Here is a 52,802-nt window from a genome sequence, read left to right as displayed (position 1 = left end):
GGAGGTCCATCGCAAGCAGCGGCACACGGCGAAGCGGGTGTTCGAGCGGCTTCGCCACGAGCACGGGTTCACCGGCGGCTACACGATCGTGAAGGATTACATGCGGCAAGCCGCGACGATGAACAACCCGATCGTCGCGAGGGACAGTCCGGATAGCACCGGCACTTTTGGCCCGCGCCGATTCAGCAGGAATTGCGCGATAAGCAGGCCCAGGAAAAACCCAGCAAAGCCGGTGCCCGACACCAGCCCCACGGTGGATGTCGACATCGAGAATTCCTGTTTGAACTCTGGCACAAACAAGCCGAACCCCATCCGGGCGGGCCCATAGCTGATCGCGGTGGCGGCGAACCCCGCGGCGGAAAGACTTCGGAAGAAAGTAATGGCGCTACCCTCCGTCTCCGCGAAAAACCGTCATTGAAAGGGGCCGGTTCCATATTTCCGCAGGTAGAGTTCGATTTTGCCACAAGCCGGATGGGTAGGCTGCTTCGAGAGCGGACCCGTGCTTGGCGCTTTAGGAGACTTCGCGCAAGGCAGAGGCAGAAGAGAGCTTCTAAGCACGGCGGGGCGTGCGCGATATGATCCGGTGAAATGAAGCGACAGGACTCTGGCAGGCCCAGCGGACATTAATCGGGAAGCGGCAGGTCGGGCGGCTGGGTCCGGTGAATCTCGCCCAGGTCCAGAAGGGGGGACGCGTCCAGGGCCGATGCGTTCAACATCGACACCACCCGTTCCAGCGCGGCCACGATCATCGCCTGCTCCCAGTCTTCCAGCGCTTCGAATTCGTCGACATATTTCTGTTGGAGCGGGTCCGGCACGCCCTCGATTGCGTTCCGGCCGGTTTCCGTCAGCAAGATGTTCGTCTGGCGCCGGTCAACCTCTGAGCGTTGACGCTCTACCATCGACTTGGTCGCGAGCCTGTCGATCAGGGTCGAAACGGTGGCCGCGCTGACGCCCATTTGCTTTGCGATTTCCTTGGGGGTGACGCTGTCACGGCTCAGCACGATTTGCAGCACCCGAACCTGCACAGGCGTCAGGCCGGCCGTGCCCGCAAGCGTGCGACCATAAAGCTCGGTCGCCCGCAGGATTCGGCGCAGCGCGATGAGGGAAATGTCCGTCCGATTCACACGCTCTCCTGCAAAAAAACACCGTAACAAACTACAGGTTTGGGGTCATCTCACAAGGATGTATTTTAGTTAGCATAGCAATGGAAAAAATCTTCTGGCGGCACCTAAGTCTGGCTCTTCCTCGCTCCAATACGAGTTTAATATCTGAAATATAACAATAAAAATAAGAATGGCGTAATATTGCTTAGCCTAATTGATTTTCTGCTGAGGCTTAGTATATTATTGAAAATGAACGTAGCAGCAGTCGAGGCACCCCATGAACGATATTCATCAGATCGAGTCGCGTCATGATGACGTCCATTTCCGCAAGCCCGACGCCGAAGATGGGGCGGCCATTTGGGAGTTGATTGCCGCATGCAAGCCGCTTGATGAAAATTCGATGTATTGCAACCTGATCCAGTGCGATCACTTCCGCGACACCTGCATCCTCGCCGAGCTTGATGGCGCGCCGGTCGGCTGGATTTCGGGGTATGTCATGCCGCGCGATCCAGACTCGTTCTTTGTCTGGCAGGTCGCCGTGTCTGAGAAGGCCCGCGGTCTTGGCCTGGCCAAGCGGATGCTGGAGCAACTTCTTTCGCGTGAGCAATGCGAGAATGTGACCCGGTTGCAGACGACGATCACCAAGGACAACGACGCAAGCTGGGCGCTTTTCCGCAGCTTTGCCGATGCGCAGGACGGCGAGTTGGACCATGAGGCCCACTTCGAGAAAGAGACCCATTTTCAGGGCGAACAGGACACCGAACACATGGTGACCATTCGTCTGCCCGAGTCCGATGAACTGGACGCGGTCGCCTGAAGAGCGCCGCGAGACGCCGGACCCGACTGCCCGACAAAAAAGGAAACCAGGATGACGACTGATACATCAATCGACAAGACCATCTTTGAACGCCGCGAATCCCAGGTGCGCAGTTATTGCCGCAGCTTCGACGCGGTTTTCGACCGCGCCACCGGCTCGACACTATTCGATGCGCAGGGCAACAGCTATACCGACTTTCTTGCGGGCTGTTCCTCGCTGAACTACGGACACAACGATCCCGACATGAAGGCCGCGCTGATAGCGCATATCGAGGGTGATGGCATCGCCCACGCGCTGGACATGTATACCAGCCCCAAGGCTGAATTTCTCGAGACTTTCGAGCGGCTGGTGCTGGCCCCGCGCGGTATGGACCACAGGGTAATGATGACCGGCCCCACTGGCGCCAACGCGGTCGAGGCCGCGATCAAGCTGGCCCGTAAGGTGACGGGGCGCACCAACGTGATCGCCTTCACCAACGGCTTTCACGGCATGACCCTTGGCGCGCTGTCGCTGACCGGCAATTCGGGCAAGCGCGGCGGCGCAGGCGTGCCGTTGAGCGGCGTCACGCATCTGCCCTACGAAGGCTCGCTTGGCGAGGATGTGGATACACTGGCGATTGCCGAAGCCATGCTCGACAATGGCTCCAGCGGGATCGACGCGCCTGCGGCTTTCGTGCTTGAACTGGTGCAGGGCGAAGGTGGGCTGACCGCTGCCTCGCGCGACTGGGTCGAGGGCATCGCACGGCTGGCTGAAAAGCACGGCGCCAAGTTGATCGTGGACGACATTCAGGCCGGGGTCGGCCGCACCGGCAGCTTCTTCAGCTTTGACGGTATGGATATAGAGCCCGACATGATCCCTATGGCGAAATCGCTCTCCGGTTTCGGCCTGCCGTTCGCGATGATGCTGGTCAAGCCTGAGCTGGACGTCTGGAAGCCCGCCGAGCACAACGGCACATTCCGCGGCAACACGCATGCCTTCGTCACCGCCAAGGTCGCGCTGGAAAAATTCTGGTCCGATGATGCGTTCAAGGATGAAATCGCCGAAAAGGCGGCTGTTCTGACCGAGGGGTTGCAGCGCATCGCCGACATGATCCCTGGCGCGGGTCTGAAGGGGCGCGGCATGATGCAGGGTGTCGATGTCGGCAATGGCGATCTGGCGGGCGCGATCTGCGCAGAGGCGTTCGCGCGTGGTCTGGTGATCGAAACCTCCGGCGCCGAGGATGAGGTCGTCAAGGTGCTGGCGCCGTTGACCACGCCGATGGATCAGTTCAAGGCTGGGCTGGGCACACTTGCCGAAGCGGCGCGCAGTTGCGCCGAAACCAAGCTTGCAGCGGAGTAAAGAATGATCGTTCGTGATATCAAAGACCTGAAAAATACCGACAAGGACGTGCACGACGCACAGTGGACATCCGTGCGGATGCTGCTGGCAAGTGACGGGATGGGGTTTTCCTTCCATATCACCACGCTCGAGGCCGGTTCGGAACATACGTTCCACTACAAGAACCATTTTGAAAGCGTCTATTGCATGTCCGGCGCCGGCTCGATCACCGATATTGCCACCGGCGAGACGCATGCGATCCGCCCCGGCGTCATGTATGCGTTGGATCAGCACGACAAGCATATCCTGCGCGCGGACGAAGAGCTGGTGATGGCCTGCTGTTTCAACCCACCGGTGACAGGCAACGAGGTTCATCAGGCCGACGGCTCCTACGCCGCTGCCGAGTAACCGCTGCGGTTGAACTGCCCGTCCCAATTCGCCGGTGGCAAGGGCCGCACAGGAAACGTGCCCATTGCCCCGGCGATATAAGTGGCCGAATAACAAGAGGCGCCCCGGACGATCGGGGCGAATATGTATGAGTAAAGACACCCATACCGTTGAGAAAATTGGCGGCACTTCGATGACGCGCTCAGCAGACTTGTTGCAGCCTTTGCTCCTGAACAACGGGGGCGAGCTATATGGCCGTGTCTTCGTGGTGTCGGCCTATGCAGGCATTACCGACATGCTGCTTGAGCACAAAAAAAGCGGCGAACCCGGCGTCTATGGTCATTTTGCCAATGCCGAAAACGCGCATGGTTGGTCCGACGCATTGAACCATGTGGCCGAGGCGATGAACGAGGCGCACCGCAAGGTGCTGAGTGCGCCTGGCGACATTCAGGCGGCGGATGATTTCGTGCGCGAACGGATCGAGGGAGCGCGCTCCTGCCTGATCGACTTGCAACGCCTGTGTTCCTACGGGCATTTCCGCCTGAGCCAGCATATGGGTATCATCCGCGAACTGCTGTCCGGCCTCGGAGAAAGCCACTCGGCCCATGTGACGACGCTACTGCTGCGCACCGCCGGGGTGAACGCGCGTTTCGTCGATCTGAGCGGCTGGCGCGACGAATGCGAGGTCACGCTCGACGAGCGGATCAGCCAAGCCTTTCTCGATATCGACCTCACCAGTGAATTGCCGATCGTGACCGGCTATGCGCAATGCTCCGAATGCCTCATGTCGCTTTATGATCGTGGGTATTCCGAGGTTACGTTCAGCCGCCTTGCAGCCCTGACTGGCGCAGCCGAGGCGATCATTCACAAGGAATTTCATCTGTCTTCCGCCGATCCGAAATTGGTCGGGCTGGAAAACGTCAAGAAGCTGGGCCACACCAATTATGATGTGGCCGATCAGCTGTCGAATATGGGCATGGAGGCGATCCATCCCTCGGCGGCCAAGACCTTGCGGCAGGCGGGCATTCCGCTGCGCGTGACGAACGCGTTTGAGCCCGCCGATCCCGGCACGCTGATCGACGACGCCCCGGCCCAATCCTCGCAGGTGGAAATTGTGACAGCGCTCGACGTCTTTGCGCTGGAAGTGTTCGAACAGGACATGGTCGGCGTCAAAGGCTATGACGCGACGATCCTGCAGACCCTGACCCGGCATAACGTCAGTATTGTCGCCAAGACGTCGAACGCCAATTCAATCACGCATTTTGTCGAGGCATCGCCCAAGCTGCTCAAGAGGGTCGAGAATGATCTGGTTTCTGAATATCCGAACGCCTCCGTTGCGATCCAGGGGCTTTCGGTTGTCTCGGCGATCGGGCGTGATCTGAGTGGGTTGAACGCCCTGGGGCGCGGGCTTGCCGCGCTGGAGCGCGCCGGTGTCGAATTGATCGCCGTGCAACAGGGGCCGCGCAATGTCGACATTCAATTCGTCACCACGCGCGAGGACGCGGACACCGCCGTTCGCGCATTGCACGAAGCTCTGATCGAGCAGGACAATGAGAGCGCGCCGGAATCGCAGGACAAGGTGGTCAAGGGCGGTTCCCGGTTGGCCGCGTGACGGCGCAGGGTCTCTGGCAATATCCGGGATGACCCGGCTCTGATCCAAACGATTTTCCGCATCGGGGGCACGCCGTTGAACGTGAAGGGTGTTTGCCTTTAATTTTGCACGACCAATTTGTTCCAGAGCAAAGTGATCGACCGGGTTTCAGTGCATCACGGGCGCATGGAACATATTGAAAAACTCAGCGCACTTGGCCTTTTCGACGCACGGGTGCCCCGCTATACGTCGTATCCCACTGCTGCGGTATTCACGCCGCAGACCGGCGAAGCCTTTCAGCATCAGGCCATCGGCAAGCTCGATCCGGATTTGCCGGTGTCGGTGTATGTCCATTTTCCGTTTTGTGAACGGCTCTGTTGGTTTTGTGCCTGTCATACCCAAGGGACAAAGACCCTAAGTCCGGTGGAAAGCTACATCGAAACGCTGGAGGCGGAATTGGACCTGATGCGGTCTGCGCTGCCTCCCGGACTTCGCATGGGCCGGCTTCACTGGGGAGGCGGGACGCCAACCATTCTGCCACCGCACCTGATTCACCGTCTTGCCCGCGCGATACGCGACGTCTTCCCCCCGGACAACACCTTTGAGTTTTCTGTCGAGATTGATCCGACAATGGTCGACCGCGCCAAGATCGACGCGCTGGCGGCGGAGGGGATGACACGCGCCTCTATCGGGATTCAGGATTTCGATCCACAGGTTCAGGCCGCAATCGGTCGGCTCCAACCTTATGACGTCACGCAGGCCTGTGTCGACGACCTGCGCGCCGCCGGGATCACGTCGCTGAATGCCGACCTCGTTTATGGGCTGCCACACCAGACCCCGGAAAGGATCGATGACACGATCACCAAGACGCTCAGCTTTGCGCCTGATCGTGTCGCATTGTTCGGATATGCGCATGTCCCTTGGGTGTCCAAACGCCAAAAACTGATCGACGAAGACGCGCTTCCTGATGATCTGGCCCGGTATCGTTTGGCAACCCTTGCAGGGGCACGGTTTGCCAATGCGGGCATGACCGCGATTGGTATTGATCACTTCGCCCGTCCGGGAGACGAATTGGACACGGCATTTCAAACAGGGCGTTTGCGGCGCAATTTTCAGGGATATACAGCCGATACCTGCCAGACACTGATCGGGCTTGGTGCCTCGTCTATATCGCGCTTTCCATCTGGATACGTTCAGAACGCACCAGCGACGGCGGCGTATATCCAACGCATCACCGCAGGACTGCTTGCGGGCTCGCGGGGCTACGCATTGACCGATGAGGACCTGCTACGCGCCCGCGCGATCGAACTTTTGATGTGCACCTTCCGGCTTGATCTTTCGGACCTTCGGGCCGAGTTCGGCCCCCGCGCCAAAACGCTGTCTGCCACCCTCGATGGGATCGCGGCAAAGTTTGCTGGGGTCGCAACTCTGGAAGGCCAGTGTCTGGACATCCTTCCAGAAGGGCGGCCGCTGACCCGCATCATCGCTGCCGCGTTCGATCAGCATATTCCCGACCGCATGACATATTCTCGTGCTTCGTGAGCGTTGGCGCCTACAACGCCGCGACCCCGATCACGTAGGGGTGGGCCCGAAGCAACGCGGCAAATACAACAGCGCCCACACCCAATCGGCAAGTGAACACGCCCCATGATGCAGGTGCCTGTAGGCGGGGCGCCGCACGGCTGGTTCTGAGAAGCGCGTGCCAGTGTGCGGCGCCAAGCACACGGCGCTTGCGCCTGTCGATCAACATGCGTCCCGCAATCGCAAAGAGGCCCAGCGTGCCGAAGAGGATCACATGAGCCAGATCACCGTTGGGCAGCAGGTGCGCGCCTGCCCAGAGCGCCAAAGCCAGCAGGACCGGATGGCGCGTCCAGCGGATGATGCCAGGCCGTGCAGGGTCAAACCGGTCGTTGCCTGCGCCCCCGAATGAAAACGGATTGGGCCTGCCAAGGCTGAGCGCCAGGATCAGACAGACCATCAGCATTGCAAGGTGGGTGACATGACGCTGCCAAGGCATCTGCGGCCAGATCTGAACGTAGGGCGCCTGTCCCGCGGACCAGATCAACAGTGTCAGCATCGCGAGCGACAAGGCGGAATACCCCAGAGTAAACCCGCGGGTGCCGACCCGGTGCGTAAGCCCTGCCTTTACGGCAGGCCGCACCGGAATGGAGTGCGTCAAAAAGAATATGGCAAAGATCGCTGCGAATGCACCCCAGCTCATGCTCGGCTCTCCTTGGCGCGCAACAGCGGCGGGCCGTAGGTCATGGCAAACCCGCCAAAAGCACACAGCCACAACAGGCCTGCAGCATAGCTGAGCGCGGGAATGCCGGGCATTGCCACCCGTGCCGCGACGGATCCGAAAAGGCAAAGATAGATTGCCACTGTCGCCCGATTGGCCGTCAGTGCCCGACCGGAATGCCCAAGCGTGACGCGCGTCATCACCGCAAGGGTCATCGCGCCAATGGCTCCGGCCGTCCAGAGATGTTGGGCGGATGCGATGTTGCCTCCCCCAAGCAGACCGTCAAACCCCATGGCCAACGCGCCAGCGGGAAGGAACGCATAGGACAGATGCAGCACCCAGACCAAGGGCTCCGCCATGGTGTGATGCCCTTGCCAGCGCATCAGCCGGACCAGATGCAGCACTCCCAAGACGATCAGTCCTATATCGGTAGGTCGGCCAATGGGCTCAACAACCCAAAGCATCAGGATCACTAGGCTGGCCAGCAGCACGAGCTTGTCGAACCGCTGCATTGGCGGCGTGGGACGTACGGGGCTGTCTGTGCGAGCAAGCCAGTTTCGGGTGAAGGACGGAACGATCCGCCCACCGATGACTGCGATCATCATCACCGCTGTGGCCAGGGCCAGACGAAGCCCGTAGCCCTGCGCGGCATAATCACCGTTCATCGCTTCGATGTGGAAGAGGGCGTTGGCCACTGTGAAAACGGCCAGCAACGCCAGAACGATCAGATTGCGCCAGTTCTTGCCTGCGATTATTTCGCGCAGGATCATCACAGCCAGCACCGAGGGAAAGCCTACGTCTATGGCCAAGACAAGGCCTGCGGGCAATAGGGCTGAAAACAGGACGGCCACACGTCCGATGACCCAAAGCGTAAAGAGCGCCGCCAGCCACCATCCCACGATGGGCAACCGCCCAGTCCAGTTGGGCACCGCCGTCAGCAAGAATCCCGCCAAAACGGCCCCCAGATACCCAAACAGGAATTCATGCGCATGCCAGGAGACCGGATCAAACCGTGTCGGCAGAACGATGGCCCCTGACAGGGTGAAAATCCACAAAAGCATGGCCAAAAAGGCCCAAACTGCCGCGAAGAGAAAAAAGGGCCGAAACCCGAAGCTGAAAAGCGCCGGACCCTGCCAGCTACGCATTTGTTCTGCTGATGTCTGTGCCATTAGCGTGCTCCGGTATCTATGCGTGTTGTCTTCAAGACCGTGCCGTCCTCGGAGCAGGTCAGACGCAGGCGCCTGCCGGCGTGCAGAAAGGTCATGCGAAACTTTCCAGCGTCTTCGCCGACACCCGTTTCAAAGCGGCTCGTGATCTCGGCATTGGCCATCTTTGCCCTGACCTCGTCAACGGTCAGGTCGAGGAGGCTGGCGAGATCCGCGGCGTCGACTACCGGCTGGCCGTCCTTCATTTCTATTTTCATGTTTGCTGCCTTTCCTCGGCGACATCCATCAGGCGGCGGATGTGCAAGGCAAAATACCACGTTGCCGGGACACCGATAAGGCACCCCAATCCGATCGACCACGCCGTCGTCGCGATGGGGCCACCGACCCAGCTGAAAATCAGCGATGCAAAGAACACGTTGACCGCTGCCGCCCCCGCCCCGAGCGGGTAGAGAGCGAATGCAATCTGTGCGGCGGACCATCCTTGGCGTTTCATGAGCGGGCGACCAGCCGCTGAACCAGCACAAGGGCCGCGATCAGCGCGAGGCTGCCCAGCAGGAACCATAATTCCGCAGTGGCCGATTGGGCTTGTGGTATGGGCCGGTCAAAGCTCTCTGCGAATGCCGGGGATGCTACGAGGGTGATAAAGATGAGGGTCAGACAGCGCATGTCAGGTCTCCTGTGTCAGAGTGCGGTAGATGTCGGGCAAGATCCGGCCCAGACGCTCGGGATTTGGCAAAAGCGTAAAGCCGCCCCGCCCGAATATCCGCGCGAACCAGTCCTGCCCGTCTTCGTCGATGATGATGCCATGGAGGCTTTGCCCGGCGGTGCGGGCCTCTCGGACGGCCATGTGGCTGTCTTCGATGCCATGTTGGCCTTCGTAGTGATCCAGATCGTTGGGTTTGCCGTCGGTCAGAACGATCAGCAGTTTCCGGGCGCTGGGCTCTTCGGCCAACTGCGCGCTCACATGGCGGATCGCTGCCCCCAGCCGCGTGTAATGCCCGGGCTTCAGTGCGCCGATATTGGCGGTGATCTCTGGCGACATCGGCGCATCGAAGTCTTTGCAGCGCGTCAGAAAGACCCGGTCGCGCCGCAACGACGAAAAACCCCAGATCGCCAGACGATCTCCTGCCGCATCAATGCCGGCGGCCATCGCGGCCATCGATTCGCGGGCCACCTCGATCACCGAAGTGTCACCAATGGCCGCTTCGGTGGACCGCGATGTGTCGATCAGAAAGGCCACAGACAGGTCACGCTCGGTCTGGCGGGCCAATTGCCAGATGCGGTCTGATCCGCGTCCGGTTGCCAAGAGATCCGCGCGCGCCGTCAGCAGCGCGTCCAGATCCAGCTCGGCCCCTTCGATCTGCCGTGGCTGCAGGATGCGGCGCGGGCGCAGCGCCTCGAACTGGCGGCGCACCTCGCGCATCCGGCGTTCGTCTGGAACGAATGACACGCCATCGCGCGACGCGGGTGCGTCCAGCACGCGGCAATGATCGGTCATGTAGCTGCGCGACCGGTGGTTCCATTCGGCATATGTATGCTTGCCCGCCAAGGCTTCATGATCGGCATCGGCAGGCGACAGGTCCAGATGCAGCCGCAGGCGTGTCGCCGCCTTGCGGTCCTGTTTGGACAGGGTGATCTGATCCTGATCGTCCGCTGCCTTTTGAGCGTTCTCGTCATCGTCATCATCCACGCTGCGGTTGATGTTCATCGATTCGACCCATGACAGGATCGACTCAAACCGGTGGATGATGAAACTGTCCTTGCGGTTCTGCTGGTCCTGATCCTTGCGCTCCCCCAGCTTGCGGCTGGTATGCGCGGCATTGGGCGGCGGGGCCGCCGGCTCTGCCGCCTCATCGGTTGCCGCAGCGCCAGCGCCGGGTGTGGCAAACCGCAGCCAGATCGGAACCGGCGCAAATGGCATGTAGCCGCGTGTGGCCTGTTCGGATGCGACGCTTGGCGGTGACCCGCATAGCTGGTTGCGAACGGCCGTCTCGATGATCTCTTCCTGCACTGGTCGCAGCAGATCCGGCCGCATTCCAAGGCTCAGTCGCGCCAGCGCCATGTAGGACGATCGCAAACCGGGGCAGACAGCAAAGGCTGCGTCCGCTGCTGCGGCGTTGGCGCCGATTTGGGCGCAATCCAGCGCGGCGCCGTCAGTGGTCAAATCGAAGCGCGCCAGATCACAGGTTGCCGCCAAGGCTGTCAGCCAGAAGAACGTGGCGCGGTTCAACGCCGGATCGGGGAAGGCCGCGATCACCGGCGGCAGGGTCAACCGCTCGCCATCAAATCCGGCCAGCCATTCGCGGTCTCGATCTGCGCCGAGCGTCCTGCGCAAGGGCCGGCGGTGGCGGGTAAGTGTCGCCGCCGCCTCGCTCAGTTCCACCCCTGGTGCACCTCCAAGCGACCGGAACAGCATCGCGAGGCTGGGCCGGACCGAGGCCAGTGCGACACCCGCCCCGGGATAGGTGACGTCGGCCCCGATCCCGGCGGCCATGTCGTGCCAGAGGTTGCCGACCGTTTCTTCCGGCTCCATCAGATCGAGAATTTTCATTGCTCTTATCCGTAGATTGTCATGACCAGATCACGCAGCGCCTTCTGCACGTCCGGCTCATCGCTCAGCGGTTCGATCACGGCCGCCTCAAGCGCCTGATCGACCCCCATGCCGCCCGCCATCAAAGTCGCGGCATAAATAAGCAGCCGCGTTGATACACCCTCCTCAAGGTCCATGCCCGACAGTCTGCGGATATGCCCTGCCAGCCGCACCAAGGGCGCCACGCGCCCCTTCTCAAGGCGGCTTTCGCGGGTTACGACCGCGATCTCGGTTTCCGGATCCGGAAAATCGAATGAAACCGACAGAAACCGCTGCCGCGTCGACGGCTTCAGGCGTTTCAGCACGTTCTGGTAGCCGGGATTGTAGCTGGCAACCAACATGAACCCTTTCGGAGCCACGAGCTCTTCGCCTGTGCGGTCGATCATCAGGGTCCGTCGCGTGTCGGTCAGAGGGTGCAATACGACGGTCACGTCCTTGCGGGCCTCGACCACCTCGTCGAGGTAGCATATTCCGCCCTCGCGCACCGCACGGGTCAGTGGGCCGTCAACCCACACCGTTTCTCCACCCTTGAGCAGGTAGCGCCCGATCAGATCCGATGCCGACAAGTCGTCATGGCAGGCCACGGTATAGAGCGGCTTGTTCAGACGCGCGGCCATATGTTCGACAAAACGGGTTTTGCCGCAGCCGGTCGGCCCCTTCAAAAGAAGGGGCAAACCATTGTCGTATGCCGTCTCGAAGAGGTCGCATTCGCGGCCCGTCGGTTGGTAGAACGGCAGGGGGGAAGTGTGCGCGATGTTCATTGCCTATTCTCCCGGCACAGGGTTTGCAGAACCGGGGGTGATGACCTCGGACTTGCGAACCACGAACATGGAATAGATGAACAGCACGGCGCCGATGACCACAGCGGCACCCGAGCCAAAGCGCATCAGGTAGAAGACCGACAGACTGTCCTGCACCTCCATGAAGTAGTCCCCTACAACACGCTGCATATGCGTCTGGATGGTGCCGGCAAAGGTCAGCACGAATGTCATGAAGGCCATGCCGCCGGTCATCAGCCAAAAGCTCGCCATGTTGAGCACCTGGTTATAGGGCGCGCGGTCCCGCAGCAGCGGCATCGCGTAGCTGAAGATCGCGAGGTTCAGGGCAACATAGGCGCCGTAGAAGGCAAGGTGCCCGTGCGCCGCGGTGATCTGTGTGCCGTGGCTATAGAAATTCACCCCATGCAGCGTGTGCAGGAAACCCCAGACGCCCGCGCCGAAGAATGCCACGGTGCTCGATCCCAAAGACCACAGAAGGGCGGCCTTGTTGGGGTGGTTGCGCTTGCCTTTCCAGACCATGACGAAAGCAAAGCTCATCATCAGGAAGAACGGGATGACCTCGAAGGTCGAAAAGATCGAACCGACCCACTGCCAGTAGCCCGGCAGTCCGATCCAGTAGAAATGGTGCCCGGTGCCAAGGATGCCCGAGAAAAGCGCTGTTGCAACTATGACATAGAGCCATTTTTCCACCACCTCGCGGTCAACGCCCGTCAGCTTGAGCAGCAGGAAGGCGAGGATCGCAGCCATCACCAGCTCCCATGTTGCTTCGACCCAGAGGTGTATGACGAACCACCAATACATCTTGTCCAGCGAGAGGTTGTCGGGGTTGATGAAGGCAAAGATCCACAGCAGAGACAAGAGCCACATGCCCATCAGCAGCACACCGGTGATGGCCGTCTTCTTGCCTGCAAGAACGGTCAGCGAGATGTTGAAGAGAAAGATCAGCGCGGCCACCAGAATGCCGAATTTGACCCAGAGCGGTTGTTCGAGGAATTCACGTCCGCCGTGGATGCCGACAAGGTAGGATCCCACAGCGCCAAGTGTGCCGACAACCAGGATGATCAGTTGCAGGTAGGCCAGTTTGACCGAATAGATTTCACACTCGGATTCCTCGGGCACGAGAAAATAGGCCGCGCCGAAAAAGCCCAGCAGCAGCCACACGATCAACGCGTTGGTGTGGATCATGCGGATGACATTGAATGGCAGGATATCTGCCAGAAAGTTGGGTGCGACATAGACCCAGCCCGCAAGCAACCCGCCCAGCACCTGAATGCCAAAGAGCGCGATTGCACAGACAAAGTAGGCCAGTGCCACTTTTTGAGATTGGTATTTCATGTGATATCCCCTCAGCCCGCTTCATTGGGCGGCCAGCCCTGCGTGTCGGTTTGATCGGCCCACCGCAGAAATTCCGCGAGGCCGCGAATGTCTTCGTCAGTGAGGTTGAAATTGGGCATCTGACGGCGCCCTTCGATGCCGCTTGGCTGGCTTTCCATCCAGCCCTTCAGCACTTCGAAGGCGTCCTGCGGATGGTCCTGGACGCCCCAACGGGTCATCACATTGCCGACCTCGGGGGCAAAATACGCCCCTTCGCCATGCAGGGTGTGACAGTTGATGCAGGAATTCCTTTCCCAGACGTGTTTGCCGTGGATGACCTCTTCGCTGAGCGGCATGCCCGCTGTCGAGGTGTGCACCACGTAGCGGTGGCTATGGACGGTCATCGCCACGAAGATCACGACGAAGAAAATCGAGCCTCCATAGAAGATGTTGCGCGCCCGCGATTTCGTTAGAATTTCAGCCATATTTCGGCCTCCTTGAATGCGGAATGGCCGTTTGTAGGCAGAGGAGCGGAACCGAAGTTTGTTCCATCTCAACCTTCCGAGCGAATGGCGCCCTAGGGTGATCCGGAAAAGGAGACAGCGATGCGCCCCCCACGTCTGGACGATCCCGATCTTTCCCTTGCCGATCTGATGACGCTTTGGCCGCAAACGATTCAGGTTTTCATCAACCACAAGATGCTATGTGTCGGATGCCTGATCAGCCCGTTTCACACGGTCGCTGACGCCTGTGCGGAATATCTTCTGGACGAAGAGGCGTTTTTGGCCGAACTCATGGACGCAGCCCGTCTGGACCGATCCTGATCAGCCTTGGCTGAGCACCACCAGCGCATGGGGATCGCAGACCTTGATGCGCTTGCGCTTGCTCTCGACCAATCCCTGTCTTTCCCAACCGCTGAGCAGCCTGCTGACCGTGTGCAGCGTGGTGGCTGTCAATTCCGACAGATCGCGGCGGGTGATGGGGAAATCGATCTCGATCCCGCCCTCTACCTTTCGCCCCGTCTGGTTGATCAGCCGCAAAAGCGCGTTGGCGACGCGTTGCTCAACCTGCTGGGTCGCCAGTTCGACAATGCGGTTGTTCATTTCCCCAACGCGATTGCCCAGTGTCTTGTAGGTTTCGGTCGCAAAGCCGTCATACTCTTTTACGTAGCTGTCCCATAGACGCATGGGCCAGCTGAGCGCGATGGACTCGGATGCCGCAACCGCAGTGGCGGGATATGTGGTGCGGCCAATAGCCTTGGCGATGCCAAGAAGCTGACCTGCCGGAATATGCAGGGCGGTAACCTGCTCTCCGTTTTGCGTGATGCGAACCACCCGGACATAGCCATCAAGCAGCATGAAGAACCTTTCGGCCGATTGCCCCTCTTCAAATATCGCGACATCGCTTGCGTATCGGCGCGACGTTGCCTGATCGAGAATCGTGCGGATCTGACGATTCTGTAGCCTTGAGAACGGCGGCAGATGCGTCAGCAAGCTCTCATCGAGCCGCGGCAACGTTCTGTGTGCGGGTTGTTCGCTCATTCGCGCTTCTTTTCACATTTGTCGCGGCAACTCCATCACAGATGAAATGCCGGGGGGCGGAAAGTATCGGAAAACTCTTTGCGCTGGAACAACTCTGCGCGGCGGAAACCCCTTATGTCCGTAACAAGCAATAATGCTTCTGGAAAAGGAACACGATCATGATCAGAACCCTGGCAACCGGTCTGGCGCTTGCTGCCCTTTTGGGCGGCGCTGCCTTTGCCGAGACCTTTGAAGTCAAGATGCTGAACAAGGGGGAGGACGGTGAGCGCATGGTTTTCGAGCCATCGTTCATTCAGGCGGCACCGGGTGACACCATCAAATTTCTGGCCACAGACAAAGGCCACAATGCCGAAAGCAACGACGGCATGATCCCCGAAGGAGCAGAAGGCTTTTCCGGCAAGATCAATGAAGAATACGAAGTCACGCTGGATGTCGAAGGCGTTTATGGCGTGATCTGCAAACCCCACTACGCAATGGGCATGGTGATGACAATCGCGGTGGGCGACGTTGAGGCACCTGACACCTTCCTCGAAGGCCGCGTTCCGCGCAAGGCCAGCGAACGCTTCGAGACACAACTGGACAATCTCTGACCATTCCGGCGCGCGGGCAGTGCGCCCGCCGCCTCACTCATCCCCAATGGAGGGAACAATGACCAAATTCATCAACCCAGGACGTGTGAAAACCAGTCGTCGCAATGTGCTGCGTGGCTCGCTCCTCGCCAGTGCTGCGGCAATGGTCGGAGCTGGTGCGATGGCAACGCCGCGCACACCGAGACTAAACGTGGCCAACACAGCGTCGGCAAAGCTTTACAAGGCCGCAGGTGTACAAGCTGCGGAACCCAACACGATAGAAGCCGACCTGTCCGGCTACACCCGCGTCAAGCAGGAGTTGGTTGCACCGCCCTTTGCCCCCGTGCACGAACAGGTTGCCACTGGCGGCCCGAAGATCATCGAGATCCTCATGGAGACCACCGAGCGCCTGATGGTGGTGGACGAAGATACCGGTGCGTCGATCTGGGCCCTGACATACAATGGTTCGGTTCCCGGCCCGCTGATCATCTGCCACGAAGGCGACATGGTCGAGCTGACCTTGCGCAATCCGACCAGCAGCATGATGGAGCACAATATTGACTTTCACGCCTCCACCGGTGCCTTGGGGGGCGGTGGCCTGACCCACGTCTATCCTGGCGAGGAATGTGTCCTGCGTTGGAAGGCGACCAAGCCGGGCTGCTTTACCTATCACTGCGCCCCTGGCGGCGCGATGATCCCATATCACGTCTGCCACGGAATGAACGGTGCTGTCATGGTTCTGCCCCGCGACGGGCTGAAGGACGGCAATGGCAACCCGCTGAAATACGACAGCATCGCCTATATCGGGGAACAGGATTACTACCTGCCGATGGACGAGAACGGCGATTACCGCAGCTATGATGCCGCCGGTGATGATTATGCCGATAGCCTGACCGCTATGCGAACCCTGATCCCGACCCATTCGGTGTTCAACGGTGCGGTGGGTGCGTTGACTGGCGAGAATGCCCTGCGCGCCAAGGTTGGTGAAACGGTGCTGATGATCCACAATCAGGCGAACCGGGACTCGCGCCCGCACCTGATCGGCGGGCACGGCGATTATGTCTGGGAAAGCTCTTTCTCCGACGCGCCGATGACCGGAATGGAGACGTGGTTCGTGCGTGGCGGCAGCGCCGTGGCGGCGATGTACACCTTCGAACAGCCGGGCGTCTATGCCTACGTCAATCACAACTTGATCGAAGCAGCGTTGCTGGGTGCGGCCGCTCACTTCGTGGTTGATGGCGACTGGGACAACCAATTGATGGAACAGGTCGTGGCACCCCGCGCGTTCTCGGCATAAGAGGAACGCGCGCCATGACGACCGCCGCCACCACTCACTTCTTCCCGCTCGGGCCCTCGCTTCGCCTTGCGGCTCTGGGCCTTCTGGCGGCGGTCATCGCGGGGGGCGCGCTCTTGCAGCGGGCCCCCGATCCGGTCTTTCTGCCGGACATGGCCGATCGACCGGTCCTCTTCCCCGACGGTCGCGCGCTCTACGTGCAGCGTCATGAGGTCACGATCACCGAATGGGCGCGATGCGTCGCTCAGGATGCCTGTGCGCTGAGCGTTCGCGCGCGCGCCGATCAGGACCCCGCAACGACGCCCGCGACCGGCCTGAGCTATATCGACGTGCAGGAATATATCGCCTGGATCAATGACGCCGCACGGCATGAGTTTCGCCTGCCGACAGCCGGGGAATGGCATGTCATGGCCGCGTCGGTCCTGCCGGAGGAGCCCGATCCTATCTTCAAGGATCCGTCACTCACATGGGCCTCGGCCTATCTGACCGAGGGCGCTGCCCCAAGGACGCTCAAACCCCAAGGCAGTTTCACGACCTCACCCGAGGGCATCGCCGATCTGGACGGCAGTGTCTGGGAATGGACGCAGGAATGCTATGCAGGTGCCAGCGACGGGCTGGACCCGTCCCGCTGCCCCGCGTTCTTCGTCGGCGGGGAACACGTCGCGGCGATGTCCTATCTGGTGCGGGACCCCGCGCGCGGCGGCTGCGCCGTCGGCACGCCGCCTGCGCATCTGGGCATGCGCCTCGTCTCCGATGACCCGATCTGACAGCTATTCTGCACTTGCCAGCAGAACCGTCGAGACGAGCGCCAGCGATGACGTGCGACTTGGCCTTGCGGTTCTTCTGCCTTTTCAGCGTCGCACTGCACCTCAGCAAGCGAGGATATCGCCGGCCACAGGATCAACTGGATTGGCGAACTCGCATCTTGAAACGGGGTACGAAACTGGCGTCACGCGATGCGACAGCAGACAGATATTAGACAGGCGCCTTGGACCTTTCTTTATTTTTTGTTTGCCGATCATGAGCGTCGCGCTATCCCTAACTCATTATATTTGAGCTGCGACTTGAAATATCAGTTTTGAAAAGGGTTTTACTGGCATGTGTTTGACCTGCTGTGAAAGCGTTGAAAGCGGCGCATCGACCATCAATCCGTGCCTTTGCGGTGCGCCTGAAACCCAAGCCGCGATGAGCCGGATTGAGGCCGACATATCGCGCCGTCAATTTCTGGGCGGCAGTGCTGCGGTTGTCGGCATGTTCGCGGGGTTTGGTCTTGCCCCACGCGAAGTGAAGGCGCAGACGCCGGGCCGCCCGACCTTGCTGACCAACTTGCGCTTCTTTGACGGTGACACGCTGGCCATGCAGACGGGCCGCGACATTCTGATCGAGGGTGGCCGGATAGCTGCGCTGCCCGCGGAGGGCAGCGGTCCGGCAGAGGCGGATGCGATCGATTGCGGCGGGCGGGCCGTGACACCGGGCCTCATCGACAATCATTGGCACGCAACGCTGGTCGGCGTCAGCCAGCTTGCCGCGCTGACGCAGGATATCGGCTGGGTTCACCTAATGGCCGGGCGCGAGGCGGGAGCAACCTTGATGCGCGGCTTTACCACGGTGCGCGATACCGGGGGGCCGGTTTTTGGCTTGAAGATGGCGATTGATCAGGGCGCCGTCACCGGCCCGCGCATCTTTCCCTCGGGCGCGATGTTGTCGCAAACCTCGGGTCATGGGGATTTTCGCCTTCTGAACACGCTGCCACGGATGCCCGGCGATCCAGCCGACCATACGGAAAGCGCGGGCGTCGCCGCTATTGCCGATGGCCGCGATCAGGTTTTGCGCCGCACCCGCGAACAGTTGATGAAGGGCGCCAGCCAGATCAAGATCATGGCGGGCGGCGGCGTTGCCTCGCCTTACGATCCGCTGGAAACGGCACAATATACGCTTGATGAGATGCGCGCGGCGGTTCAGGCGGCGGCCGATTATGGCACCTATGTCTGCGCCCATGTCTATACGCCCACGGGCATCCTGCGCTGCATCGAGGCTGGCGTCCGGTCGATCGAGCACGGCCAGCTGGCGGACGAGGCGACCATTCGCGCGATGGCCGAGGCTGATGTCTGGTGGAGCATCCAGCCATTCCTCGCGGACGAGGACGCAAACCAGTATTCAGATCCGCGCAGCCAGGCCAAGCAGCAGCAGGTCGCCAGCGGCACCGTCCGCGCCTTCGAGCAGGGCCGCGCCGAAGGGGTCAACATGGCCTTCGGGACGGATGTTCTCTTCAACCCATCGGGGGCTGCGACGCAAGGGCGACAACTGACCAAGCTGACCCGCTTCATGCCCCCGCTGGAGGCGCTGCGCATGGCCACCGGGGCAGGGGGCGCGCTGCTGGCCATGTCCGGCACCCGCGCGCCGTATCAGGGGCGCTTGGGCGTTATCGCCGAAGGGGCGCTGGCCGATATCCTTGTCTGGGATGGCGACCCCGAAACCGATCTCGATTTTCTTGCCGATCCCGACACCAACCTGCGCCTTGTCATGAAAGACGGGCGCGTTTTCAAGGAGCAGCTTTGATGCTCTGGTCCGTGTTTGGCGGCATTCGCGCCATTGCCGTCATGGTTGCGATGACCGTCGTGGTGGCGTTGATGCCGGTCGCGGCCAAGTCGCAGGACTGGTCCGGTCAGGTGACGCTGTATGGCTGGGGCGCCGGCGTGACGGGGGATTTCAAGCCCTTCACCGGCGCGCCGACCCTATCGTTCGACAAATCGCTGTCCGAGGTGCTCGAGGATCTGGATGCGGCCTTTTTCGTCACCGGGCTGGCGCGCCGGGGTGATCTGGTGCTGCTTGGGGATTTCACCCACACTTCGTCATCGCGCGCAGGCGTCGTGCCGCCGGGAATTCCGGCGTCGGGCAAGCTAACGATGCAGTCGCTGACGCTGGCTGCAGGCCGGCGAATTCAGGCTGGCACGGGGGCGACCGTCGATCTTCTGGGCGGTCTGCGGGCGTGGCGCATTGACGGTAAAATCTCATCGCCGGTATTGCGGATTGCGCCCGAGTCAAAATTCGTCGATCCGATACTTGGGCTGCGCGCGAATGCGCACCTGTCTGATCGCTGGTCGCTTTTGGGGTATTTCGATGTTGGCGGCTTTGGCGTCGGATCGGATTTCACATGGCAAGCCGCCGTGACCGCGAATTACCAAGCCTCGGAAAACCTGTATCTGTCCGCAGGATGGCGGCATCTTTACCTTGATTATTCCGACAGCGGCACAGTGTTCGACGGTGCGATGAGCGGGCCGATCATTGGCGCAACTTGGCAGTTTTGAGGGCTGGAACCCATCCAATGACTTCGACAACCGATAAAGTCACGCCCCCGAAGGTGGCAGTTCCGATCTGGACGGTTATGGGCCCCTTGGGCGCGCTGGCGCTTGTCGCCGTCTTGCATGTGCTTGGGCATGATGGGGCGCCGGCGTTTCTGATGGTGCTGGCAGTGCCGCTTTTGTTTGTGGCGGTGTTCGCTGCGGTTCATCACGCCGAAACGGTCGCGCACCGGTTGGGTCAGCCTTTCGGCTCCATTCTGCTGGCGCTTGCAGTCACGTTGATCGAGGTGTCCCTGATCGTGTCACTTCTGCTATCAGCGCCAGAGGGCGAAAGTGCGGTCGCGCGAGACACCGTTTTTGCGGCCCTGATGATCGTGCTGAATGGTATTTTGGGTGTCTGCCTGTTGATCGGGGGCATTCGCTATCACCGCCAGACCCTGCAACCTCATAGCGCCACAAGCGCGCTCGGGGTTCTCGCCACACTCGCCATCCTCGCGCTTGTGCTGCCGAACTATACGCTCGCTGTCCCTGGCCCCCTTTACGCACCGATGCAGCTTGTCTTCGTCACAGTTGTGTCGCTGGCGCTCTACGGCTTCTTTCTCTACGCGCAGACAGTCACGCATCAGGGCGACTTTGCCGATCCCGGGGACGTGGAACACGCCCATGCGCCGATTGACCGGCGCGCGTTTCGCATGGCACTTGGCCTGCTGCCGCTGGCCCTCGTGTCCGTCGTTTTGATGGCCGAGACCCTTGCCGGCCCTGTGGCGGTCGGCATCACCCATGCAGGGCTGCCCGAGGCGTTGGTCGGCGTTGCCATCGCCATGGTTGTGCTTATGCCCGAAGGTGTCGCGTCCCTTCGCGCAGCGCGGGAAAACCGGCTGCAAACCAGCATTAACCTTGCCTTGGGTTCGGCGCTGGCCAGTCTTTGCCTGACCATTCCGACCGTGGCCGTAATTTCGTTATTCATGGGCCAGGATCTGATCCTTGGGCTTGATGCCGAGCATATCGTGCTATTGCTGCTCAGCCTCTTCATGGCGACATTGACGCTGGCAATGGGACGGACCACATCGTTGCAGGGCGGTATTCACTTGGTGATCTTTGGCGCGTTCCTGACGCTTTCCGCGATCCCCTGACGCCGCGCGTCCGCACACAAATGTTCCCAACGCGACCGCCATGTCGAGGGCGATCTGCACGCCGGTGACGATGAGGATCGCGGACTGCTGTTTTCGGTGCGACGGGATCGACGCAGGCGCGCAACTTCAAGCAGACCAGAACGCTTGACATGTCCTGAAATAGAAAAAGAATGATCCGGGACTTCCGCCACCGGAGAATTCTCATGCGGCCATTTTCGCTTTCCGTCGCCCTCACCCTTGGTGTCGCCGCCACCGCATATGCGCAAGGGGATACACGGCAAGTCTCGGGACACCTCATCTACCTGCCACGGATCGCATTGCCCGAAGATGCCGAGGTGACGATTGTCGCGCAAGGTGCGTTTGACGCAGAATTTGACCAGCTTCGCTACCAAACTGAGGGCCAACAGGTGCCGCTGCCCTTCGTTCTCGACGTGCCGAGGGATCTCTCTGGCACGATAAGCGCCCTCATTCGCGTTGCGGATGAGCCCATGTGGCTTGTGCGAGATATCGGGTTCGAGGCCGGGGGCGAGCCTGTCGATCTGGGGGATCTGCAATTCGAGAGCTATACAGCTCTGGCGTTTGCCAGCCGGTTCGATTGCGGCGGCACGGAAGTTCAGTTCGGCGTCGTCGACGATGACGCGGTGCTGCGCGTGCATGACGTGGATTACAAGATGGTCGAGGCCGTCGCAGCCTCCGGCGCTCGCTATGTCAATGAAGATGATGACAGCACCGAATTCTGGTCCAAGGGAAACTCGGCCATGGTGACGGTCATGGGCGAAGAATTGCCCGAGTGCACGCAGATCGACGATACCGCCGCGTCATACCGTGCCAGCGGTAACGAGCCGGGCTGGAACGTCAACATTACCGAGACACAGGTGGAGGTGGTCGCGGATTACGGCGCGGTCACCCGCACGGCGCCGCGCCCCGACGTTCAGGTCACAGCCGGCGCCTATGTCTTTGACATGCCTGCGATCGACAGCCGCCTGACGCTTGAGGAAAAGATGTGCCGGGATGACGCCACGGGAATGCCCCACCCGCACAGCGCAACGCTTCAACTTGACGATCGCAGCTTTAGTGGCTGCGGTGGGGACCCGGCCAGTCTGTTGACCGGCGCCGCGTGGCAGATTGAGGATGTGGCAGGTCTGGGGGTGGTCGACGACTCGACCATAACAATCCAATTCCATGAAAACGGGCGCATTTCAGGCAGCACAGGCTGCAACCGGTTCATGAGCGGATATGACCTGACGGGCGAGGGTCTTACACTGGGGCAGATGGGCGTGACGATGATGGCGTGCCCCGAAGCGCTGATGACGCAAGAACGCCGGGTGCTGGACGCGCTGGGCGAGGTTCAGCGGTTTGATGTCGATGACACCGGCACGCTGCGGCTGATGGGTGGGCCAGAAGGCAACGCCGTGCTGACCGCAAACCGTCCGTGAGATTTGGACGAGGTTGCGCGCCAAGGTTTATGCTTGTGAAGGTCGGAAGGGCAGGGCGGTCCGTCATCGGACCGCCCCAACAGATCAGCTCTTGTTCTTGACGTCTCGCTTGACGTCGCCCAAGTGCTCGTCCTCTGCCTTCTTCTTGGCCGCAGTGGCCACCTGATCGGCAGCGGATTTTGCCTTCTCCGTGGCCTTGTCCGCAGCTGCCTCGGCGTCTGACTGCATGTCCGATGCAACTGTTTTTGCCTCGTCCACACCCGCCTTGACGACCTTTTGCGCCTTCTCGACCTCTTCGGAATAGATACGCTCAGCCTCGTCATAGAGATCGTCGCTGTAGCTGCCGACATACTTGTCCTCGGCGCGCGTGCGCGGCAATGCCCCGGCGACAGCCGCACCAACGGCAAAGGTCAGCGCGCCGACAACCAGCGGGTGCTGGCCATAGAAGTCTGCCGCCTGATCGCCGCCTTTGCGCAGGCGCACGGCGGCCTCATCGCGTGCATCCATCGCTCGGGCACGCGCCGCTGCAATGCGCTCGCGCGCCTCATGCGACAAGTGCTCGGTGCTTTCGTAGAGGCGTCGTTGCACGGCCTCGGCATGTTCGGACGCGCTGTTCCAAATGTTGCCAGCGCTATCGCGAACGCCTTGTGCCGCGCTTGACGCAGTGTCCGAGACGCCGCGTGCGGCACTAGAGGCGCCGGATGCAACGCTATGGCGCGCATCGCCGGCAGCTTCACCAAGGCGTGCACCCATTCCGCCTTTGTCTGATCCGCCCTTGTCCGAAGTATGCCCGGACGCGGCGGTGCCTGTGCGGGTATACTCCTCCTGATCCCAGTCGCGGGCCCATGACGGCTCTGCCACGGCCGGACGCCGCGCTGCCGATTTCGGCCCGGAATAGCTTGCGCCGCGCCGCGCTGCGTTGGCGGGAACATCTTCGCCGCCATCCAGATGACGAGCCTGCTGGCGCGGGGGCAGATACCGATCGTCGCGGCCATAGTCATCGCGGCGGTCTGACTTCTGGTTATTGCCGAAAATCAGCCACGCCAGCCCCGCGCCCGTCAGCGCCAGCGCCATAGGGTTGTCGCGTGCCGATTTGGCGACCGAACGACCAAATTCGCCGCCATGTTCGCGGAATTGATCGCCCAGTTGCTGGAACGCGCCATCAAGTGAGAAGCGGCCCTGCAAATCGTGAATGGACTCCTTCAAACCTGCGCGCTCACGTTCGATTTCGCGTTCGATTTCTTCGGGAGATTTCGAGTTATTTGTCATGATAGCCTTCCTTTACTGCATTGGCGTCAGCCTTGACGTTTTTCGAGGTGCGCGAAGGTACGAGGTTTGCGAGCTTCAGATCGTTGATCCCCTTGTTGGCCATGACATAGGCGATGACGGCAAAGACCGTGCCAACGATCAGAGCGCTCCAGCCTGCGTCCATCCCGGCCTCGGTAAGGGCCGCGACCAAGGCGCCTGACAGAACATTGAGAGCCGTCAGCGCGACGATCACACCGCCCAAGATCAGGCCAATCGCAACGCCCGCGCGGTTGAGATTCTCAGAAACTTCCGCGCGCGCCAGATCCACTTCCTTTCGCACGAGCGAACTGACGTGGTTGAGGGCGTCGCCGAGCATGTCGGACGTCGATTTTTGGGTCGGGTCGGTCATGACGTACCTCCTGGGGCAGGTGGCGTGGCGGGCGTGTGGCCCGGTGCAGGCGTGCGCGCCGCGCGATCGGCATGGACCGACGATGCGGTCCTGATCGGGCTGGGCTCCTCCGTGCCTTCTTCGTCCCGGCGGGCCGAGGCCGTGGCAAAGCGCGTTGCCGCGAAGCCAGCCAGTGCCATACCGCCGAGAAACAGCATTGGATTACGCTTGGCAAAGCCACTCAGTTCATTCGCCATTTCGCCCAGATCCTTGCCTCGGATGGACTCCGACACATCGGCGAGGCCACCGGCGATCTGGCCAAATGTGCGCTCCTGCGGGGAGCCGTTGCGCATGTCATCAGCTGCCTTGCGCAGCGCCGAGGCGACGTCGGAGACTTCGTCCGCGACGCCATCCTTGGCGCTCTCTGCATGTCGCGCGGCCTCGTCGCGCACCGTGCCAGCCGCATTCTGAGCGGTTTCGCGGGCGCTGTCGCCAACATCGGCAGCCGTGTCCTTGGCCTTTTGTTTTACGTCGTCTGCGGTATGTGAGGTTCGATTGGTCATCGTGATCTCCCGTAAATTCAAATCGCCAGATTGAGGGTGGCGAGGGTCACCACAATCAATTCGAGGAGATGAAAATTTCCATTCATGCTCGGCTTCACCCGAGCGGTGATTTCACATGGATGTGACATGACGGGACAACTCAGCTTGCCGGATTTTGTTCCCCAAGGTTGAAAGTGCCTGCACGGAATCTTGGGGCCGTCCACGGCAAGTGCGCGTGGGTGATGCATTCATCCATTCAAGGGGCGTATTGGTGCAGAAGAAGAATGGATCTTGGTCGCCCGATTGGCCCGCAGGCTGAGCCGCAAGCCTGCCTTGGCGCGAGCCTCAACCGCTCCCGCCGTTACAATTCCGTCTGTGAGAATGGTCTGTTCGGATGGACTTCAAGACTTGATCTGTGGGGCGCAACTCAGCCTCCCAAGGAGCGGCATTACCTGTTGCCAAGTTGCGCCGGAGCTGTGGGAGGAGATCGAGTGGTGCGGTCGTTACCTTGGCGTCTGTTGCCCGGCAGGCAAGCCTACCGGGCCCGGGAACATCACCCCTTGGAGTTAAAGAAAAACCGGATCATTTCCGCGCTGGCATCGGGGCCCTTTGGGTCGGTGTAAGAGCCGCCAGATTGGCCGCCTGACCAGGCGTGGCCGAGGCCGTCGATCACCCAGTGCTCCAAATGGCTCTGTCCGTCTTGCCCGATGCTGAGCGCCACGGAGTAGGCGCGGCCCGACGCATTGCCATTGCGCGTTGTCTGGAGGGTCTGGGAAGGCCCGGCGCGTTCCGCGTCCTGGATGATGGCCGCGCCGTTGGCGGGGTGAACCGTGCTGTCCGCGCTTCCATGAAAGGCGATGGTGCGAGTGTCTTCGGACTTGTCATTGGTGTGCCGGCCCTGTCCCTGGCCTGCCATCGCGGCAAAGGCGGATGCCACATCCTTCGCTGCCCCATAGGGCAGACCGGAATGCGCCCCGACAGCGGCAAAGACGTCCGGGTGGGTCTGCCCTAAGATGACGGCCATGGCCGCGCCCGCGGACAGTCCGGCGACGAAAGTGCGGCTCTGGGGAACATCATGCTCGGACATCGTCTTGCGGGCGATACCGGCCAGAATATCCGGCTCTCCACGATCGCGCCGCTGGTCGCCCGGACTGAACCAGTTCCAGCAGGTTTGCGCATTCGCGCCGCGTGACTGCTCAGGATAGATCACGACGAAGCCGTCGCGGTCGGCGAGGGCGTTCATACCGGTGCCGATGGCGAAATCCTCGGGGTTTTGCGTGCAACCATGCAGCATCATCACGATCCCCTTGACCCCCGCGTCTGTCGAGGCAGGCACGTAGGTGCGATAGGCACGGCTGCCGTTCTTGCCCTGATGCGTGGCCGAGAGAAATTGTGCGCCCTCGGGCGTGACGACGCTCTGCGGCTTTGCCGCGTGCGGGCTCTGCCCCCCAAAGGCTTGTGCCATGTTCAGCATGCCCATCAGTCCATCAGGGCCATGCTGATGGGGCAGGCCGCCAGAGGGCATAAGCCCGTCCATGGCAGGGGGCGCAAGGCCGTGCTGGGAAAGTGTCCGCTGCACCAGATCCTGTGCGTCGGCAATCCGTTTGTCGCGTGCGGCATCTTTCACCGGGCGAGATGCGCCAGCGTTGAATTCAAACATGTCAGATATCCTGTATTGGGGTTGGGTTGGGTCACAGAATTCGATCGGCAAGGGCCTTCTTGATCTCCGGGGGGGCCTGCAAGGCGCCCAGAACGGTGATCGAGCCAATAGTTTGCAGCGCCAGTTCTGATGTCACATCCGGGTCGATCCGGGCCAGACCCACGACCTTGACGTGCAGCACTTCGCCGGCGTCGCGCAGGGCTTCCAGATCGGCCCGTGTGTAGTCGCGCAGACCCAGTTCCATCGTGTGCCGCTCAACCGATTTGGTGACGACGTCAGCATGGCCGCCGAGGTGATTGCGAATTGCGGTGCGAATGAAATCGCTGCGGTTCGAATAGAAGCCTTCCTGCACCAGCAGGTCGATACGCCCCAGATCGACGTAGCCGAGATTAATCGTGATTTTTTCACTATCCGGGGTCTTGTCGCGAAGCTGCCTGACGTTGCTCATGCCAATTCTCCATCTGTATGGATGGTATATGGATGTTCATTGATCGCTTGCAAGCCCCGAAATCTCGATTTGGACGTTTTGCCGAGGTGACCGTCTGATTGGCGCCAGTGGACGCCGACCATGCCTCTGCCTGCGCAGAGACCCGCGCAGTGAGTAGATTCCGTCCCTATGTGCCCGCTGCGTTAAGACATAGCGTTGCTTTGTGTTCAGCCAGACGTACCGAGTACACTTTAGAGACCGGGCAGCCGGGACGGCGCTCGGTGCGAACGGGGGCTACCCTTCCTCCCTGAGGCATTTCTGCGCAAGAAAGCCCTGGCTGCCCATTCGGATACAATATTCGCCGCACCTTGCGGGCTTGGCGCATCGGCCACTGCGCTGGAATCCCGGACCATGCTGACAGCATGGCAAGGCGCAGGGCGTGACCATTAGAAAGGACTACCCATGAGCCAGATCGTCTACATCGTCGGCGCGATTGTGATCGTCCTGTTTGTGCTGAGCCTCATCGGCTTTGCATGAGCGCGTAATTGAAACGGGGACGTCAACAGACCGATGTAAGGGACCAATGATGACAAGTGCAAACTGTTACCGCTGAACCAAGACCGTTTGTGCGGCGTTAACGAGCGCGGTGGCCGGGTTGGCTGTTTGCTGAACTGGACTGTGTCAGAGCTAAGCGCTGCGAGACACCTTGGGGATAGACCATGAGACTAAAATTGCTCGCTGCTGTTGGGCTGCTGACCTTATGTATCTGGGTTCCTGCCGTCGGCGTTGTCGCGTGCAGTATCATCATCGCTCTTCAAGTAGTGCTGATGGCCCTTCGCCCTGTGCTGGCGCTTTGGCCAAAGCCGGTCATACGCGCGCATGACACGTTTCGCGCGCCGGTGTTTTCGGTGCATGTCGCGACCCACTCCGAACCACCTGCCATGGTGATACGCACTTTGCGGGCATTGCTGAACCAGAATTGGCCGGCGGATGGTTTCGAAGTCATCGTAATGGACAACAACACGCGTGATGAAGACCTTTGGCGTCCGGTCGAAATGTTTTGCCAGCAACACTCCAATCGGCTGACCTTCATCCACCAACTCGGTGTCGAGGGCGCGAAGGCGGGTGCATTGAACATTGCATTGAAGGATACGCGCATCGACGCCAGCCATGTTGTCACGGTGGATGCCGATTACGTCGTGCATGCCGATTTTCTGGCCATTGCGGCCTCTGCCCTGGCGCGAACTGGCGCGGATTATGTTCAGTTTCCCCAATCGTATCAGGGTACCAATCAGACGGCGGCCGGTGTGGACGCCGAACTAGAAGAATATTTCCGATCAAACGCCATGGTCGCAGACGAGGCCGAAGCCGTGTTGTTGACCGGGACGCTCTGCGTCATTTCACGCGAGGCGCTCCAGGCGGCTGGGGGATGGTCCGGCGTGACAACCACGGAAGATGCCGAACTCGGGGTCCGGCTGTGCAATGCGGGATATAGTGGGCGCTTTATCAACCAGATCGTCGGGCAGGGGCTTTTGCCGTTCTCACTGGGCGATCTGGAAAAGCAACGATACCGCTGGTGCAGCGGAAATCTGCAAACGCTTCTTCGCCATCTGCCCATCATTTTCGGGCGCACAGGGTCATTGAACCTGCACAAGCGGTTTGTCGTGATTTCCCAACTGACAGCCTGGTTCAACCTTGCCCTGTTGCCGGCGTTGCTTTTGCTGCCGGCTTTGCTGGTGCAACAAGAGGCGCCCACATTGGCCGGCCTTGCGGCGGCGTCAATTGTTCTGAGCCTTCTTGATATAACGCTGCGGGTCACGGGCCGAGGGCTCCGAGAGGCGCGCGGCCTCAAAATGACGTTTGATGCTGTGGCATGCCGCCTTGCCCTTGCGCCGCGGGCCGCCAAGGCAACGTTTGACGCGCTGCTTGGCAAAGACCTGCAATTTGTCGTCACGGATAAATCCGGTGCCAATCTTTCGCGGGCCTGCAGGGGTGTCATCGGAGGGCGCGTGCCCTTTGGTCATATGGTCCTCTTTGCCGTCTCTTTCCTTGCTCTGATCGGTGCGCAGCAGACGGACCCGGTGATCATCGCTGCATTGCTGGCGTTGATGCTGCCACTGCCCGCCGCGATCCTGACGGATATTAGCCTGCGGTCCTACCGCGCCGCCATAATGCCGGATCACATGGAGGCCGCAGCATGAGTGCCGATCCGCTCGCCCCCTTGGTCGATATTGTTCTGCCGACCTACAACCGGGCGCATCAGGTCGTCAAAGCCATCCAGGCCGCGCTTGATCAATCGTGGTGGAATTGTCGGGTGACCGTCATGGATGATGCCAGCACTGACGAAACGCTTGGCGCCTTGCGCCGGTTCTTTTCCAACCCGCAGTTCAATTACATCCGGCTCGCCAACAATCTGGGTGCGGCGCATGCAAAGAACGCCGGTCTTCTTCTGACGGGCGGCGACGCCGTGACATTTCACGATTCCGACGATTTGCCGCATCGCGACAAGGTTCTGCATCAGGTGCGGGTGCTCACAACGCAAAAAATCACTGCCGATGAGTGTCTTAACTGGGCGCTTTGTGGCAAGGCATCGGGGCAGGCGCTAGAGGTGGGCGCGGCGCTGACGCATCACGAACTGATCCTTCCCGATGGAAGGCGTGTTGAAATCCGCCGGGATGTTTCACTATTCGACGACGTCTTTCCAAACCTTCAGATTGGCACGCAAGTGCCCGGTGAGTGGACCCATATCAACTCCGGGCTGTTTCGCACCGATGTTTTCAGGCGGCTTGGCGGATTTGAAAACTGCATCGAGGAAGACCGGGAGTTTCGGAATAGATTGATCCTGAACGGCGAGATCGTGTGGATCATCCCCGAGTTGCTGCTGACCAAGATAGAAACCTCCGACAGCCTGACGCAATCCAGAGCGTCCGATTACGACAGCGCGACGCGCAAGGCGGATCGCCGGATGGTTTGGGACAAGGTGGCAGAATGGCGCAGAACCGGGCGGGTTGCGCCTGTTCCGATCGATATCCCTGCGCTGGATGTCTCTTTTGTCAGCAATCCACACCTCTTGGGAAAACGCGATATTCCGATGACATCTCGGACCCTCGCACGGCTGAAGGACGGCCTTGCGATGGCTTCGATGGCTGGGGTGGCGGCACAATGATGCAGATGCAATCACTTCAAAGCCTTCCTGCGCTGGCAATCGTCGATCCGTGCTGCGCCGGAGGGTATGATCCCTCAGATATGGAGACAGGAGGCTTGGGCGGAACTGAAGCCACTGTTTTGCGCATCGGAGCGGCGCTGCGGCACAGCATTGATGTCGCGGTCTATCAAAATGGCAGAACGGAAAGCCGGCGGTCCGGCGCCGGGCAGTTGCGACCCCTGCAAGAGGCATTCGCGCCCCTCGATGTGGGGGGGATCGTCGTTATCAACCAATGGAAGGTGGCCCTCAAGCTGCGCAAGCTGAACCCGGATACGCCTATTTTCCTCTGGCTGCACGTCTATCCCGGACGGCACAATCGCAAGATGGGCGCGGCCCTGAAAGCGGCGAATGTCACCGTCATCTGCGTTTCGCAAACCCATGCCAGAGCCGTGGCCGATTTCATCGGCGCGCCCGACTGTCCGTCGATCACCTTGATCTACAATCCGATCGCTGATGATTTGCAGCGTCAGGAATGCCCGCGTGATCTCAACATGCTGCTTTTTGCGAGTTCCCCCCACAAGGGGCTTGCCGAAGTTTTCCAACAATTCGTGGCAGCACGCCGAATCCTGCCGGAGCTTACGCTGGCCGTCGCGGACCCCGGATACTTGAAATGCGATGTGGGCACCGTGCCAGACGGGGTGACCTTCCTTGGGTCGCTGTCGCATGCGGCGCTTATCTCGCAGATGCGGCGCGCGCTCTGTCTCTTCTATCCGCAAACGACTTTTGCCGAGACATTCGGTCTGGTTCTGGCAGAGGCCAATGCTGTAGGCACCCCCGCCTTGGTCAGTCGGGGTCTGGGCGCAAACGAGGAGATACTCAGCAGCGCAGAGCAGATGGTCGACGGGCACGACACCTCGGCCATCGTAGAACGGCTTGCAGAATGGCAGTCACGGTATCCTGTGATAGCGGCAAACCCCGCCTTTCGGATGACAGCCATCGCCAGGGCCTGGACGGATCTTGTCTTGGGAAGCGCCAACTGCAGCAGGTCGAATAATCCTGCTCAGCAGGCGGCGCAGGTGGGATAGATGGCATTGTCGTTGAACACACCAGACGCGAAGGCATGTGCGCCGGCCCAAGACGGCCACCTGGCGCCGGCACTGCTGGCCGAGTTGTCAGCCTCAGCGGCAGCCGAGGAGGCGGGCACGCGCCCGATTGCTCGGTCCACGGATTTGCTGAGATCGGCGGGCGCCTTGACCGACGATGGCATGGGACGGCCCGAACGCACGGCAAGGTCCCTGATGAAGGTTGGCGCTGCCAACCTGAGTGTTGGGCGGCTATGGGAAGGCCATGTGAACGCCCTCGCATTGATTGCGCTCTACGCCGGGCCGGGCCAACGGGCGAGGGCGGATGACCTGATAGGAAGAGGCGCCTTCCTCGGGGTTTGGGGGGCAGACGGCGACGCGCCCGTGACTTGGGATCCTCTGCGCGGCTGCCTGTCCGGGGGCAAGAGGTTTGCGTCGGGGCTGGGTACGGTGTCCCATGCCATCGTCACCGTGGACTCGGGGCCGGATGTCCGACTGGCGCTGATCGACGTGTCGAACATGGCGCGCGCTGACACCGGCACCTGGAACATGCAGGGGATGAAGGCGACCACATCCGGCACATTCGATTTCACCGACCTCCCCGAGAGCGCCGTGGACTGGATCGGGAAGCCGGGCGAGTATCTGAAAGAGCCTCATTTCGTCGGGGGCGTCTGGCGGATCGCAGCTTTGCAGGTGGGCGCCGCGGTGGGCCTGTTGGACGTAGCCGCGGCACAACTGCGGAGCATGGGACGTATGCAGGCGCAGCCGCAGCAGACGCGCTTGATGACAGTCTTGATGCGCGCATGGGCCGGCATATCGCTGGTCGAGCGTGCAGCCGCCGCTACGGTAAATCCGGACCTGCGGGCAGAAGAGATCGTCAGCGCCTCCATCTCGGCCCGCCTCGTGACCGAAGAGATTGCATTGGACGCGATCCGGGCGGTTGAGCAGAGCCTGGGCATTCAGCACTTCGATGCGGGCGCGCAAACCGGGCGGATGGCCCGTGATCTCGCCGTCTACCTTCGCCAGGCAGCGCGCGATGCGTTCCTTTTGCGGGCGGCCGAAGAGGCGCTTGGACACGATGGTGGTATCTGGGGGATATTCCAATGAACCGTGAGTGTCGCTCCCTTCAGGCCGAGGGCGAAATCGGCCGGGAGAGGCTGGTCGTGCTGGCGCCGCATCCAGACGACGAATCCTTGGGCTGCGGGGCGCTGCTGGCCCGTGTCTTTGCCGGCGCGGGGGCGCATGTGATCTGCCTGACCGATGGGAGTGCCTCGCATCCGAATTCGGCACAGTGGCCACCCGCAAGACTGGCGGCGCGCCGCCGGGCCGAGTTGGAGGCGGCCATCATGTGCCTGGGCGGGACCGCGTCCGATTTGACGTGGATGGGGCTGCGGGATGCCGAACTCTACCGGCTCGACCCTGCGCGCATGGCGGCTGATCTTCTGCCCATCGTCGATGCATGCGGGGCGCGGCATATTCTGGCGCCCGCCGCCGAAGATCACCACGAAGATCACAAGGTCGTCGCTGAAGTGGCCAAGGTCATGCGACGCCTGCGCCCGGACTGGACATTCTACAGCTATCCGGTCTGGTGTCGCTGGGACGACCCCGAGTTTGATCGTGCCGTGCTGGGGCGGAATCCAATTCACTTGAACACCGACCAGTGGCGCGTGCAGAAGCGCGCCGCAATCGGATCGCACCTCAGCCAACTTGGCAAGGTGGTCCTTGATGATCCTGATGGTTTCGTATTGCCAACCGAAATGATCGAAAAGTTCGTCAACGCCGACGAAATTTTCTGGAGGATGCCATGATGGGGGTCAGCTCCGAACACCTTCATGGCCTATACTCGGACAGTGACGATCCGTGGAATTTCAGGACCAGCGCCTACGAGCGAGCGAAATTCGCGGCAACGCGCAGGGCGCTTTCGCGTGGACGGTATCGCTCGGCTTTTGAACTGGGGTGCGGCAATGGACAACTGGCAAGGCAGCTTGTGGATCTGTGCGTGCGATACACCGGTATGGATGCGGTCAATAGGGCCGTGGATGCAGCCCGAGAGGCGGTGCCTTCGGCCAGCTTTTTCACGGGATTCTACCCATGTGCCTTGCCGCAAGACGACTATGATCTGCTAATTCTTTCGGAAATTCTGTATTTTCTGGACCAATGCAGCATTGAACGGCTTGCGCAGGACATAACTGACAGATGGCCGCGTGCCGAAATCATCTGCGTGTCTTACCTTGGTGAGACTGGAAATGATCTGCAAGGCCATGACGCTGTTTCGACATTCATGGCCGCGATGTCAGAGACGCATGAGTTTGAACGTGGCAAACAGGCCCGGGATTATCGTATCGACCGCGGCCTGCGGAGGGGCGCGACATGACGCGTGATGCGCCAAAGGACATTGCCATGGTGATCCCCGCCCGCAACGAGGTGGAGCGGATTGGTGCCTGTCTGACGGCGTTCAAAGGACAGCTCTGCCCGCGCACCACGATCATTCTGGTCATCAACAACACAAGCGACGCGACCGGCAGTATTGCCGCTGACGTGGCGTCCCGATGTGGTCTGGACGTTGAAATTCTGGAGTGCGTTCTGACGCAAGACGAAGGTGTAGGCACAGCGCGCCGCATGGGCTGCGATCACGCGATTGGCCGGATGCCGCATCTGCGCGATATCCTAACGACGGATGCAGATTGCATCGTTGCCCCGAACTGGGTCGCACGCAACGTAGGCCATCTGCAATCTGCAGATGCCGTCTGCGGCAAGATCGACCTGCTCGAAGCGGAAAGAGGCATTCTGGACGGGATGGACCAAGCGCTCGCCGCCACAGAGGGCCACTACAGAACGCTGGTTCAAAGTGTTTACGCTCGCCACGTCGCCAGCGCCCGCGGCCTTGACAGAACCCATGGTGAAGCTGCTGGCGCCAGCCTGGCATTTCGCAAGACGGCTTATCTTGCCGTTGGCGGATTTGCGCAGATTACATGCGGCGAAGATCGCCAGATCGTGCGCGCCATGCGATTGGCCGGCTACCGGGTGCGCCACGTCGACGATGTTGTGGTGCGTGCATCCTGCCGCCTGACCGGGCGGGCGCTGGGCGGCATGTCGGACGCCCTCAAAGCGCGGATCAGCGGCGCGGATTATCTGGTCGATGATTGCCTGCCCGGCGCCGAATGGCTCGTGACCAACGCAGAAAACGGGACGCTGGGTGCATGGCCGCCCCTCGTTCCCGACGCCAGACGCCTGCACGTCAGGGAGCTGCCGCAAAACATTGAAAAACTTGAAACCTTTCTTGGTCTCCTAAAGGCCAAGCGCGCGCGCACCGCTACGTGCGACTCGGCCATGCATGGCGCGCGCGTCGAAACGGGATGATGAGCGCTAGCCGTCTATATTTGCGAACAAATAGGCTATCACTTGCATCTAGATGCTTTTTCACGCTCAATTGCGTGAGCAATTTTAACGACAACGGGAGCTAACCTGCCATGAAATTTCTTGCCGCCACGACTGCCCTATCGCTGAGCCTTGCCTCAGGCGTGTCCGCTGCAGACTGCGAAGAAATCACATTCTCCGATGTCGGCTGGACAGACATCACCGCGACCACGGCTGCCACGACAGTCGTGCTGGAGGCGCTGGGATACGAGACCGACATCAAGATCCTGTCGGTGCCCGTCACCTATACGTCGATGGCCGCCGGTGATATCGACGTGTTTCTGGGCAACTGGATGCCCACGATGGAGGCCGACATCGCCCCCTACCGCGAGGACGGCACCGTCGACACCGTGCGCGCCAACCTGACGGGCGCGAAATACACGCTGGCCGTGAACAAACCGGCCGCCGATCTTGGGATCACGACATTTGCCGATATCGCAGCCAACGCCGATGCATTGGATCAGACGATCTATGGCATCGAGCCGGGCAATGATGGCAATCGCCTTATCCAGTCGATGATCGAAGAAAACGCGTTCGAGTTGGAAAATTTCGACGTCAAGGAATCCTCCGAGCAGGGGATGCTTGCGCAGGTCAGCCGCGCGACAAACCGGGACGAACCGATCGTGTTTCTGGGTTGGGAGCCGCACCCGATGAACGCGAACTTCGATCTGACCTACCTTGAGGGCGGTGACGATTACTTTGGTCCTGACCTTGGCGGTGCCACGGTCTACACCAACACGCGGGCCGGCTTTGTCGAAGAGTGCCCCAACGTCGGCGCGCTGCTGAACAACCTTGAGTTCACGCTGGCCATGGAAAACGAGATCATGGGCGCGATCCTCGATGATGGCGAAGACCCTGCCGAGGCGGCAACGAACTGGATCAAGGCGAACCCGGACGCGCTTGAGACGTGGCTGGAAGGGGTCACCACAAAGGACGGTGGTGACGCAATGAGCGCAGCGCAGACCATCCTCGAATGATGCCGAAAACCTGATAAAAGGGCCTGCCGTCCGTGCAGGCCCTTTTTTGCTATCTTACTTCCCCCATTCCGTCGCGGAGGTTCGCATGAACTGGCTCACCGACAACAAGATCCCGATAGACGATGCCGCGGAGGCGTTGTTCGATTGGCTGCTGATCAATGCGGGATGGGTGTTCGACGGGCTGTCCATCGCGATGGAGTGGTTGATCGAGGTGATCCTGTGGGTGATGCAAACGCCGCATCCGCTCTTCATCATCGCCGCCTTTGCAGCCGTCACATGGCTGATCCAGCGCAACTGGAAAACGGCCGCGCTGATCGCGGTAGGCTTCTTGTTCATCCTCAATCAGGACTATTGGGAGGAAACCACGGAAAGCCTCACGCTTGTCCTGTCGGCCTGCGTGGTTTGCATGGGCGTCGGCGTTCCCATCGGCATCGCGATGGCGCACCGGCCCAAGCTCTACAGCTTTGTGGCTCCGGTTCTGGATCTGATGCAGACGCTGCCTACGTTCGTTTATCTCATTCCGGCGATCGTCTTTTTCGGCATCGGGATGGTGCCGGGCCTGATCGCGACGGTGATTTTCGTGCTGCCTGCGCCCATTCGGTTGACCCAGCTTGGCATCGCGTCCACCCCCAAGGCGCTGCTCGAGGCGGCGCAGGCCTTTGGCGCGAAACCCAGTCAGACCCTGTGGAAGATCGAGCTGCCCTATGCGTTGCCGCAGATCATGACCGGATTGAACCAGACGATCATGCTGTCACTGTCCATGGTGGTGATCGCCGCGCTGGTCGGGGCAGACGGGCTGGGGGTGCCGGTCGTGCGCGCGCTGAATCAGGTGAACACCGGGCTTGGCTTTGAATCCGGCTTGGTGATCGTGGTGGTTGCCATCATGCTGGACCGCATGCTGCGGGTGGTCCGCAAGTGAGCGCCGAGATGAAAAACGCCGTCGAATTCGACAATGTCTCGATTGTTTTCGGCGAAAGGCCGGAGCAGGCCCTGCCGCTCATGGATGCGGGGCAGGATCGGTCCGAGATCGAGGCCGCGACGGGGCAGGTGCTTGGGGTGCATGACTGTTCGCTCAATGTCATGTCGGGTGAAATCCTCGTGCTGATGGGGCTGTCGGGCTCTGGCAAATCCACCCTCCTGCGGGCCGTGAACGGCCTCAACCCGATGGCGCGGGGCACGGTGCGCGTCAACGATGGCAACTGGACCTGCGACATTGCCACCAGCTCTGCGGCGGAGCTGCGCCGGGTGCGGCGCGAATGTGTGTCGATGGTGTTTCAGCAGTTCGGGCTGTTGCCGTGGCGCACGGTGCGCGACAACGTGGCCCTTGGGCTGGAACTGGCCGATGTGCCCAAACGCGAACGGCTGGAACGGGCGGACAGACAGCTTGCCCTTGTGGGGCTATCGGATTGGGCAGACCGCAAGGTGGGCGAATTGTCGGGCGGCATGCAGCAACGTGTGGGCCTTGCCCGCGCCTTTGCGACCAACGCGCCGATACTGCTGATGGACGAGCCGTTCTCCGCGCTTGACCCCTTGATCCGGACGCGCCTTCAGGATGAGCTTCTGGATCTGCAACGCGAGCTGAAACGCACGATCGTCTTTGTCAGCCATGACCTCGACGAAGCGTTCAAGCTGGGTGGACGGATCGCGATCATGGACGGGGGCCGCATCGTCCAATGCGGAACCCCGCGCGAGATCTTCTCGAACCCCGCGTCGGATTACGTGGCAGACTTCGTGGCCAATATGAACCCGCTCGGTGTTCTGACCGCACGCGATGTCATGGGGCCCGTGACCGACAGCAGCGCCACCGCAGCGGATGCCGAAACGCCGGTCAACGAGTTGATCCAGCGGCTAGGTGAACACGATCAGGCCATTCCGATCACACAGGACGGCCGGACCATCGGGACCGTCACGGCGAAGAGCATCGTGGAGCAACTGAAGAGCGATTGATGGCGGGTCACGGCTCACCCGTTCCGATCTCTTCCTTGCGCTGGGCAATATAGGCGTCCAGCTCCTCCCGGATGGCGGGGTCCATGGGCGGCTGTTCGTACTCGTCCAGCGCGCGTTGCCAGATCTCGGTTGCGCGAGCGGTTGCATCCTTGCTCCCGGCGATTTCCCAATTCTCGTGATTGCTCCAGTTCGACACCATCGGCTGGTAGAATGCCGTCTCGTAGCGTGCCATCGTGTGCGGCGAGCCAAAAAAGTGCCCGCCGGTCGGCACATCCCTCATGGCCTCGAAGGCCAGCTCGGCGGGATCGACCTTGATCGGTTCGAGAAAGGCGATCATGTGCTGAAGCATCTCGACATCCAGAACCAGCTTCTCGAAGGAGGCGCAAAGCCCGCCTTCCAGCCAGCCAGCGGCGTGGTAATGCAGATTTGCATGACCCAGCATGCAGGCCCAAAGGGCCATCTCGGTCTCGTAGGCGGCCTGCGCATCGGCCACATTCGACGCGTTTGTCGGCGATGCGCGGTAGGGGATGCCATAGCGCCGCGCCAGTTGGCCGCTGGCGATGTTGGCCTTGGCGTTTTCGGGAGTGCCAAAGGCCGGCGCGCCCGAGCGCATGTCGACATTGGACGTGTAGGAACCGTAGAAGACCGGTGCGCCCTTTCGCGCGAGCTGCGTCATCGCGATCCCAAAAAGCGCCTCGGCGTTCTGCTGGGTCAGGCCCGCCGCCAGTGTCACCGGCGTCATCGCGCCCATCAGCGTGAAGGGCGTCACCGCGACCGCCTGCCCGTGTTGCGACATGGCGATCAGGCCCTCGGCCATTTCGCCGTCGAACCGGCGGGGCGAGTTGACCGAGATGATGGTTGTCACGCCCGGATCATCTGCCATCTGCTCCAGCGTCATCCCCCGCGAGATCGCCATCATGCGGATGCCGTCCAGCGCGCGGCCCTTGCCGATCGAAGTGGTATGAAAACAAAGGTCTGACAGCGTAAGGTTGGCGTTGTAGGTGTCGAGGTGACGGCTGTTCGCGGACAGCTCCATCGGCGCACACACCTGATTGCCGATGATGTGGATCGCATTGAAATGATGCGCCAGCCGGGTGAAATTCTGGAAATCGGCCAGATTGCCCGAGCGCCGCCCATTGATGCGATCATGCACCGACGGCGGCCCGGCGACGAGGCCGAATGCCATGTGATCGCCGCCGAACCTCAGGCGCTTTGCCGCGTTGCGGGAGGTGAGGGTAAACTCGGACGGCGCGGTCGAGATCAAAGCCTCGAGCAAGTTCCTGTCGATACGCACGACGCCGGTCGCCTCGTCGACATCGGCCCCCGCCGCGCGGAACAGTTGCCGCGCCTCGGCACTCATCAGCTCGATCCCCAACTCCTCCAGCACGCGCATGGAGGCGTCATGGATTGCCTCGACGTGGTCGTCGGACAGGATCTTCATCGCCGGATAGGGATTGCGGGGCTGCTGCCAAGAAAGCTGGGGAATGCGGCCTGCGCTGGCCTCGCGGTCACGCGGCGATGCGCCGGACCGTCGGCGTTTTCTAGCGATCATATTCGGGCTCTCTTTCAGGGCTGGTGCCGCGCGGCAAGGCATCTGCCAATGCGGCAGCGGTGCCGAGCGGTGCAAGGACAAGGTCGCAAAGCTGCGTCATCGGTGTTTCTTCGATTGCGGCAACCGCGCGTTCTATCGCCAGGGCGCGGGCACCGCCCAGAATGGGGGCGGACCAGGCATGAAACTTGGCGGCGAGGTCCTGGTCAGAGACGGGCGATTCAGGATCGCCCGTGGCCTCGGTGGGCGGCGAGACAAGCCTGCGGCCGTCGCCTAACACGAGCGCCACATGGGCGATGCGGCGGGCCGGAAATGCTGCGTTGTATTCTGGCGCCTCGGTAACGTGCATCCCGGTTGAAAGGCGCAGAACCTCGGCATCGGCGAAAACCTCAGCCGACACCTCTTGGGGGCCGATCGCGCCGCGCACCATGGCGACGGCCGCAGGGAAGGATGTCGAGTATTGCGCCTCCTCGGTGGTCTGGGGGCGCCGCACGGCAAGGCGGCGCGATTCATGGAATGTCGTGATCTCGATCCGCTCCACGTCCTGCGAGATCAGCCCATGCGCGCGGCGCAGGTCGAGTATCGCCCGGACGGCGGGCTGCGCCCAGCGGCAGATGGGCCACGGCTTGAAATACTGCTCGCAGATCCGCCAGTTCGTGCCAAGGTCGTCCCATAGGTCGGCCACGTCGTCACTTTCGACGGTAATTGCGGGCGCGCCGGTAAAACCGTCTGCCGCGAGATAGGCCGCTGACACCCCGGCCATCGCCCCCCAGCCCGACCCGTCCTTGAGCATGGTCGGATGGTCGATGCAGCGCATCATCTGGCTGCGTGGGCCGTGATATTCGGCAATACCGATAGCATGCCGCGTCCTGTCCGCGCCCAGTTTCAACTCGCGCGCGCCAAGCGCCGCACAGGCAAGCGCGATCCAGGCGCCGGAGGTGTGGTAGTCGGCGGCGGTGCGGTGCAGCGCGATCCCGGCCCGCGTGCCAATCTCATAGCCGATCACAAGCGAGGCAAGAAACGCGTCCCCCCGCGTCTGACTCTCTGCCTCGGATATCGCCAGAAGGGCAGGCAGGACACCGCATCCCACATGCCCCTTCGTCAGCTTGTGCCCATCATGCCCGTCAAGCGCGTCGATGCTCATCGCGCCAGCAAGGGCGGCACCTGCGGGGCTTGCGACGCGGCCGTCGAAGAGGATGCGCGCCTGCCTCGTTCCGGCACCGAAGTGGGCGCCCGCATGGTCGCGGATGATGCGCGACAGCTCCGTGCAGGTGCCCCCCGCAGCCACGCCGATCAGGTCGAGGAGCCACCGGCGCGCTGCGCGGCGCACGTTCTCGGGTAGATCGGCATGCCGGGTTTCATGCAGGAAGTCGACGATGGCTGTCATCTGCGCCACTTTCCGGCATCACGCCAAAGGGGCCCCATGGGGAATGGCGCGATCATCGTCCCGTGAACTCAGCGTCGCGCTTTTCCAAAAGCGAAGCGACGGCCTCCATGTGGTCCTCGGTCTGGTGGCACGCGCCCTGATAGGCGGCGGCCAGTTCCAGAACGGTATCGAGGCGCGTGTTCAGCCCCTCGCGCAAGAGCCGCTTGGCCATGCGCAGCTGGCGCGGCGGGTTCTTGGCGATCCGGGCCGCAAGGGCCTGAGCCTCTTCCATCAGCTGTTCAGGCGCGACCACCTGAGACACGAGCCCCCAGTCGAGGGCGGTCGCGGCGTCGATAGGCTCGGCGGTGAAGGTCATCTCGGCCGCGCGGCTGAGCCCGATCTGCCGTGGCAGAAGCCATGCGCCGCCGTCCCCGGAAATCAGGCCCACGCGCACAAAATTCTCGGCGAATGTGGCATTCGTCGAGGCGATGCGGATGTCGCACAGGCAGGTCGTGTCGCATCCCGCACCATAGGCCGGGCCGTTGACTGCGGCGATCAGGGGCACCTCGCATTCCCACATCGCCTTGGCGACGCGCTGGATCCCAGTGCGATACCCATCCTTGGCCGCGATGGCATCGCCGCCAAAGATCGACACCTTGTCCTGCATATGCTTGAGGTTGCCGCCCGAAGAGAACGCCTTGCCTGCGCCGGTGACGATAGCGCAGCGCACCGACTGATCGGCATTGATGCGGTGCATCGCATCGACGATGGCCTCGCACAGGTCGCGGTCGGTCAGCGCGTTGCGCGTGTCCGGCATGTTGAACGTCAAGGTGACGACATGGTCACGCTGATCGAAGAGAAGCTTGTCGGTCATCGGTCACTCCCGCTGTTTGGCCACGCGCAGCGCTATGGCGCGGTGCATTCGGTTTGATGGCGCGCCAGCAGCTCGCGCTTGAGCACCTTGCCGCTGGGATTCGTCGGCAATTGATCGAGGAAAACGTATCGCTTGGGGCGTTTGTAGGGCGCCAGATTGTCGCTCTGCTTGCAAAAGCTGTCTATGTCTTCGGCGGTCAACGCGCTGTCGGTCGCCACGATATACGCCGCAACGATCTGGCCCCATTTTTCGTCCGGCAGGCCCAGCACCGCAGCCTCCTGTATGCCGGGATGCTTGTAGAGCAGCTCTTCGACTTCGCGCGGATAGATATTCTCGCCGCCCGACACGATCATGTCGTCGGCGCGCCCGTGAAAGGTGTAAAAGCCTTCGTCGTCGCGCGAAAAGAGATCACCCGAATAGACCCATCCCGCCCTGAGTTTCTTGGCCGTCTCGACGGGATTGTTCCAATAGCCCGTCATCGCCTGTGGCCCGCGCACGATGAGCTGGCCGATCTCGCCCGGTGGCACGATCTGGCCGGGGGTCGCGTCGGGGCTGCGGTCGATGATCCGGCACTCGGAAATCAATGTCGGCTTGCCGCAGGAGCCGAGCTTGCGCAGCGCGTCATCGGGATGCAGCAGCAGTGCAAGCGAGGCCTCGGTCATGCCATAGCCGTTGTAGATGTTGGGGCAGAACTCGGCCACCACGCGTTCCATCACCGCCGATGCGATGGCCGCGCCGCCGGTCGTGATGAGGCGGAGCGAGCTGGTATCGACCTCGTGAAACTCCGGGTGCAGCAGCAGTTCCTGAATCTGGGTCGGCACGGCAAAAAGCGTCGTGATCTTTTCCGATGCGATCGTTTGCAGCGTTTCGAGGGCGTTGTATCGCCCCATGACTACGTTGGTTCCGCCCACCATCAGATGCGGCATGAAATAGGCCTGCATCCCGCCGACGTGATATAGTGGCGCGATATGCAGGGCCGTGTCGCGGTGGTTCAGCCCGTATTCCATCACGCAGTTCATCGCGATGGCGATGTCGTTGGCATGAGTGTGCACCACGCCCTTTGGCCGCCCTGTCGTGCCGGAGGTATAGACCAGGGCCGACACGTCGCTGCCCGCCGGGATCGGGCGCAGAAGGTCGCGGTCCTCGGTCTCTTCCGCCAGCATGTCGAACTGGCTATGCCCCTCGGGCACCGCATCCAGATCATACGAGCAGCTGACGAAGTCATGGACCGAGCGGACCTCGGCCTCGATCTTGAGCGCGTTTTGGGTCAGATGCCGGCCATAGACCAGAACGCGCACACCGCTGTCCTTGATGATATAGGCCGCTTCGCCGGGGCTGAGCCGGTAGTTCAGCGGGACGGCCACTGCGCCGATGATCTGGCAGGCGAAATAGGTGGTGACCGAATTTTCCGAGGTCGAGACGTAAAAGGCGACGCGGTCTCCGGCACGCACGCCCATGTCCGACAGCGCCTGCGCAAAGCGGCGCACGCGGCCGTGCCACTGCGCGTAGGTCCAGCGGCGCTCGCCAAAGACCAGCGCGGTGTGATCGGGATAGCGTTCAACCGAGGCTTCTAGAATGCGGGCGATATGCATGCCGGGTGTGTCCTGTCAAAGGTTCGGTTTGATCGAAGGCATCTCGCGGGCCGCGATCAGGTATTTCGCCATTTCCGACGAGCCGCCGACAATGGGAAGCGCGCGCGCATCGCGGTAGATCTGCTCGGCGCGGCCATATTGGCGGGTCACGCCGTCGCCGCCGAGGATCTGCACCGTTCGGTCCGCGCAGAACACCGCCGTTTCCGAGGCGACCAGCTTGCACTGGCCCGCCTCGCGCATCAGCTCTTTGCCGTCGAGGCCGGAATCGTACATCTTGGCGGCGCGGGTGGTCAGCAGTTCGGCGGCGTCGATGCGCCAGCTCATTTGCGCGATCATGTCCCAGATCAGCTGTTTCTGGCCCAGTTTCTGGCCAAAGGACATCCGGCTCTGGGCGTGATCGCGGGCGATGTCGAAGGCCGAGCGCGCGACGCCGAGGCCCGATCCGCCCAGAATGACACGCTCGAAGTTGAACGCGCTCAGCATGATGCGAAAGCCTTGGTTCTCTTCTCCCAGCAGGTTGTCTGCCGGCACGCGAACATTGTCGAACGTGACCTCGCCGACGACGCATCCACGCCGGCCCATGAAATCATAGGTGCGCGGGAATGAAATTCCGGGCGTCGTGGCCGGAACGGCGATGGCGGTCATGCCCTTTTGGGGGATCGCATCGGGGTCCGAGATGCCCCAGACGATGTAGACGTCCGATTTTGTCGCGTTCGAGATATAGCGCTTGAACCCGTCGATCACCCATTCGCGCGTCGCGGCGTCAAAGCGCACGCGCGTTTCCATGCCCGCACTGTCCGAGCCGACATTGGGCTCGGTCATGCAGATCGAGCCGATGGCGTGGCCTTCGAGGATCGGCGTCAGATAGCGCTCGCGTATCGGCGCGCGGGCGTAGGCATGCAGCGGAAAGGCGCAGGACAGCGCGGTCGCTATGGTCGTCTCGAACGCGTAGTTCAGATAGGCGGCCTCTTCGGACAGGATGGTGGCGTGGGTTAGCCCCGGCTTGGACAATGAGCCTGAATAGAGGTCAGGGAACATGAGTTTCATGTAGCCCGCCTCGCCAAGCGCGCGCACCACGCGCTTGACCGCCTCCCAATCCTGGTCACGCTCGATCAGTGGCGCCACGGGCGCCAGCTCGCGCGCGAGGAAGTCGCGGATCTCGGCGCGAAACGCACGGTCTTCGTCGGTCATGAAAAAATCACGCATTCGGGGTATCCTGTTTTCCGTCTGAGGCGCGTATCAGGTCGGGCACGCCCAATGTTTCGAGCAGGCGTGTCGTTTCGCGGTGCACCAGGCTGATGTTGCTGTCGCGTACTGTGGGCAGCAGGTAGCGTGCGCGGCGCACCTGATCGAAATCGACCTCGGCGGTGATCAACTCTTCGGCGCTGCCGGCGACGGCCAATTCGCGCCCGAAGGCATCGACGATCCGCGAGCCGCCCCAGAAGGTGAGGCCGCGCTCGGTGCCGGTGCGATTGGCCATGATCGAAGGCGCGCCATACATCATGGAGTAAAACCGCATCGTCAGGGCCCATCCGCCGGGGTTGTCGAAATCCACGCCGACGGCCTCGACCCCGGAACTCACCGGGCAGATCAGGCAGGTTGCGCCGTGCAGGAACGCCAGATGCACAAGCGCCGGGTTCCACAGATCGGCGCAGATCAGCAAGCCGGCATTCCAGCGCGCATCAAGGCCAAAGACATCCACGAAACGCCCGGCGGCATAGTGCTTGGCCTCTTCCAGATTGCCATAGCTGGGCAGATTGACCTTGCGGTGCAGAAATCTCAGTGCGCCGTTCTTGAGGATCGCGGCGCTGTTGTAGAATTGGGCGGCAGGGCCTTCCTCGATGAACCCGACGATCACGGTCATGTCACCCGCTGCCTCGGCCAGCCGACCCAGACGGGGGTCGGTGCGCGGCATGGCAATGTCGAGCAAGGTCTCGCAGCCGTGATGGCCGGTCAAGGACAGCTCGGGCATGACCAGAAGGTCCAGGCCCGCAGTCTTGCCTTGGGCGATCCAGTCCAGATGGCTGGCCAGATTGGCATCGAGGTCGCCGATGACGCTGCTGCACTGGGCAACGCCGGTCTTGAGGATATGTGGCACGTGTTTGCTTCCCGGTCCCGTGGTGGCCGGGGCACTGCCAAAGAGTGCCCCGGCGCCTTGGCGTTTACATCATTCCGGCTTCGCCGAGGAAATCGGCGGCGACGTTTTCGATCGACACACGCTCCACGTCGACGCGCGCATTCAGGCGTGCCATCGTGGCGTCGTCCAGCTTGGCCGACAGCGTGTTGAGCAGCTCGCCCACCTCGGGATGCGCCTCGAGGATCTCGTCGCGGACAACGGGGGCCAGCGCGTAGGCGGGGAAATATCCCTTGTCATCCGTCAGCGTGACGAAATCGAAGGCCGGGATGCGGCCATCGGTTGCGAAAACCAGCCCGACATCGACATCGCCGTTCTTGAGTGCCTCGTAGACCAGGCCCGAGTCCATGCGCTTGACCTGATCACGGCTCAGCTCGAAGCCGTATTCCGCCTGTAGGGGCTTGAGGCCGTCGGGGCGGGCATACCATTCTGCGTTCGAGGCCAGCGTCAGATCGTTCTCACTGTTCACACGCGCGGCGAAGTCGGAAAGTGTCTCGATACCCAGCTCTTCGGCCTGCGCCTTGCGCATGGCGAGGGCGTAGGTGTTGTTGGCGTCCGACGCGTCGAGCCAGACAATGCCTTTCTCGGCGTCCAGCTGCTTGACCCGGTCGTAGGTGTCGGCGGCGTTCAGCTTCTCTTCGACCTTGTTGTAGGTGATCAGCGATGTGCCGGTGTATTCCCAGTAGACATCGATCTGGCCGTTTTCCATCGCCTGGCGCACGGCTGCCGAGCCCATTCCGCCGCGGTTGTCGACATCAAAGCCGTTGGCCTCGAGTAGCTGCGCGGTCATCGAGGACAGCAATTGCTGCTCGGTGAAGTTCTTGCCGCCGACAACGATTTCGTTGGCTTGTGCCGCGCCCGCCAGCATGACGGCGCCGGCAAAGAGGGATTTCGCGAAATTCGAGAACATTTGTTTTTTCCTTCCTGTGGTTGTGAGAGTGAGTGTGGTGAAGTCGGTGGATGCGCCTTGTCTCAGCGCAGCGGGTTGACGCCTCTGGGGATCAGCCAGAACTGGGCCTGGCCGACGAGGGAATCGACGAGGACCGCCAGGGCTGCGGTCGGGATCGCACCCGCCAGCAGCATCCCGGTGTCCATCAGGTCGATGCCGGTGAAAATGAGCTCGCCCAGACCGCCGCCGCCGATCAGAAAGGCCAGCGGCGTGGTGCCGACATTGATCGCCAGCGCTGTGCGGATGCCCGAGAAGATCACGAAGAGCGCGTTGGGCAGCTCGATCCGAAAGAGGATCTGCATGGGCGTCATGCCCATCCCGTAGGCCGCCTCCTTGAGATGCGTCGGCACTGCCAAGAGGCCGGCATAGGTATTGCGCACGATCGGCAGAAGCGAGGCAACGAAGAGCCCGAAGAAGGCCGGCGCAAATCCGATGCCGAGAAGCGTCATCGACAGGGCAATGACCGCCAGTGTCGGGATGGTGGTGCCGATGTTGAACACCTGCATGATGGTCTCGGCCGCCCGCGCCATCGAAGGCCGCGAGAGCAATATCCCGACAGGCAGACCCACGCAGATGGCGGCGCCGCCCGAGGCCAACACCAGGATCACGTGCTGCTCGGTCAGGTAGACGATGTCATCCCAGTAATAGGCGATCTGCCCGATAATTCCCGAGGACCCAATGAGGATGCCAAGGGCGATCAGGACCCAGGGCCAGATCATGGTGGTGCGCGATGTAAGTGTCGGTTTGTTCATCTCGGCCCCCTATCCAATGGCTCGGGCGACATTGCGGCGATAGGTCTCGCCCAGTGCGCCGGTGACGGCGGGCTGCGTGACGACGCCGACGAACCGGCCATTGTCATCGACGGTCGCCAGCCACATGATGTCATGTGCGAACATCTCCGAGACGACGGCCCGCAGGTCGGCGCGGAACGGCACGATCGCGGGCAGGGGCCGCGCCAGGTCGCGCACGTTGCCGCGTGCACCCTCCAGCATCTCGGCGGTCACGTATCCGACCGGCTTGTGGTCGCCGTCGATCACGACTGCGACGTTGACCGTGCTATTCTGGACGGCAGACAGCGCGTCCTTGGCCTTGGCATGGCCCGATACCGTCGGTGCATTCGGATCGGCCACTTCTTCGACCGTCACCAGACGCAACCGCTTGAGCGTGCGGTCGGCGCCAACGAAATCGGCCACGAAGGCGTTCTTGGGATGGGCCAGCACGGTGTCTGGGCTGTCGTATTGCTCGATGATGCCTTCCTTGAAGATGGCGATCTTGTTACCCATCTTGACGGCCTCGTCGATGTCATGGCTGACGAACATGATCGTCTTCTTGATCTCGGCCTGCATCTTCAGGAATTCGTCCTGAATGATCTCGCGGTTGATCGGGTCGATGGCACCGAAGGGCTCGTCCATCAGCATCACGGGCGGATCGGCGGCAAGCGCGCGGATCACGCCCACGCGCTGCTGTTGGCCGCCCGACAGCTCCTTGGGGAACCGCTTGAGAAAGAGGTTCGCATCCAGCCCGACGAGATCCAGCAGTTCGCGGGCGCGGTTCTTGGCCTTGTCGCTCTTCCAGCCGAGCAACTTGGGCACGACGCAGATGTTTTCCTCGATCGTCATGTTGGGAAAAAGGCCGATCTGCTGGATGACGTAGCCGATCGAGCGCCGCAGCTCGACATCGTTCAGCTTCGAGGTGTCCTCGCCATTGATGTAGATCTTGCCCGATGTCGGCGCGACGAGGCGGTTGATCATCTTGAGCGCCGTCGTCTTGCCGCATCCCGACGGCCCCAGCAGGACGCAGATCTCGCCTTGGGGCACTTCCATGTCGACATCACGTGCGGCAACGACCTGCCCGTTGGGCGTGTCGAAGATCTTGGTCAGTTTTTCGAGTCGGATCATGGTCGTATACTCCGTAGCGTTACCGGGTGAGGCCGGACGGCGTCAGGCGCTTTTGCAAAAAGAGAAGGGCGTAATCGGCGATGATGGCGAGGACCGAGACGGCGATGGCCCCCGCGATCAGCTGCCTCGGATCGGATTGGCTGATACCGCGCGAGATCAGCACGCCAAGCCCGCCCGCGCCGATGTAGGCGGCAATCGCCGCGACGCCGATATTCATCACCACCGCCGTGCGCACCCCCGCCATGATGACCGGAATGGCCAGCGGGATCTCGACCTGGCTAAGCCGCTGCATCTTGGTCATTCCCATGCCCCGCGCGGATTCGCGCAAGGCCGGATCAACATTGGTGATGGCCGTGTATGTGTTTCGGATGATGGGCAGTTGCGAGTAGAGCAAGATGGCGATCACTGCCGGGAGCCAGCCGATCCCTTGGCCGATCATCGACAGGATGGGGATCATCAGGCCAAAGAGCGCGATGGACGGCACCGTGACGATGATCGACGCAATGTAGAGCACGGTATCCGCAGCCTTGCGGTTTTGCGTGATGGCGATCCCGATGGGAACGCCCGTCAGTATCGCAAGGCCGACAGCGACGGCGACGATCGAAATATGCTCGACGCCGAGGCTGATGATGACCCCGAAGTTCTGATACATGAACTGGATCGTTTCCACGCCGCTCTCCTCCTGCCGCATACGAAAACGTGACCGCTGCCATGACCCCGGCAGCGCATCGCAGAAGCATATACGGCGAGGAGCGAGACTCTTTTACATAATTCCGTCATATTTTTGCATCAAACCGCCGCCATGCCGGAGTTTGATGCGACCCGCACCGCCAGCGGCGATCGCCCGCACCAGCGCTTGAAGCTGCGGCCGAAGTGGCTCTGGCTGGAAAAGCCGGTCGATTCTGCGACTTCTTCGAGGCTGCTGGTCGTTGTCACCAGAAGGCGATAGGCCGTCGTCAGGCGCAGTTCCATGTAGAACTGCGACGGCGATTTCAGCAGTGCCTTGTGAAACAGGCGCTCGAATTGGCGCTCCGACAGATCTACCTCGCTGGCCAATTGAGCAATCCTGAGCGGTTTGGACAGGTTGTCCTCCATCCGCCGGATCGCCGTCTCAAGGCGTGGGTCGGTCAGTCGATAGCGCCATTTGAGCCCGCTGCGCTGGGCCTCGCTGGCCGGGCGCAGGGGGCCGTGCAGAAACTGCTCGGAGACTTGCGAGGCCGCGGTCCAGCCTTCGCGGCGCCCGATCAGGTCCAGCATCATGTCCATCGACGCGGTGCCGCCCGCCGCCGTCAGCAGCCCGTCCTCGATCCGGTAGATGTCGCCGCAGACCTTGAGGTCGGGAAACTGCATCACCAGCCCTTCGATTGATTCCCAGTGGATGGTGACGCAGCGCGCGCCGACCACTCCGGCCTGCGCCAGCAGCAAGGTCGCATTGCTGATCGCGCCCACCATTCGCCCGTGACCGCGCAGGTTGCGCAGATGACGCTCGAGCGCCTTGTTGCGATAGCCGTCGAGCCCGAGGCTGGCCACGACAATGGTCAGATCGGCATGGGGTGCATCCCCGAGGTCGAAGGCCGCCTGCACGTCAAGACCGTTGCTGGCCGACACCGGCCCTTTTTGCGCCGCAGCAATGGTCCATTCATAGCATGTGCGGCCCAGCAGGCGATTGACCGATCGCAGCGGCTCGATGGCAGAACTGAGCGCGAGCATCGAGTAGCCCGGCACGAGGATGTATGAAACCTTCAAGGGCTTTTGGACGGGATCGGGTTGACCAAGCGTCTTGGGCTTCGGTGATGACACTTCGCTCATTCCTTTCGTCCGATGCTCGGTTTCTTGGTCCGGCCGAAGATACCTTGGAGGCAGGGCGTGTCCGGAGAGGCTCGAAAACCTGTCCGTCACCATCCCGCGATCAAAGCCGAACACAGGCCGACGTTTCGCGATCATACAGGGTTACGACCTGAAATCACGTCTTGCCCATGATCAATGCGTGGTCGAACGATTTCCGCTGATTGCTGCATGCCGGGGGCTGCGCAGCACGATACCTGGCCGCAGGCCACAAATCCTGATCAGAGCCACTTCGTCGTCGAAAGTCATCAGATGCGCTTTATCGAAAGTACATCGAAGGTATGCTGGAGCGTCCGGGTTGCGCGGTCCTGGTCGGCCATCGCCACGAGCGAGATCAGCCCGTCCACAATGGCAAGCTGTGCGATCCTGCTGGTCATCGCCTCGGTGCGAAATCGCGTTTCGCGAGCGACCGTGTTCAGCACGATGTCGGTAAAGCGCGTGATGGGCGAGCGCATCGCACTGGTGATCACGATCGTCGTTGCACCGGCCTCACGGGCCAGCCGCGTGGCATCGATTGTTTCGATCGTGCTGCCGCTGTGCGAAATCGCGATGACGGCCACGTCAGGTCCGGTGCGCGCAGCGCTGATCGCTTGCACGTGGCTGTCCACCTGCGCAGTCGCATTGATGCCGATCCGCAGGAGCCGATACTGGGCGTCGAGCGCGATGGGTGTGGCGCTTCCGATTCCGTAAATCTCGACCCGGCTCGCGGTGCGAATTGCGGCGGCTGCCTGTTCCATTGCGCCCAGATCGAGGCTCTTCTGGGTGGCCTGAATGCAATCGACGTTGCTTTGAAAAATCTTGGCGATCACGCGGGCGGTATCGTCGCCGGGGTCAAGATCTTCGTGTATGAACTGGACATCCGACACGAGCTCGCGGGCGAGCACGATCTTGAGCTGTTGAAATCCCCGCGCCCCCACTTGCCGACAGAGCGACACGACACTGCCCTCGCTGACGGCCGCGCTTTCGGCAAGCTCGGTGATGGACATCTCGATGATGCGGTTGGGCTCGGCCAGGATGACATCGGCCACGCGCCGGGCCGCGGGCGGCAGAGTGGGCGCCAGGGATTGCAGCCGGCCGATGACCCCACGGAAACTGGGCGTGTCCTCCTGCCGGGGCCGGGTTTGGGGCTTGCTGGGACGTTTGGTCATGTCGGGCCTGCCTTGACGCGTTGTTCCGCACCCATGACCAAGTGCATTGGGCAGGCTTTGTCAAACATCTTGGCACGCGGGCCGGGCGCTCATTCGGCTGCCCGCGCATGGCCGGGCGGCAAGGACTTGAGCACGTCCAGCGCACCAAGGGGCGCGCGCCTGCTCCCGTCCACCTGGTGAAACGCAATTCCCAGCCGCTGCGCCCCTGCGCCATCGGTGTCCTGATTGTCGCCCACAAGCAGGGCCTCGCCCGCCTCCACGCCCAGCCGCGCCAATGCGCGGCGCAGCATCAGGGGCTGCGGTTTGCCGATGATCTCGGCCTCGGTCCGGCCAGATGCGGCCATGACCGCTGCCAGCAGGCTACCCGTTTCGGGGATGGCGGCGCCAGCATGTCCGGGATGGCTGCGGTCAGGATTGGCTGCCATGAGATGTGCGCCGCGCTGCAGGCTGTTTGCCGCAGCCGCAAGCGCTGCATAGTCGAACCTCTCATCCCGGCACACCAGCACCACGTCGCCCCCTTGCGTGACGGTGCGGATGCCAATGGCCCGCGCCCTGTCATGCAGAGGCGCTGCGGCGATCAGCATCACGTCAGCCCCGTCGAACCGGCAGGCGACCTCTTCGAGTGCGATCTCGCCGGCAAGAATGAGGCGGTCTGGGCAAACGCAAAGCCCAACCCTGCGCAATGACGCGGCCAGACCTGCGGCGGTGTCGGACGAGTTGTTGGATGCGATCACATATGGGCGTTCAAGGGCGAGGAGGAGTGATATCGCTCCCGGCATTGGCTGATGGCCCCTAAGCAGCGTCCCATCAAGATCGAAGATGATTCCTGCGACTGCGCCAACACGATCATCGAGCTCGCCTTCTGTCTTTGTCATGGCCATGGATACACCCAGATGCGTCGATTTGACGGATGCTAGCCACGCAGTGTGGAAAGCTCAATAATTAGAACATAAAAAATGAGATTATTTCATATTAGTGTCGCAAGTCGGCGGTAAAGTTCGTCTGCGGTCAGGGTGCGCCTCGGCTTTACCGTCCGAGGGGCATGTAGATGACCGGACATGACCGGGAAACTTGGCGCGCATGGCCCAATGCCCCGCTGCGCCCACGACATGGAGAGTGGAAAGATGAAGAACATGGAAAAGATCGGGCATCTCACCCGTCGCAAGCTTCTGCATGTGGCCGGGGCGTCGTCCCTGGTCGCTCTGGCCGCCCCCGCCATCGTGCGTGCGCAGGGCGCAGGGACGCTGCGCGTGGGTCTTGGGCCCCAGCAACCTACGCAGGAAGACACCTATCGCGTCTGGGAGCCGATTTATCAGCGCATCGCCGCAGCCGCCGGGGCCGAGTTGCGCCTCGACGTGGCCAATGACTGGGCCGGAATCGCGACGGCGCTGGCGAATGAACAGATCGACGTCGCGCAAATGGGGCCTTGGGGTTATGTGCTGGCCGCGGCGCGGGGCGAGGCGAAACCCATCAACGTGATGCTGGTGGAGGGCAAGCCGATCTACCGCGCGATCATCGTGGCGCGCCCGGATCTGGAGCTTGACAGCTTTCCTGAGGATGCGCGCGGCATGTCCATGCAGATGCTGGATACTGGCTCCACCTCGGGTTGGCTGGTGCCGACGCACTGGTTACGCGACCAAGGCATCGAAGCGCAGAACTTCTTTGGTCGATATGCCGAGGGTGCCTCGGCCGCGGCGGCGCAGATGGCCACAGTCAACGGCCAGGTCGATCTGGCGACTGGCTGGGACACGCATCGCAACACCATGATCCGCAACGGCACAATCGAGGCTGACGCGAACCGGGTGGTTTGGGAATCGGATCCGCTGCCAAACGAGGTCGTCGCTGTCCGCGCCGGAATGGACGCAGAGATGGCCAGCGCCCTTCAGGACGCATTCGCCACGCTGGACGAGGAAACCCGCGCCCTTTTGCCCTGGCCCTACACGGGCTTTGAGCCGACCACGCACGAGCCATATGCCGTGCTGGAGCAGATGGGCCGCGATCTGGGTGTGCTGCGCTCGTAACAACGCCGCTGGTCC

The 52,802-nt window shown here is 61.6% G+C and carries 53 protein-coding genes and 1 pseudogene; 25 read left to right on the top strand and 29 right to left on the bottom strand.

The features are described 5' to 3' along the window. Positions 1 to 328, top strand: a pseudogene (locus V8352_RS06475) (hypothetical protein); the annotation flags it as partial. A gap of 295 nt (positions 329 to 623) precedes the next feature. Here V8352_RS06475 and V8352_RS06470 read toward each other — a convergent pair. Next, entirely contained in the window at positions 624 to 1,124 is a 501-nt protein-coding gene (locus V8352_RS06470) for a MarR family winged helix-turn-helix transcriptional regulator (protein WP_336423453.1), read from the bottom strand. A 256-nt stretch (positions 1,125 to 1,380) separates the two neighbouring features. On the opposite strand from V8352_RS06470, the gene ectA reads away from it, so the two are divergent. From ectA to hemN, 5 genes are all read left to right on the top strand, one after another. After that, on the top strand, positions 1,381 to 1,920 hold the full coding sequence (ectA, locus tag V8352_RS06465; RefSeq protein WP_336423452.1) for a diaminobutyrate acetyltransferase: 540 nt from the start codon (positions 1,381 to 1,383) through the stop codon (positions 1,918 to 1,920). Positions 1,921 to 1,971: 51 nt separating this feature from the next. Beyond that, positions 1,972 to 3,258, top strand: coding sequence for a diaminobutyrate--2-oxoglutarate transaminase (ectB, locus tag V8352_RS06460; RefSeq protein ID WP_336423451.1), 1,287 nt, complete (start codon positions 1,972 to 1,974; stop codon positions 3,256 to 3,258). 3 nt (positions 3,259 to 3,261) lie between these two features. Continuing rightward, on the top strand, positions 3,262 to 3,645 hold the full coding sequence (locus tag V8352_RS06455) for an ectoine synthase (RefSeq protein WP_336423450.1): 384 nt from the start codon (positions 3,262 to 3,264) through the stop codon (positions 3,643 to 3,645). Positions 3,646 to 3,772: 127 nt separating this feature from the next. Further along, the gene (locus V8352_RS06450; RefSeq protein WP_336423449.1) at positions 3,773 to 5,236 is read left to right on the top strand and encodes an aspartate kinase; all 1,464 of its coding nucleotides are present in this window, start codon (positions 3,773 to 3,775) and stop codon (positions 5,234 to 5,236) included. 165 nt (positions 5,237 to 5,401) lie between these two features. Continuing rightward, a complete protein-coding gene (hemN, locus tag V8352_RS06445) occupies positions 5,402 to 6,757 on the top strand; it encodes an oxygen-independent coproporphyrinogen III oxidase (protein ID WP_336423459.1) in 1,356 nt (451 codons plus the stop codon). 10 nt (positions 6,758 to 6,767) lie between these two features. On the opposite strand, the gene V8352_RS06440 is transcribed toward hemN, so the two are convergent. From V8352_RS06440 to V8352_RS06400, 9 genes are read right to left on the bottom strand one after another with little or no spacing between them, the layout of a single operon-like run. Further along, positions 6,768 to 7,436, bottom strand: coding sequence for an NnrU family protein (locus V8352_RS06440; RefSeq protein WP_336423448.1), 669 nt, complete (start codon positions 7,434 to 7,436; stop codon positions 6,768 to 6,770). Beyond that, entirely contained in the window at positions 7,433 to 8,623 is a 1,191-nt protein-coding gene (locus tag V8352_RS06435; protein ID WP_336423447.1) for an NnrS family protein, read from the bottom strand. Before V8352_RS06435 ends, V8352_RS06440 begins: the two co-directional genes overlap by 4 nt. Next, positions 8,623 to 8,865, bottom strand: coding sequence for a DUF6522 family protein (locus tag V8352_RS06430; protein WP_336423446.1), 243 nt, complete (start codon positions 8,863 to 8,865; stop codon positions 8,623 to 8,625). The genes V8352_RS06435 and V8352_RS06430 overlap by 1 nt, the downstream gene beginning before the upstream one ends. Positions 8,866 to 8,873: 8 nt before the next feature. Next, positions 8,874 to 9,113 (bottom strand): NnrT protein, encoded by a 240-nt coding sequence (locus tag V8352_RS06425; protein WP_336423445.1) that lies wholly within the window; start codon positions 9,111 to 9,113, stop codon positions 8,874 to 8,876. After that, complete coding sequence (locus V8352_RS06420) at positions 9,110 to 9,286, bottom strand: protein NnrT (protein WP_336423444.1); 177 nt, start codon at positions 9,284 to 9,286, stop codon at positions 9,110 to 9,112. Before V8352_RS06420 ends, V8352_RS06425 begins: the two co-directional genes overlap by 4 nt. A 1-nt stretch (position 9,287) precedes the next feature. After that, positions 9,288 to 11,171: a nitric oxide reductase activation protein NorD gene (locus V8352_RS06415; RefSeq protein ID WP_336423443.1), complete on the bottom strand. Its 1,884-nt coding sequence runs from the start codon at positions 11,169 to 11,171 to the stop codon at positions 9,288 to 9,290. Positions 11,172 to 11,176: 5 nt separating this feature from the next. Continuing rightward, the gene (locus V8352_RS06410) at positions 11,177 to 11,971 is read right to left on the bottom strand and encodes a CbbQ/NirQ/NorQ/GpvN family protein (RefSeq protein ID WP_336423442.1); all 795 of its coding nucleotides are present in this window, start codon (positions 11,969 to 11,971) and stop codon (positions 11,177 to 11,179) included. Between the two features lie 3 nt (positions 11,972 to 11,974). Then, on the bottom strand, positions 11,975 to 13,324 hold the full coding sequence (locus V8352_RS06405; RefSeq protein ID WP_336423441.1) for a cbb3-type cytochrome c oxidase subunit I: 1,350 nt from the start codon (positions 13,322 to 13,324) through the stop codon (positions 11,975 to 11,977). A gap of 11 nt (positions 13,325 to 13,335) precedes the next feature. Further along, positions 13,336 to 13,788 (bottom strand): c-type cytochrome, encoded by a 453-nt coding sequence (locus V8352_RS06400; RefSeq protein WP_336423440.1) that lies wholly within the window; start codon positions 13,786 to 13,788, stop codon positions 13,336 to 13,338. 120 nt (positions 13,789 to 13,908) lie between these two features. On the opposite strand from V8352_RS06400, the gene V8352_RS06395 reads away from it, so the two are divergent. Beyond that, the gene (locus V8352_RS06395) at positions 13,909 to 14,127 is read left to right on the top strand and encodes a DUF1858 domain-containing protein (RefSeq protein ID WP_336423439.1); all 219 of its coding nucleotides are present in this window, start codon (positions 13,909 to 13,911) and stop codon (positions 14,125 to 14,127) included. Here V8352_RS06395 and V8352_RS06390 read toward each other — a convergent pair whose 3' ends face one another. Beyond that, positions 14,128 to 14,844 (bottom strand): Crp/Fnr family transcriptional regulator, encoded by a 717-nt coding sequence (locus V8352_RS06390; protein ID WP_336423438.1) that lies wholly within the window; start codon positions 14,842 to 14,844, stop codon positions 14,128 to 14,130. It abuts the gene before it with no gap. A gap of 158 nt (positions 14,845 to 15,002) precedes the next feature. Here V8352_RS06390 and V8352_RS06385 point away from each other — a divergent pair, with 158 nt between their 5' ends. The 7 genes from V8352_RS06385 (at position 15,003) to V8352_RS06355 (ending at position 22,578) form a co-directional block, all read left to right on the top strand. Then, positions 15,003 to 15,434 carry a pseudoazurin gene (locus tag V8352_RS06385; protein ID WP_336423437.1) on the top strand — a complete coding sequence of 144 codons (432 nt, stop codon included), beginning with the start codon at positions 15,003 to 15,005 and terminating at the stop codon, positions 15,432 to 15,434. A gap of 58 nt (positions 15,435 to 15,492) precedes the next feature. Beyond that, positions 15,493 to 16,710: a copper-containing nitrite reductase gene (gene nirK, locus V8352_RS06380; RefSeq protein ID WP_336423436.1), complete on the top strand. Its 1,218-nt coding sequence runs from the start codon at positions 15,493 to 15,495 to the stop codon at positions 16,708 to 16,710. A 14-nt stretch (positions 16,711 to 16,724) separates the two neighbouring features. Then, positions 16,725 to 17,474, top strand: coding sequence for a formylglycine-generating enzyme family protein (locus V8352_RS06375; RefSeq protein WP_336423435.1), 750 nt, complete (start codon positions 16,725 to 16,727; stop codon positions 17,472 to 17,474). A 418-nt stretch (positions 17,475 to 17,892) separates the two neighbouring features. After that, positions 17,893 to 19,266, top strand: coding sequence for a metal-dependent hydrolase family protein (locus V8352_RS06370; protein WP_336423434.1), 1,374 nt, complete (start codon positions 17,893 to 17,895; stop codon positions 19,264 to 19,266). After that, positions 19,266 to 20,015, top strand: a complete 750-nt coding sequence (locus V8352_RS06365; RefSeq protein WP_336423433.1) for a hypothetical protein — start codon at positions 19,266 to 19,268, stop codon at positions 20,013 to 20,015. Before V8352_RS06370 ends, V8352_RS06365 begins: the two co-directional genes overlap by 1 nt. A gap of 17 nt (positions 20,016 to 20,032) precedes the next feature. Next, positions 20,033 to 21,142, top strand: a complete 1,110-nt coding sequence (locus V8352_RS06360; RefSeq protein ID WP_336423432.1) for a calcium:proton antiporter — start codon at positions 20,033 to 20,035, stop codon at positions 21,140 to 21,142. Between the two features lie 203 nt (positions 21,143 to 21,345). Continuing rightward, positions 21,346 to 22,578, top strand: a complete 1,233-nt coding sequence (locus tag V8352_RS06355) for an META domain-containing protein (RefSeq protein WP_336423431.1) — start codon at positions 21,346 to 21,348, stop codon at positions 22,576 to 22,578. An 84-nt stretch (positions 22,579 to 22,662) separates the two neighbouring features. Here V8352_RS06355 and V8352_RS06350 read toward each other — a convergent pair whose 3' ends face one another. From V8352_RS06350 to V8352_RS06330, 5 genes are all read right to left on the bottom strand, one after another. Beyond that, the gene (locus tag V8352_RS06350) at positions 22,663 to 23,847 is read right to left on the bottom strand and encodes a DUF3618 domain-containing protein (RefSeq protein WP_336423430.1); all 1,185 of its coding nucleotides are present in this window, start codon (positions 23,845 to 23,847) and stop codon (positions 22,663 to 22,665) included. Further along, on the bottom strand, positions 23,837 to 24,235 hold the full coding sequence (locus V8352_RS06345) for a phage holin family protein (protein ID WP_336423429.1): 399 nt from the start codon (positions 24,233 to 24,235) through the stop codon (positions 23,837 to 23,839). The genes V8352_RS06350 and V8352_RS06345 overlap by 11 nt, the downstream gene beginning before the upstream one ends. Then, on the bottom strand, positions 24,232 to 24,777 hold the full coding sequence (locus tag V8352_RS06340) for a hypothetical protein (RefSeq protein WP_336423428.1): 546 nt from the start codon (positions 24,775 to 24,777) through the stop codon (positions 24,232 to 24,234). Before V8352_RS06340 ends, V8352_RS06345 begins: the two co-directional genes overlap by 4 nt. A gap of 532 nt (positions 24,778 to 25,309) precedes the next feature. Further along, the gene (locus V8352_RS06335) at positions 25,310 to 26,416 is read right to left on the bottom strand and encodes an extracellular catalytic domain type 1 short-chain-length polyhydroxyalkanoate depolymerase (protein ID WP_336423427.1); all 1,107 of its coding nucleotides are present in this window, start codon (positions 26,414 to 26,416) and stop codon (positions 25,310 to 25,312) included. 31 nt (positions 26,417 to 26,447) lie between these two features. After that, positions 26,448 to 26,864, bottom strand: coding sequence for a CopG family transcriptional regulator (locus V8352_RS06330; RefSeq protein WP_336423426.1), 417 nt, complete (start codon positions 26,862 to 26,864; stop codon positions 26,448 to 26,450). Positions 26,865 to 27,670: 806 nt separating this feature from the next. Between V8352_RS06330 and V8352_RS06325 the strand changes: the two genes are divergently transcribed. The 10 genes from V8352_RS06325 to choV all read left to right on the top strand — a co-directional run bounded on the left by V8352_RS06325 (position 27,671) and on the right by choV (position 37,411). Then, positions 27,671 to 29,044 carry a glycosyltransferase family 2 protein gene (locus V8352_RS06325; RefSeq protein ID WP_336423425.1) on the top strand — a complete coding sequence of 458 codons (1,374 nt, stop codon included), beginning with the start codon at positions 27,671 to 27,673 and terminating at the stop codon, positions 29,042 to 29,044. Then, positions 29,041 to 30,009 carry a glycosyltransferase family 2 protein gene (locus V8352_RS06320; RefSeq protein ID WP_336423424.1) on the top strand — a complete coding sequence of 323 codons (969 nt, stop codon included), beginning with the start codon at positions 29,041 to 29,043 and terminating at the stop codon, positions 30,007 to 30,009. Before V8352_RS06325 ends, V8352_RS06320 begins: the two co-directional genes overlap by 4 nt. Positions 30,010 to 30,014: 5 nt before the next feature. Beyond that, positions 30,015 to 31,073: a glycosyltransferase family 4 protein gene (locus V8352_RS06315; protein WP_336423423.1), complete on the top strand. Its 1,059-nt coding sequence runs from the start codon at positions 30,015 to 30,017 to the stop codon at positions 31,071 to 31,073. Continuing rightward, a complete protein-coding gene (locus V8352_RS06310; protein WP_336423422.1) occupies positions 31,074 to 32,177 on the top strand; it encodes an acyl-CoA dehydrogenase in 1,104 nt (367 codons plus the stop codon). Further along, complete coding sequence (locus V8352_RS06305) at positions 32,174 to 32,878, top strand: PIG-L deacetylase family protein (RefSeq protein ID WP_336423421.1); 705 nt, start codon at positions 32,174 to 32,176, stop codon at positions 32,876 to 32,878. Before V8352_RS06310 ends, V8352_RS06305 begins: the two co-directional genes overlap by 4 nt. Further along, on the top strand, positions 32,875 to 33,444 hold the full coding sequence (locus tag V8352_RS06300; RefSeq protein WP_336423420.1) for an SAM-dependent methyltransferase: 570 nt from the start codon (positions 32,875 to 32,877) through the stop codon (positions 33,442 to 33,444). Before V8352_RS06305 ends, V8352_RS06300 begins: the two co-directional genes overlap by 4 nt. Then, a complete protein-coding gene (locus V8352_RS06295) occupies positions 33,441 to 34,430 on the top strand; it encodes a glycosyltransferase (protein WP_336423419.1) in 990 nt (329 codons plus the stop codon). Before V8352_RS06300 ends, V8352_RS06295 begins: the two co-directional genes overlap by 4 nt. Before the next feature lie 110 nt (positions 34,431 to 34,540). Beyond that, positions 34,541 to 35,464: a choline ABC transporter substrate-binding protein gene (locus V8352_RS06290; RefSeq protein WP_336423418.1), complete on the top strand. Its 924-nt coding sequence runs from the start codon at positions 34,541 to 34,543 to the stop codon at positions 35,462 to 35,464. A gap of 85 nt (positions 35,465 to 35,549) precedes the next feature. After that, positions 35,550 to 36,383 carry a choline ABC transporter permease subunit gene (gene choW, locus V8352_RS06285; protein WP_336423417.1) on the top strand — a complete coding sequence of 278 codons (834 nt, stop codon included), beginning with the start codon at positions 35,550 to 35,552 and terminating at the stop codon, positions 36,381 to 36,383. Between the two features lie 8 nt (positions 36,384 to 36,391). Further along, complete coding sequence (choV, locus tag V8352_RS06280; RefSeq protein WP_336423416.1) at positions 36,392 to 37,411, top strand: choline ABC transporter ATP-binding protein; 1,020 nt, start codon at positions 36,392 to 36,394, stop codon at positions 37,409 to 37,411. A gap of 7 nt (positions 37,412 to 37,418) precedes the next feature. Here the strand turns inward: choV and V8352_RS06275 are convergent, their stop codons facing one another. The 13 genes from V8352_RS06275 to V8352_RS06215 all read right to left on the bottom strand — a co-directional run bounded on the left by V8352_RS06275 (position 37,419) and on the right by V8352_RS06215 (position 51,641). Continuing rightward, positions 37,419 to 38,963: a trimethylamine methyltransferase family protein gene (locus tag V8352_RS06275; RefSeq protein ID WP_336423415.1), complete on the bottom strand. Its 1,545-nt coding sequence runs from the start codon at positions 38,961 to 38,963 to the stop codon at positions 37,419 to 37,421. Beyond that, positions 38,953 to 40,347, bottom strand: a complete 1,395-nt coding sequence (locus V8352_RS06270) for an MmgE/PrpD family protein (protein WP_336423414.1) — start codon at positions 40,345 to 40,347, stop codon at positions 38,953 to 38,955. The genes V8352_RS06275 and V8352_RS06270 overlap by 11 nt, the downstream gene beginning before the upstream one ends. 52 nt (positions 40,348 to 40,399) lie before the next feature. Beyond that, positions 40,400 to 41,200: a crotonase/enoyl-CoA hydratase family protein gene (locus V8352_RS06265; RefSeq protein WP_336423413.1), complete on the bottom strand. Its 801-nt coding sequence runs from the start codon at positions 41,198 to 41,200 to the stop codon at positions 40,400 to 40,402. A gap of 32 nt (positions 41,201 to 41,232) precedes the next feature. Beyond that, on the bottom strand, positions 41,233 to 42,792 hold the full coding sequence (locus V8352_RS06260) for a class I adenylate-forming enzyme family protein (RefSeq protein WP_336423412.1): 1,560 nt from the start codon (positions 42,790 to 42,792) through the stop codon (positions 41,233 to 41,235). 15 nt (positions 42,793 to 42,807) lie between these two features. After that, positions 42,808 to 43,998: an acyl-CoA dehydrogenase family protein gene (locus V8352_RS06255; RefSeq protein ID WP_336423411.1), complete on the bottom strand. Its 1,191-nt coding sequence runs from the start codon at positions 43,996 to 43,998 to the stop codon at positions 42,808 to 42,810. Then, complete coding sequence (locus V8352_RS06250) at positions 43,991 to 44,890, bottom strand: nitrilase-related carbon-nitrogen hydrolase (protein ID WP_336423410.1); 900 nt, start codon at positions 44,888 to 44,890, stop codon at positions 43,991 to 43,993. Before V8352_RS06250 ends, V8352_RS06255 begins: the two co-directional genes overlap by 8 nt. Positions 44,891 to 44,954: 64 nt before the next feature. After that, complete coding sequence (locus V8352_RS06245; protein WP_336423409.1) at positions 44,955 to 45,836, bottom strand: glycine betaine ABC transporter substrate-binding protein; 882 nt, start codon at positions 45,834 to 45,836, stop codon at positions 44,955 to 44,957. Between the two features lie 62 nt (positions 45,837 to 45,898). Further along, positions 45,899 to 46,627 (bottom strand): ABC transporter permease, encoded by a 729-nt coding sequence (locus V8352_RS06240; protein ID WP_336423408.1) that lies wholly within the window; start codon positions 46,625 to 46,627, stop codon positions 45,899 to 45,901. 9 nt (positions 46,628 to 46,636) lie between these two features. Further along, positions 46,637 to 47,773 (bottom strand): ABC transporter ATP-binding protein, encoded by a 1,137-nt coding sequence (locus V8352_RS06235; RefSeq protein WP_336423407.1) that lies wholly within the window; start codon positions 47,771 to 47,773, stop codon positions 46,637 to 46,639. Between the two features lie 19 nt (positions 47,774 to 47,792). Beyond that, positions 47,793 to 48,443 carry an ABC transporter permease gene (locus tag V8352_RS06230; protein ID WP_336423406.1) on the bottom strand — a complete coding sequence of 217 codons (651 nt, stop codon included), beginning with the start codon at positions 48,441 to 48,443 and terminating at the stop codon, positions 47,793 to 47,795. A gap of 119 nt (positions 48,444 to 48,562) precedes the next feature. Next, complete coding sequence (locus V8352_RS06225) at positions 48,563 to 49,573, bottom strand: GlxA family transcriptional regulator (protein WP_336423405.1); 1,011 nt, start codon at positions 49,571 to 49,573, stop codon at positions 48,563 to 48,565. 293 nt (positions 49,574 to 49,866) lie between these two features. Continuing rightward, on the bottom strand, positions 49,867 to 50,766 hold the full coding sequence (locus tag V8352_RS06220) for a MurR/RpiR family transcriptional regulator (RefSeq protein ID WP_336423404.1): 900 nt from the start codon (positions 50,764 to 50,766) through the stop codon (positions 49,867 to 49,869). Positions 50,767 to 50,855: 89 nt separating this feature from the next. Continuing rightward, complete coding sequence (locus tag V8352_RS06215) at positions 50,856 to 51,641, bottom strand: HAD-IIA family hydrolase (RefSeq protein WP_336423403.1); 786 nt, start codon at positions 51,639 to 51,641, stop codon at positions 50,856 to 50,858. A 183-nt stretch (positions 51,642 to 51,824) separates the two neighbouring features. On the opposite strand from V8352_RS06215, the gene V8352_RS06210 reads away from it, so the two are divergent. Beyond that, a complete protein-coding gene (locus V8352_RS06210) occupies positions 51,825 to 52,787 on the top strand; it encodes a phosphate/phosphite/phosphonate ABC transporter substrate-binding protein (protein ID WP_336423402.1) in 963 nt (320 codons plus the stop codon). Positions 52,788 to 52,802: the final 15 nt, after the last annotated feature.

Origin of the sequence: Roseovarius sp. D0-M9, assembly GCF_037083805.1 — a bacterium.
Classification (GTDB): Bacteria; Pseudomonadota; Alphaproteobacteria; order Rhodobacterales; family Rhodobacteraceae; genus Roseovarius.
The sequence above is the reverse complement of the archived record's forward strand: the minus strand, read 5'-3'. Positions and strand labels throughout refer to the sequence as shown.

What these genes read in the sequence shown, in the direction of transcription:
- V8352_RS06330 (WP_336423426.1), bottom strand. Translation starts at nt 26,864, where the DNA reads ATGAGCAACGTCAGGCAGCTTCGCGACAAGACCCCGGATAGTGAAAAA.
- V8352_RS06215 (WP_336423403.1), bottom strand. Translation starts at nt 51,641, where the DNA reads ATGACAAAGACAGAAGGCGAGCTCGATGATCGTGTTGGCGCAGTCGCA.
- V8352_RS06260 (WP_336423412.1), bottom strand. Translation starts at nt 42,792, where the DNA reads ATGCATATCGCCCGCATTCTAGAAGCCTCGGTTGAACGCTATCCCGAT.
- V8352_RS06355 (WP_336423431.1), top strand. Translation starts at nt 21,346, where the DNA reads ATGCGGCCATTTTCGCTTTCCGTCGCCCTCACCCTTGGTGTCGCCGCC.
- V8352_RS06420 (WP_336423444.1), bottom strand. Translation starts at nt 9,286, where the DNA reads ATGCGCTGTCTGACCCTCATCTTTATCACCCTCGTAGCATCCCCGGCA.
- V8352_RS06375 (WP_336423435.1), top strand. Translation starts at nt 16,725, where the DNA reads ATGACGACCGCCGCCACCACTCACTTCTTCCCGCTCGGGCCCTCGCTT.
- V8352_RS06290 (WP_336423418.1), top strand. Translation starts at nt 34,541, where the DNA reads ATGAAATTTCTTGCCGCCACGACTGCCCTATCGCTGAGCCTTGCCTCA.
- V8352_RS06270 (WP_336423414.1), bottom strand. Translation starts at nt 40,347, where the DNA reads ATGACAGCCATCGTCGACTTCCTGCATGAAACCCGGCATGCCGATCTA.
- V8352_RS06340 (WP_336423428.1), bottom strand. Translation starts at nt 24,777, where the DNA reads ATGACCAATCGAACCTCACATACCGCAGACGACGTAAAACAAAAGGCC.
- V8352_RS06450 (WP_336423449.1), top strand. Translation starts at nt 3,773, where the DNA reads ATGAGTAAAGACACCCATACCGTTGAGAAAATTGGCGGCACTTCGATG.
- ectA (WP_336423452.1), top strand. Translation starts at nt 1,381, where the DNA reads ATGAACGATATTCATCAGATCGAGTCGCGTCATGATGACGTCCATTTC.
- V8352_RS06255 (WP_336423411.1), bottom strand. Translation starts at nt 43,998, where the DNA reads ATGCGTGATTTTTTCATGACCGACGAAGACCGTGCGTTTCGCGCCGAG.
- hemN (WP_336423459.1), top strand. Translation starts at nt 5,402, where the DNA reads ATGGAACATATTGAAAAACTCAGCGCACTTGGCCTTTTCGACGCACGG.
- V8352_RS06345 (WP_336423429.1), bottom strand. Translation starts at nt 24,235, where the DNA reads ATGACCGACCCGACCCAAAAATCGACGTCCGACATGCTCGGCGACGCC.
- V8352_RS06360 (WP_336423432.1), top strand. Translation starts at nt 20,033, where the DNA reads ATGACTTCGACAACCGATAAAGTCACGCCCCCGAAGGTGGCAGTTCCG.
- V8352_RS06275 (WP_336423415.1), bottom strand. Translation starts at nt 38,963, where the DNA reads ATGATCGCTAGAAAACGCCGACGGTCCGGCGCATCGCCGCGTGACCGC.
- V8352_RS06425 (WP_336423445.1), bottom strand. Translation starts at nt 9,113, where the DNA reads ATGAAACGCCAAGGATGGTCCGCCGCACAGATTGCATTCGCTCTCTAC.
- V8352_RS06245 (WP_336423409.1), bottom strand. Translation starts at nt 45,836, where the DNA reads ATGTTCTCGAATTTCGCGAAATCCCTCTTTGCCGGCGCCGTCATGCTG.
- V8352_RS06265 (WP_336423413.1), bottom strand. Translation starts at nt 41,200, where the DNA reads ATGACCGACAAGCTTCTCTTCGATCAGCGTGACCATGTCGTCACCTTG.
- V8352_RS06240 (WP_336423408.1), bottom strand. Translation starts at nt 46,627, where the DNA reads ATGAACAAACCGACACTTACATCGCGCACCACCATGATCTGGCCCTGG.
- V8352_RS06430 (WP_336423446.1), bottom strand. Translation starts at nt 8,865, where the DNA reads ATGAAGGACGGCCAGCCGGTAGTCGACGCCGCGGATCTCGCCAGCCTC.
- V8352_RS06415 (WP_336423443.1), bottom strand. Translation starts at nt 11,171, where the DNA reads ATGAAAATTCTCGATCTGATGGAGCCGGAAGAAACGGTCGGCAACCTC.
- V8352_RS06370 (WP_336423434.1), top strand. Translation starts at nt 17,893, where the DNA reads ATGAGCCGGATTGAGGCCGACATATCGCGCCGTCAATTTCTGGGCGGC.
- ectB (WP_336423451.1), top strand. Translation starts at nt 1,972, where the DNA reads ATGACGACTGATACATCAATCGACAAGACCATCTTTGAACGCCGCGAA.
- V8352_RS06410 (WP_336423442.1), bottom strand. Translation starts at nt 11,971, where the DNA reads ATGAACATCGCGCACACTTCCCCCCTGCCGTTCTACCAACCGACGGGC.
- nirK (WP_336423436.1), top strand. Translation starts at nt 15,493, where the DNA reads ATGACCAAATTCATCAACCCAGGACGTGTGAAAACCAGTCGTCGCAAT.
- V8352_RS06305 (WP_336423421.1), top strand. Translation starts at nt 32,174, where the DNA reads ATGAACCGTGAGTGTCGCTCCCTTCAGGCCGAGGGCGAAATCGGCCGG.
- V8352_RS06315 (WP_336423423.1), top strand. Translation starts at nt 30,015, where the DNA reads ATGCAATCACTTCAAAGCCTTCCTGCGCTGGCAATCGTCGATCCGTGC.
- V8352_RS06220 (WP_336423404.1), bottom strand. Translation starts at nt 50,766, where the DNA reads ATGACCAAACGTCCCAGCAAGCCCCAAACCCGGCCCCGGCAGGAGGAC.
- V8352_RS06300 (WP_336423420.1), top strand. Translation starts at nt 32,875, where the DNA reads ATGATGGGGGTCAGCTCCGAACACCTTCATGGCCTATACTCGGACAGT.
- V8352_RS06365 (WP_336423433.1), top strand. Translation starts at nt 19,266, where the DNA reads ATGCTCTGGTCCGTGTTTGGCGGCATTCGCGCCATTGCCGTCATGGTT.
- choW (WP_336423417.1), top strand. Translation starts at nt 35,550, where the DNA reads ATGAACTGGCTCACCGACAACAAGATCCCGATAGACGATGCCGCGGAG.
- V8352_RS06390 (WP_336423438.1), bottom strand. Translation starts at nt 14,844, where the DNA reads ATGAGCGAACAACCCGCACACAGAACGTTGCCGCGGCTCGATGAGAGC.
- V8352_RS06210 (WP_336423402.1), top strand. Translation starts at nt 51,825, where the DNA reads ATGACCGGGAAACTTGGCGCGCATGGCCCAATGCCCCGCTGCGCCCAC.
- V8352_RS06395 (WP_336423439.1), top strand. Translation starts at nt 13,909, where the DNA reads ATGCGCCCCCCACGTCTGGACGATCCCGATCTTTCCCTTGCCGATCTG.
- V8352_RS06235 (WP_336423407.1), bottom strand. Translation starts at nt 47,773, where the DNA reads ATGATCCGACTCGAAAAACTGACCAAGATCTTCGACACGCCCAACGGG.
- V8352_RS06295 (WP_336423419.1), top strand. Translation starts at nt 33,441, where the DNA reads ATGACGCGTGATGCGCCAAAGGACATTGCCATGGTGATCCCCGCCCGC.
- V8352_RS06405 (WP_336423441.1), bottom strand. Translation starts at nt 13,324, where the DNA reads ATGAAATACCAATCTCAAAAAGTGGCACTGGCCTACTTTGTCTGTGCA.
- V8352_RS06325 (WP_336423425.1), top strand. Translation starts at nt 27,671, where the DNA reads ATGGCCCTTCGCCCTGTGCTGGCGCTTTGGCCAAAGCCGGTCATACGC.
- choV (WP_336423416.1), top strand. Translation starts at nt 36,392, where the DNA reads ATGAAAAACGCCGTCGAATTCGACAATGTCTCGATTGTTTTCGGCGAA.
- V8352_RS06455 (WP_336423450.1), top strand. Translation starts at nt 3,262, where the DNA reads ATGATCGTTCGTGATATCAAAGACCTGAAAAATACCGACAAGGACGTG.
- V8352_RS06350 (WP_336423430.1), bottom strand. Translation starts at nt 23,847, where the DNA reads ATGACAAATAACTCGAAATCTCCCGAAGAAATCGAACGCGAAATCGAA.
- V8352_RS06435 (WP_336423447.1), bottom strand. Translation starts at nt 8,623, where the DNA reads ATGGCACAGACATCAGCAGAACAAATGCGTAGCTGGCAGGGTCCGGCG.
- V8352_RS06400 (WP_336423440.1), bottom strand. Translation starts at nt 13,788, where the DNA reads ATGGCTGAAATTCTAACGAAATCGCGGGCGCGCAACATCTTCTATGGA.
- V8352_RS06320 (WP_336423424.1), top strand. Translation starts at nt 29,041, where the DNA reads ATGAGTGCCGATCCGCTCGCCCCCTTGGTCGATATTGTTCTGCCGACC.
- V8352_RS06310 (WP_336423422.1), top strand. Translation starts at nt 31,074, where the DNA reads ATGGCATTGTCGTTGAACACACCAGACGCGAAGGCATGTGCGCCGGCC.
- V8352_RS06335 (WP_336423427.1), bottom strand. Translation starts at nt 26,416, where the DNA reads ATGTTTGAATTCAACGCTGGCGCATCTCGCCCGGTGAAAGATGCCGCA.
- V8352_RS06385 (WP_336423437.1), top strand. Translation starts at nt 15,003, where the DNA reads ATGATCAGAACCCTGGCAACCGGTCTGGCGCTTGCTGCCCTTTTGGGC.
- V8352_RS06440 (WP_336423448.1), bottom strand. Translation starts at nt 7,436, where the DNA reads ATGAGCTGGGGTGCATTCGCAGCGATCTTTGCCATATTCTTTTTGACG.